The organism is Rhizobacter sp. OV335 (genome assembly GCF_900142965.1).
Lineage (GTDB): Bacteria > Pseudomonadota > Gammaproteobacteria > Burkholderiales > Burkholderiaceae_C > Rhizobacter.
On the sequence record NZ_FRCQ01000010.1, the window covers coordinates 114,342 to 169,488 of the forward strand.

The 55,147-nt window shown below is 70.1% G+C and carries 54 protein-coding genes and 1 riboswitch (2 of these 55 only partly in view); of the genes, 14 read left to right on the forward strand and 40 right to left on the reverse strand.

What is annotated here, in order from left to right; genetic code table 11:
- The 18 genes from tolR to BUE42_RS12920 form a co-directional block, all read right to left on the reverse strand.
- Nucleotides 1–146 carry the beginning of a protein TolR gene (gene tolR, locus BUE42_RS12835; RefSeq protein ID WP_073465492.1) on the reverse strand. 280 nt of this gene lie to the left of the window's left edge, so 146 of the gene's 426 nt are visible here — the first part of the coding sequence; the start codon lies at nucleotides 144–146; the stop codon falls past the left edge of the window.
- A gap of 1 nt (nucleotide 147) precedes the next feature.
- On the reverse strand, nucleotides 148–876 hold the full coding sequence (gene tolQ / locus BUE42_RS12840) for a protein TolQ (protein ID WP_073465493.1): 729 nt from the start codon (nucleotides 874–876) through the stop codon (nucleotides 148–150).
- Nucleotides 873–1,283, reverse strand: a complete 411-nt coding sequence (ybgC, locus tag BUE42_RS12845; protein ID WP_073465494.1) for a tol-pal system-associated acyl-CoA thioesterase — start codon at nucleotides 1,281–1,283, stop codon at nucleotides 873–875. Before ybgC ends, tolQ begins: the two co-directional genes overlap by 4 nt.
- A 61-nt stretch (nucleotides 1,284–1,344) precedes the next feature.
- On the reverse strand, nucleotides 1,345–1,722 hold the full coding sequence (locus BUE42_RS12850; RefSeq protein ID WP_235002305.1) for a TssQ family T6SS-associated lipoprotein: 378 nt from the start codon (nucleotides 1,720–1,722) through the stop codon (nucleotides 1,345–1,347).
- Between the two features lie 17 nt (nucleotides 1,723–1,739).
- Nucleotides 1,740–3,410, reverse strand: coding sequence for a serine/threonine-protein kinase (locus BUE42_RS12855; protein WP_235002306.1), 1,671 nt, complete (start codon nucleotides 3,408–3,410; stop codon nucleotides 1,740–1,742).
- Between the two features lie 183 nt (nucleotides 3,411–3,593).
- Complete coding sequence (locus BUE42_RS12860) at nucleotides 3,594–4,778, reverse strand: pyridoxal phosphate-dependent aminotransferase (protein ID WP_073465497.1); 1,185 nt, start codon at nucleotides 4,776–4,778, stop codon at nucleotides 3,594–3,596.
- A gap of 15 nt (nucleotides 4,779–4,793) precedes the next feature.
- On the reverse strand, nucleotides 4,794–5,336 hold the full coding sequence (gene nusB, locus BUE42_RS12865; RefSeq protein WP_073465498.1) for a transcription antitermination factor NusB: 543 nt from the start codon (nucleotides 5,334–5,336) through the stop codon (nucleotides 4,794–4,796).
- Nucleotides 5,333–5,797 carry a 6,7-dimethyl-8-ribityllumazine synthase gene (gene ribH, locus BUE42_RS12870; protein WP_073465499.1) on the reverse strand — a complete coding sequence of 155 codons (465 nt, stop codon included), beginning with the start codon at nucleotides 5,795–5,797 and terminating at the stop codon, nucleotides 5,333–5,335. The genes nusB and ribH overlap by 4 nt, the downstream gene beginning before the upstream one ends.
- A 19-nt stretch (nucleotides 5,798–5,816) precedes the next feature.
- Nucleotides 5,817–6,914, reverse strand: coding sequence for a bifunctional 3,4-dihydroxy-2-butanone-4-phosphate synthase/GTP cyclohydrolase II (gene ribBA, locus BUE42_RS12875; protein ID WP_073465500.1), 1,098 nt, complete (start codon nucleotides 6,912–6,914; stop codon nucleotides 5,817–5,819).
- Between the two features lie 105 nt (nucleotides 6,915–7,019).
- Nucleotides 7,020–7,634 (reverse strand): riboflavin synthase, encoded by a 615-nt coding sequence (locus BUE42_RS12880; protein WP_073465501.1) that lies wholly within the window; start codon nucleotides 7,632–7,634, stop codon nucleotides 7,020–7,022.
- A 17-nt stretch (nucleotides 7,635–7,651) separates the two neighbouring features.
- Complete coding sequence (gene ribD, locus BUE42_RS12885) at nucleotides 7,652–8,794, reverse strand: bifunctional diaminohydroxyphosphoribosylaminopyrimidine deaminase/5-amino-6-(5-phosphoribosylamino)uracil reductase RibD (RefSeq protein WP_073465502.1); 1,143 nt, start codon at nucleotides 8,792–8,794, stop codon at nucleotides 7,652–7,654.
- A gap of 8 nt (nucleotides 8,795–8,802) precedes the next feature.
- Nucleotides 8,803–9,885: a hypothetical protein gene (locus BUE42_RS12890; protein WP_143171468.1), complete on the reverse strand. Its 1,083-nt coding sequence runs from the start codon at nucleotides 9,883–9,885 to the stop codon at nucleotides 8,803–8,805.
- Entirely contained in the window at nucleotides 9,885–11,117 is a 1,233-nt protein-coding gene (locus BUE42_RS12895; RefSeq protein WP_143171469.1) for a hypothetical protein, read from the reverse strand. The genes BUE42_RS12890 and BUE42_RS12895 overlap by 1 nt, the downstream gene beginning before the upstream one ends.
- Entirely contained in the window at nucleotides 11,114–11,782 is a 669-nt protein-coding gene (locus BUE42_RS12900; protein WP_143171470.1) for a PulJ/GspJ family protein, read from the reverse strand. The genes BUE42_RS12895 and BUE42_RS12900 overlap by 4 nt, the downstream gene beginning before the upstream one ends.
- 9 nt (nucleotides 11,783–11,791) lie before the next feature.
- Nucleotides 11,792–12,337 carry a GspH/FimT family pseudopilin gene (locus tag BUE42_RS12905; RefSeq protein ID WP_073465506.1) on the reverse strand — a complete coding sequence of 182 codons (546 nt, stop codon included), beginning with the start codon at nucleotides 12,335–12,337 and terminating at the stop codon, nucleotides 11,792–11,794.
- A 158-nt stretch (nucleotides 12,338–12,495) separates the two neighbouring features.
- Nucleotides 12,496–12,939: a transcriptional regulator NrdR gene (gene nrdR, locus BUE42_RS12910; RefSeq protein ID WP_047590070.1), complete on the reverse strand. Its 444-nt coding sequence runs from the start codon at nucleotides 12,937–12,939 to the stop codon at nucleotides 12,496–12,498.
- Between the two features lie 35 nt (nucleotides 12,940–12,974).
- Nucleotides 12,975–14,225, reverse strand: a complete 1,251-nt coding sequence (gene glyA / locus BUE42_RS12915) for a serine hydroxymethyltransferase (protein WP_073465507.1) — start codon at nucleotides 14,223–14,225, stop codon at nucleotides 12,975–12,977.
- 64 nt (nucleotides 14,226–14,289) lie between these two features.
- Nucleotides 14,290–14,441: riboswitch (ZMP/ZTP riboswitch) on the reverse strand.
- 24 nt (nucleotides 14,442–14,465) lie between these two features.
- Nucleotides 14,466–15,380 (reverse strand): lytic transglycosylase domain-containing protein, encoded by a 915-nt coding sequence (locus tag BUE42_RS12920; protein ID WP_083614100.1) that lies wholly within the window; start codon nucleotides 15,378–15,380, stop codon nucleotides 14,466–14,468.
- A 265-nt stretch (nucleotides 15,381–15,645) separates the two neighbouring features.
- Between BUE42_RS12920 and BUE42_RS12925 the strand changes: the two genes are divergently transcribed.
- Nucleotides 15,646–17,202, forward strand: a complete 1,557-nt coding sequence (locus BUE42_RS12925) for a UbiD family decarboxylase (protein ID WP_073465508.1) — start codon at nucleotides 15,646–15,648, stop codon at nucleotides 17,200–17,202.
- A gap of 229 nt (nucleotides 17,203–17,431) precedes the next feature.
- Here BUE42_RS12925 and BUE42_RS12930 read toward each other — a convergent pair whose 3' ends face one another.
- The gene (locus BUE42_RS12930; RefSeq protein WP_073465509.1) at nucleotides 17,432–18,241 is read right to left on the reverse strand and encodes a YdcF family protein; all 810 of its coding nucleotides are present in this window, start codon (nucleotides 18,239–18,241) and stop codon (nucleotides 17,432–17,434) included.
- A 215-nt stretch (nucleotides 18,242–18,456) separates the two neighbouring features.
- Between BUE42_RS12930 and msrA the strand changes: the two genes are divergently transcribed.
- Nucleotides 18,457–19,005, forward strand: coding sequence for a peptide-methionine (S)-S-oxide reductase MsrA (gene msrA, locus BUE42_RS12935; RefSeq protein ID WP_073465510.1), 549 nt, complete (start codon nucleotides 18,457–18,459; stop codon nucleotides 19,003–19,005).
- A 37-nt stretch (nucleotides 19,006–19,042) separates the two neighbouring features.
- Nucleotides 19,043–22,057, forward strand: a complete 3,015-nt coding sequence (locus BUE42_RS12940) for a PAS domain-containing protein (RefSeq protein ID WP_073465511.1) — start codon at nucleotides 19,043–19,045, stop codon at nucleotides 22,055–22,057.
- On the opposite strand, the gene pdxH is transcribed toward BUE42_RS12940, so the two are convergent.
- Complete coding sequence (gene pdxH, locus BUE42_RS12945) at nucleotides 22,058–22,693, reverse strand: pyridoxamine 5'-phosphate oxidase (protein WP_073465512.1); 636 nt, start codon at nucleotides 22,691–22,693, stop codon at nucleotides 22,058–22,060.
- Nucleotides 22,694–22,839: 146 nt separating this feature from the next.
- Here pdxH and BUE42_RS12950 point away from each other — a divergent pair, with 146 nt between their 5' ends.
- Nucleotides 22,840–23,502, forward strand: coding sequence for a nucleotidyltransferase family protein (locus BUE42_RS12950; RefSeq protein WP_235002307.1), 663 nt, complete (start codon nucleotides 22,840–22,842; stop codon nucleotides 23,500–23,502).
- Here BUE42_RS12950 and BUE42_RS12955 read toward each other — a convergent pair.
- Nucleotides 23,499–24,110, reverse strand: a complete 612-nt coding sequence (locus BUE42_RS12955) for a gamma-glutamylcyclotransferase (protein WP_073465514.1) — start codon at nucleotides 24,108–24,110, stop codon at nucleotides 23,499–23,501. The genes BUE42_RS12950 and BUE42_RS12955 overlap by 4 nt on opposite strands.
- Nucleotides 24,111–24,154: 44 nt before the next feature.
- On the opposite strand from BUE42_RS12955, the gene BUE42_RS12960 reads away from it, so the two are divergent.
- The 5 genes from BUE42_RS12960 (at nucleotide 24,155) to eda (ending at nucleotide 29,904) form a co-directional block, all read left to right on the forward strand.
- Complete coding sequence (locus BUE42_RS12960) at nucleotides 24,155–24,619, forward strand: OmpA family protein (RefSeq protein ID WP_073465515.1); 465 nt, start codon at nucleotides 24,155–24,157, stop codon at nucleotides 24,617–24,619.
- A gap of 129 nt (nucleotides 24,620–24,748) precedes the next feature.
- Nucleotides 24,749–25,285 (forward strand): pyridoxamine 5'-phosphate oxidase family protein, encoded by a 537-nt coding sequence (locus BUE42_RS12965; protein WP_073465516.1) that lies wholly within the window; start codon nucleotides 24,749–24,751, stop codon nucleotides 25,283–25,285.
- A gap of 4 nt (nucleotides 25,286–25,289) precedes the next feature.
- The gene (locus BUE42_RS12970; RefSeq protein WP_073465517.1) at nucleotides 25,290–27,320 is read left to right on the forward strand and encodes an AsmA family protein; all 2,031 of its coding nucleotides are present in this window, start codon (nucleotides 25,290–25,292) and stop codon (nucleotides 27,318–27,320) included.
- A 108-nt stretch (nucleotides 27,321–27,428) separates the two neighbouring features.
- Nucleotides 27,429–29,246: a phosphogluconate dehydratase gene (gene edd, locus BUE42_RS12975; protein WP_073465518.1), complete on the forward strand. Its 1,818-nt coding sequence runs from the start codon at nucleotides 27,429–27,431 to the stop codon at nucleotides 29,244–29,246.
- A 31-nt stretch (nucleotides 29,247–29,277) separates the two neighbouring features.
- Nucleotides 29,278–29,904: a bifunctional 4-hydroxy-2-oxoglutarate aldolase/2-dehydro-3-deoxy-phosphogluconate aldolase gene (gene eda, locus BUE42_RS12980; protein ID WP_073465519.1), complete on the forward strand. Its 627-nt coding sequence runs from the start codon at nucleotides 29,278–29,280 to the stop codon at nucleotides 29,902–29,904.
- Nucleotides 29,905–29,932: 28 nt separating this feature from the next.
- Here the strand turns inward: eda and BUE42_RS12985 are convergent, their stop codons facing one another.
- The 5 genes from BUE42_RS12985 to BUE42_RS13005 all read right to left on the reverse strand — a co-directional run bounded on the left by BUE42_RS12985 (nucleotide 29,933) and on the right by BUE42_RS13005 (nucleotide 35,179).
- Nucleotides 29,933–31,045 carry a hypothetical protein gene (locus tag BUE42_RS12985; protein WP_143171471.1) on the reverse strand — a complete coding sequence of 371 codons (1,113 nt, stop codon included), beginning with the start codon at nucleotides 31,043–31,045 and terminating at the stop codon, nucleotides 29,933–29,935.
- Nucleotides 31,046–31,129: 84 nt separating this feature from the next.
- Complete coding sequence (locus BUE42_RS12990; protein WP_073465521.1) at nucleotides 31,130–32,842, reverse strand: alkaline phosphatase D family protein; 1,713 nt, start codon at nucleotides 32,840–32,842, stop codon at nucleotides 31,130–31,132.
- Nucleotides 32,843–32,912: 70 nt separating this feature from the next.
- Nucleotides 32,913–34,208, reverse strand: a complete 1,296-nt coding sequence (locus BUE42_RS12995; RefSeq protein WP_073465522.1) for an MFS transporter — start codon at nucleotides 34,206–34,208, stop codon at nucleotides 32,913–32,915.
- 24 nt (nucleotides 34,209–34,232) lie between these two features.
- A complete protein-coding gene (gene gloA / locus BUE42_RS13000; protein ID WP_073465523.1) occupies nucleotides 34,233–34,622 on the reverse strand; it encodes a lactoylglutathione lyase in 390 nt (129 codons plus the stop codon).
- Between the two features lie 14 nt (nucleotides 34,623–34,636).
- Nucleotides 34,637–35,179 carry a PaaI family thioesterase gene (locus BUE42_RS13005; protein ID WP_073465524.1) on the reverse strand — a complete coding sequence of 181 codons (543 nt, stop codon included), beginning with the start codon at nucleotides 35,177–35,179 and terminating at the stop codon, nucleotides 34,637–34,639.
- Nucleotides 35,180–35,287: 108 nt separating this feature from the next.
- On the opposite strand from BUE42_RS13005, the gene BUE42_RS13010 reads away from it, so the two are divergent.
- On the forward strand, nucleotides 35,288–35,731 hold the full coding sequence (locus tag BUE42_RS13010; protein WP_369822966.1) for a MarR family winged helix-turn-helix transcriptional regulator: 444 nt from the start codon (nucleotides 35,288–35,290) through the stop codon (nucleotides 35,729–35,731).
- 21 nt (nucleotides 35,732–35,752) lie between these two features.
- Here the strand turns inward: BUE42_RS13010 and BUE42_RS13015 are convergent, their stop codons facing one another.
- From BUE42_RS13015 to BUE42_RS13050, 8 genes are read right to left on the reverse strand one after another with little or no spacing between them, the layout of a single operon-like run.
- Nucleotides 35,753–36,241 (reverse strand): GFA family protein, encoded by a 489-nt coding sequence (locus BUE42_RS13015; RefSeq protein WP_073465525.1) that lies wholly within the window; start codon nucleotides 36,239–36,241, stop codon nucleotides 35,753–35,755.
- Nucleotides 36,238–37,023: an SDR family NAD(P)-dependent oxidoreductase gene (locus BUE42_RS13020; protein ID WP_073465526.1), complete on the reverse strand. Its 786-nt coding sequence runs from the start codon at nucleotides 37,021–37,023 to the stop codon at nucleotides 36,238–36,240. The genes BUE42_RS13015 and BUE42_RS13020 overlap by 4 nt, the downstream gene beginning before the upstream one ends.
- Before the next feature lie 25 nt (nucleotides 37,024–37,048).
- The gene (locus tag BUE42_RS13025) at nucleotides 37,049–38,563 is read right to left on the reverse strand and encodes a hypothetical protein (protein WP_073465527.1); all 1,515 of its coding nucleotides are present in this window, start codon (nucleotides 38,561–38,563) and stop codon (nucleotides 37,049–37,051) included.
- Between the two features lie 6 nt (nucleotides 38,564–38,569).
- Entirely contained in the window at nucleotides 38,570–40,270 is a 1,701-nt protein-coding gene (locus tag BUE42_RS13030) for an Hsp70 family protein (protein WP_073465528.1), read from the reverse strand.
- 47 nt (nucleotides 40,271–40,317) lie between these two features.
- A complete protein-coding gene (locus BUE42_RS13035; protein ID WP_073465529.1) occupies nucleotides 40,318–41,277 on the reverse strand; it encodes an MBL fold metallo-hydrolase in 960 nt (319 codons plus the stop codon).
- Between the two features lie 28 nt (nucleotides 41,278–41,305).
- The gene (locus tag BUE42_RS13040; RefSeq protein ID WP_073465530.1) at nucleotides 41,306–43,522 is read right to left on the reverse strand and encodes a xanthine dehydrogenase family protein molybdopterin-binding subunit; all 2,217 of its coding nucleotides are present in this window, start codon (nucleotides 43,520–43,522) and stop codon (nucleotides 41,306–41,308) included.
- 22 nt (nucleotides 43,523–43,544) lie between these two features.
- On the reverse strand, nucleotides 43,545–44,534 hold the full coding sequence (locus BUE42_RS13045) for an FAD binding domain-containing protein (RefSeq protein WP_073465531.1): 990 nt from the start codon (nucleotides 44,532–44,534) through the stop codon (nucleotides 43,545–43,547).
- Between the two features lie 11 nt (nucleotides 44,535–44,545).
- Nucleotides 44,546–45,259, reverse strand: a complete 714-nt coding sequence (locus tag BUE42_RS13050) for a 2Fe-2S iron-sulfur cluster-binding protein (protein ID WP_073465532.1) — start codon at nucleotides 45,257–45,259, stop codon at nucleotides 44,546–44,548.
- Nucleotides 45,260–45,414: 155 nt separating this feature from the next.
- Between BUE42_RS13050 and BUE42_RS13055 the strand changes: the two genes are divergently transcribed.
- Nucleotides 45,415–45,924, forward strand: a complete 510-nt coding sequence (locus BUE42_RS13055; protein WP_073465533.1) for a DUF4142 domain-containing protein — start codon at nucleotides 45,415–45,417, stop codon at nucleotides 45,922–45,924.
- A gap of 1 nt (nucleotide 45,925) precedes the next feature.
- On the opposite strand, the gene BUE42_RS13060 is transcribed toward BUE42_RS13055, so the two are convergent.
- Complete coding sequence (locus BUE42_RS13060) at nucleotides 45,926–46,498, reverse strand: YceI family protein (protein WP_073465534.1); 573 nt, start codon at nucleotides 46,496–46,498, stop codon at nucleotides 45,926–45,928.
- 375 nt (nucleotides 46,499–46,873) lie between these two features.
- Between BUE42_RS13060 and BUE42_RS13065 the strand changes: the two genes are divergently transcribed.
- The 3 genes from BUE42_RS13065 to BUE42_RS13075 all read left to right on the forward strand — a co-directional run bounded on the left by BUE42_RS13065 (nucleotide 46,874) and on the right by BUE42_RS13075 (nucleotide 48,402).
- Entirely contained in the window at nucleotides 46,874–47,443 is a 570-nt protein-coding gene (locus BUE42_RS13065; RefSeq protein WP_073465535.1) for a dihydrofolate reductase family protein, read from the forward strand.
- An 87-nt stretch (nucleotides 47,444–47,530) separates the two neighbouring features.
- On the forward strand, nucleotides 47,531–47,866 hold the full coding sequence (locus BUE42_RS13070) for a DMT family transporter (protein ID WP_073465536.1): 336 nt from the start codon (nucleotides 47,531–47,533) through the stop codon (nucleotides 47,864–47,866).
- Nucleotides 47,863–48,402, forward strand: coding sequence for a DUF4124 domain-containing protein (locus tag BUE42_RS13075; RefSeq protein ID WP_143171472.1), 540 nt, complete (start codon nucleotides 47,863–47,865; stop codon nucleotides 48,400–48,402). Before BUE42_RS13070 ends, BUE42_RS13075 begins: the two co-directional genes overlap by 4 nt.
- A gap of 58 nt (nucleotides 48,403–48,460) precedes the next feature.
- Here the strand turns inward: BUE42_RS13075 and BUE42_RS13080 are convergent, their stop codons facing one another.
- From BUE42_RS13080 to BUE42_RS13100, 5 genes are all read right to left on the reverse strand, one after another.
- A complete protein-coding gene (locus BUE42_RS13080; protein WP_073465538.1) occupies nucleotides 48,461–49,426 on the reverse strand; it encodes a Bug family tripartite tricarboxylate transporter substrate binding protein in 966 nt (321 codons plus the stop codon).
- A 33-nt stretch (nucleotides 49,427–49,459) separates the two neighbouring features.
- Nucleotides 49,460–50,437: a hydroxymethylglutaryl-CoA lyase gene (locus BUE42_RS13085; protein WP_073465539.1), complete on the reverse strand. Its 978-nt coding sequence runs from the start codon at nucleotides 50,435–50,437 to the stop codon at nucleotides 49,460–49,462.
- A complete protein-coding gene (locus BUE42_RS13090; protein WP_073465540.1) occupies nucleotides 50,434–51,642 on the reverse strand; it encodes a CaiB/BaiF CoA transferase family protein in 1,209 nt (402 codons plus the stop codon). The genes BUE42_RS13085 and BUE42_RS13090 overlap by 4 nt, the downstream gene beginning before the upstream one ends.
- 84 nt (nucleotides 51,643–51,726) lie before the next feature.
- The gene (locus BUE42_RS13095) at nucleotides 51,727–52,620 is read right to left on the reverse strand and encodes a LysR substrate-binding domain-containing protein (RefSeq protein WP_073465541.1); all 894 of its coding nucleotides are present in this window, start codon (nucleotides 52,618–52,620) and stop codon (nucleotides 51,727–51,729) included.
- On the reverse strand, nucleotides 52,617–55,147 hold the 3' portion of the coding sequence (locus BUE42_RS13100; protein WP_235002309.1) for a PAS-domain containing protein. It continues 85 nt past the right edge of the window; the window shows 2,531 of its 2,616 coding nt (coding positions 86–2,616); its start codon lies beyond the right edge, outside the window — the gene reads right to left on this strand; it ends in the stop codon at nucleotides 52,617–52,619. Before BUE42_RS13100 ends, BUE42_RS13095 begins: the two co-directional genes overlap by 4 nt.

Consider the following 55,147-nt stretch of genomic DNA (forward strand, 5'->3'; position numbering starts at 1 on the left):
GTCGGCAGGTCGACGACGCCGGTGGTGATCAGCGGCGCGCTGACCATGAAGATGATCAGCAGCACCAGCATCACGTCGATGAACGGCACCATGTTCATCTCGGAGATCGTGCGGCGGCGCGAGCCGCGGCCGGCGACGGCGGGCATCTCAGCGCACCCCGGCCGGGCCGGCCGAGGCTCCTGCGCCGGCCGGGCCCGCGGGCAGCGGCTGCGTCGCGTTGCGCTGCAGGATGTTGGAGAACTCCTCGATGAAGGTCTCCAGCTGGATCGCGATGCGGTCGATGTCGCGCGCGAAGCGGTTGTAGGCGATCACCGCCGGGATCGCGGCGAACAGGCCGATCGCGGTGGCGACCAGCGCCTCGGCGATGCCGGGGGCGACGGTCGCGAGCGTCACCTGCTGCAGGTTCGACAGCCCGACGAAGGCATGCATGATCCCCCACACCGTGCCGAACAGCCCGACGTACGGCGACACCGAGCCGACCGACGCGAGGAACGACAGGTTCGATTCGACCGCGTCGAGCTCGCGCTGGAAGCTGGCGCGCATCGCGCGCCGCGAACCGTCGAGCAGCGCGCCGCCGTCGATCACGCGGCGCTCGCGCAGCTTCATGAACTCGCGCATGCCCGACGCGAAGATGCGCTCCAGCGGCGCGCTGTGCGCCTTCTGCGACGCTGCGTTGAACAGGTCGTTCAGGTTCTTGCCGGCCCAGAACTCGCGCTCGAAGTCCTCGTTCATCGTGCGCACGCGGCGCAGGCCGAACAGCTTGCCGAAGATCACCGTCCAGCTGCCGAGCGACACGAGCATCAGCCCGGCCATCACGAGCTGGACCACGAAGCTGGCATGCAGGACGAGGCTGATGATGGAGAAGTCTTGGTTCATGCGATGGCGTCGAGGATGTCGTTGGGAATGCGGCGTGGCTTGAAGGTTCCGGTGTGCACGCAACCGATGCGGATCTCGCCCTCGGCCAGCGTCTGCGCGCCGCGGCGGGCCTGCTGCGCGAGCCGCAGGCTGGCACGCCCCGATTCGACCACACGCACGCTGACCTCGAGCAGGTCGTCGAGCCGGGCCGGGCTCAGGTAGCGCACGCGGGTGTCGGTGACGACGAACATCGCGCCGCCTTCGGTGCGCATGCGCTCCTGGTGGAAGCCGAGCGTGCGCAGCCATTCGGTGCGGGCGCGCTCGAAGAACTTCAGGTAGTTGGCGTAGAACACCACGCCGCCGGCGTCGGTGTCTTCCCAGTAGATGCGCAGCGGGTGGATGAAGGCGGGAGCTTCGTTGGACGTCATGGGGCGCGAACAGCAAGCCGCAGGGGCCGCCCGCGCGGAAACCCGCGCGGTGCGGCGCCAATTATGGCTGCACGCGCTTGTAGACCGGTCCCCAGGCGGGGTGACCTTGTTCCGACTTGTTCAGCGCGAAGGCCGGGTCGGCCTGGCGCGCGGCGCGGAAGGCCGCCTCGCAGTCGCTGGTGCGGCTGCTGGTGCAGTAGATGAACGCGAGGTGCTTGTGGGCGGCGGCGCGGTCGCGCGGCGACACCAGGCCGGTGGTCAGCGCAAGGTTCAGCTGCTTCTCGGCCTCGGGGTACTGGCCGTCTTCATAGGCGCGGATGCCGCCCTGCAAGGCCCGCTCAGCGGGCCGCGAGGTCACGTCGAGCAGGCCGACGGGCGGGGGCGGGGTCTGCGCGCAGCCGGCGGCCAGCACGGCAGCAGCCAGGGCGGAAACCAGCATCGCGGCAGGAAGCAGTCTCATGATCCGAATCGGTATTTGAGGTTGACCGGCTGGCCCGGCACGACATTGACCGTCGAACTGTAAGGCGGAAAGTCGTCGTTGCGAATGGTCACCACATGGCGGCCCTCGGCCAGCGTCAGCTCGTTCAGCGGCGGCGCGGTGCCGACCGACTTGCCGTCGACCTCGACCTGCCCCCACGGGCTGATCGCGAGCCGCACGACGCCGGTGGCGGCGACGGCCGGCGCGGCCGCGGCAGCGCGTTCGCGGGCCTCGCGGGCGCGGCGCTCCTTCAGCGTTTCCTTCGGCGGCAGCGGCTTGCGCGTGGTGTAGGCGCCCGATGCCGCGGCCAGCACCGGGTCGGGCGCGGCGGCCGCGGCCACCGGCAGGCCGGCCGCGGCGACCGTCAGCGGTGCCGATGCGCCGGCCGACGGGGTCGCCGCCACCTCGGAGGCCGCCGGAGCGGCGGCGCTCGCCGCAGCGGCGGGTTGCGAGGCGGCCACGGGTTCGGGGGCAGGGGCCGGTACCGGTGCCGCCGCCACGACCACCGCCGAGGCGGGCGCGGCGGATGAGGCCGTGAGCTCGCTCGAGCGTGGCGACATCAGCGTCCACCACGCGGCGGCCGCGATGCCGACGCCGGCCGCGGCCACCAGGCCCCAGGCCAGCCGGTGGCGTCCGGCGGGGTGCTCGGCGGACTCGTCGCCACCATCGCCGTCCTGCGGATGCTCTTCGAGCCAATGGCGCAGCTCGCGCGACAGCGCGCGGGCCGAGCGGTAGCGGTCGTCGGGGTTCTTCTCCATCGCCCGCGCGGCGATCTCGGACAAGGCCTTCGGGATGCTGCTGTTCACCTGGTGCACGGTCGGCGGGTTGTACTCGGCGACGGCACGGGTGATCTCGGCCAGCGAGCTGCCGCGGAACGGCCGCACGTCGGCCAGCAGTTCGTAGAGCACGACACCGAGCGAGAACACGTCGCAGCGCCGGTCGACCGGCTGCTGGCGCACCTGCTCGGGCGACATGTAGTAGGGCGAGCCGCCGACGATGTCTTCGCCGTTCGAATCGTGCTGGTGCGCGATGCGGGCGATGCCGAAGTCGAGCACGCGCGGTTGCGTGCGCCCGACCATGAAGATGTTGGCCGGCTTGATGTCGCGGTGCACGACGCCCTTCGAGTGGGCATAGGCCAGCGCATCGGCGACGCGGCGCACGATCAGCGCGGCCTGGTGCGGCGTCGGCCGCCAGCCTTCGAGGCGCAGCTGGCGCAGGTCGCGGCCCTTCAGCAGCTCCATCGCGATGTAGGCGCCTTGCTCGCTCGCGCCGGCATCGAACACCGTGACGATGTGCGGGTGGCTCAGGCCGCCGGCGGCGCGCGCTTCGTTCAGGAACAGCGCATTGAACGAATCGCGCTGCTCGGCCGAGATCTCGAGGTTCAGGGTCTTGATCGCGATCAGCCGCGACAGCAGCGGGTCGTGCGCGGCATAGACCACGCCGAGGCCGCCTTCGCCGATGCGGTACTTGAGCGCGTACCGGCCGATGTGGCCGATGGTCGGCATCTGGTCGGCCCCACCCATCGGCGGGTTGGTGGAGAAGGTCGCCGCCGGTTGCGCCGGCAGCCCGAGGTCGGTGTCGCCCCACTTCGGCGCACCCGGCGTCGAGTTGGCAAGGTCGGAGGAAGGATCAGGAACAGGGCCGGGCATGAGGCGGGTTGGGTTCGTGGGACGGTTGTCCACCACGGACGCAGCTTAGTGCAAGCGCATCGGGCCCTGGCAGTAAAAAACCCCGCGTTCTGTGCATTCGTAACATGCGCTTGCGAAAGTCGACGAGATGGTGCATGGCTTCGTTGAGAAAGTGACAACAACGCCTACAGCAAAAACCGCCGGCTACGCCGACAGCAATTGCCGCAGACGCCGCACCGCTTCTTCGAGATGCGCCATCGAACTCGCATACGACAGCCGGATGTAGCGCGCCGCCGCGTGCGGTCCGAAATCGCGGCCCGGCGTGATGGCCACCTGCGCCTCGCGCATCAGCCGGAAGCAGAAGTCCCAGCTGCTGTCGGCATGCGCCGAGCAATCGGCCCAGGCGTAGAACGCGCCATCGGGCATCACCGGCACGCGCAGGCCCAGCGCTTCGAGCGCCGGCACCAGGAAGTCGCGGCGCGCGCGGAACTCGCCGCGGCGGCGTTCGAATTCGGCGATCGAGGCCGGCTCGAAGCAGGCCAGCGCCGCCTGCTGCGCGAGCGACGACGGGCAGATGTAGAGGTTCTGCGCGAGCCGCTCGACCGGCGCGACCAGCTCGGGCGGCAGCACCAGCCAGCCGAGCCGCCAGCCGGTCATGCTGAAGTATTTCGAGAAGCTGTTGATCGAGATCACGTCGTCGCCATGCGCCAGCGCGGTGCGGCCGAACGCATCGTCGAAGCTCAGGCCGAGGTAGATCTCGTCGACCATCGTGAAGCCGCCGCGCTCGCGCACCGCCTGCACGATGCGGCCCATCTCGTCGAACGCGATCGAGGTGCCGGTCGGGTTCGACGGCGACGCGAGCAGCACGCCGCGGGTGGCCGCCGTCCAGGCCGCTTGCACGGTCGCCGCATCGGGCTGGAAGCGGTGCTCGGGCGACGCCGGCAGCAGCCGCGCGACGCCGTCGGCCGCCGCGACGAAATGGCGGTTGCACGGGTAGCTGGGGTCGGGCATCAGCACCTCGTCGCCGCGCTCGACGAGCGCCAGGCACGCGAGCTGCAGCGCGGCCGACGCGCCGGCGGTGATCACGATGCGCTCGGGGGCGATGTCGACCTGGAAGCGCTCGGCATACCAGCGGCTCAGCCGCTCGCGCAAGGCCGGCAGGCCGGTGGCCTGCGTGTACTGCGTGCTGCCGCGTTCGAGGCAGTCGCGCGCGGCCTGCTGCACCAGCGGCGGCGCGGTGAAATCGGGCTCGCCGATGTTCAGGAAGATCATCGGCCGGCCGCCCTGCGCCGGGTCGCAGGCGGCGGTGCGCGACAGCTCGATCGCCGCCTTCGCACACTCCATCACGTAGAAGGGTTCGATGTGGTCGAGGCGGCTGGCGAGCTTCATCGCGCGATCAATGCGTCAGCGCCGCTGGGCCCGGAACGCCGCCACCTCGACCGGGCGCAGGTCGAGCGCCGCCTTGTCGAGCACGCCGTTCACGTACTTGTGGCCGTCGGTGCCGCCGAAGCTCTTGGCCAGCTCGACCGCTTCGTTGATCGCGACCTTGTACGGGATGTCGATGCAGTGCTTCAGCTCGTAGGCGCCGATCATCAGCACGCCGTGCTCGATCGGCGACAGCTCGGTGGTCTTGCGGTCGACGTGGCGCGAGAGCACCGCGTCGAGGTCGGCGGCCTCGGTGATGCAGCCGTGCAGCAGCGCATCGAAGTGCGCCGCGTCGGCCTTGTCGAAGCCTTCCTGCTCGCGCATGTGGGCATCGACCACGCCGGCGTCGGCGCCGGACAGCAGCCACTCGTACAAGCCTTGCAGCGCGGCCTCGCGCGAACGGCGGCGCGACGACTTGGGCTGCGGCTTGCCGCTCTTCGGGCCGCCCTTGCCCGCGGGCTTGGGGGCGGACGATGAGGACGATGCGGCCGGGGCGGGGTTCTTGGGATCGGTATCGCTCACGAGAGGTCTTCCAGCAGGTTGGCCATCTCGACGGCGACACGCGCGGCGTCACGGCCTTTCTCTTCGACGCGGGCCCAGGCTTGCGCCTCGTCCTCGACGGTCAGGATGGCGTTGGCGATCGGGATCTCGTGGTCGAGCGCGACGCGCGTGACGCCGGCGCCGCTCTCGTTGGACACGAGTTCGAAGTGGTAGGTCTCGCCGCGCACGATGCAGCCGAGCGCGACCAGCGCGTCGTAGCGGTCGCTCGCGGCCATCGCGTTGAGGGCGAGCGGCACCTCCAGCGCGCCCGGCACCGTCACGTGCTTGATGTGCTTGGCGGCGACGCCCAGCGCCGCCAGTTCGCCGATGCAGGCGTCGGCCAGCGCCTGCGTCAGCTTGTCGTTGAAACGGGCCTGCACGATGCCGATGCGCAGGTCGGTGCCGTCCAGGTCGGCCGCCTGGCCCTTGTCTGCTGCTTGCATGTCAATCCAGTCGGTGCGTTCAGTGTTCGGGGGCGACGAAGCCGGTGACCTCGAGGCCGTAGCCGGTCATGCTCGGCATGCGGCGCGGGCTGCCCAGCAGCTTCATCTTCGTGACGCCCAGCTCGCGCAGGATCTGGGCGCCGATGCCGTAGGTGCGCAGGTCCATCTGCGCGCGGGCGCGCGCCGGGGCCGCGGGCGTTTCCTGCCAGTGCGACAGCAGCGACTGCACGTCTTCGCCGCAGTTCAGCAGCACCGCGACGCCGCGCTGGCTGGCCTGCAGCGTCGCGAGCGCCTTGTGCAGCGGCCACGAGTGGCTGCAGGCGCCGGTGTCGAGCAGGTCCATCACCGACAGCGGCTCGTGCACGCGCACCAGCACTTCATCGGCGGTGTCGACCGTGCCGTGGCTCAGCGCCAGGTGCAGGCCGCCGGTGCGGTCGCGGAACGCGGTGCAGTCGAACTCGCCTTGCGCGGTGGTCAGCGTGCGCCGGCCGATGCGCTCGATCAGGCTTTCATTGCGGCTGCGGTAGCCGATCAGGTCGGCGATGGTGCCGATCTTCAGGCCGTGTTCCTTCGCGAAGACCTCCAGGTCCGGCAGCCGGGCCATCGTGCCGTCGTCCTTCATGATCTCGCAGATCACCGAGGTGGGGCTCAGGCCGGCCATTGCCGCGAGGTCGCAGCCGGCTTCGGTGTGGCCGGCGCGCATCAGCACGCCGCCGTCTTGCGCCTGCAACGGGAAGATGTGGCCGGGCTGCACCAGGTCGGTGGCTTGCGCGTCGCGTGCGACGGCCGCCTGCACGGTGCGGGCGCGGTCGGCGGCCGAGATGCCGGTGGAGACGCCGGTGGCGGCCTCGATCGAGACGGTGAACGCGGTGCCGTGGCGGGTGCCGTTGCGGGTGGCCATCGGCGGCAGCTGCAGGCGTTCGCAGCGCTCGCGCGGGAGGGTCAGGCAGATCAGGCCGCGGCCGAAGCGGGCCATGAAGTTGATCGCCTCGGGCGTCACATGGTCGGCGGCGAGCACCAGGTCGCCCTCGTTTTCGCGGTCTTCCTCGTCGACGAGGATGACCATGCGGCCGGCGGCGAGCTCGGCGATCAGTTCGGGAACAGGCGAAATGGGCATCCGCGGATTGTAGGCGGCGGGATCAAGCAACTCCCCAGGAACCGGCTTTGCCGGGCCGAGGGGAGGCGCCCCCCCGGGGGGCAGGAGCGAAGCGACGTGGGGGCTCTATTTCCCCAGCATCCGTTCGACGTAGCGGGCGATCAGGTCGATTTCCAGGTTGACATCCGACCCGGCGGCCAGCGTGCCCAGTGTCGTGTTCTCGATCGTGTGCGGGATCAGGTTGATGCTGAACTCGCAGCCGTCGGCGCGGTCATCGACGCGATTCACCGTCAGGCTGACGCCGTTGACCGCGACCGAGCCCTTGTAGGCGAGGAAGCGGCCGATATGGGCCGAGGCCAGCACCCGCAGCTCCCACGATTCGCCGACCGGTGCGAAATGCGTCACGCGGCCGATGCCGTCGACGTGGCCGCTGACCAGGTGGCCCCCGAGCCGGTCGTGCGCCCGCAGCGCCTTCTCGAGGTTGACCGGGCCGGGCTGCGACAGGCCGGCGGTCTTGTCCAGGCTCTCGGCCGAGATGTCGATCGTGAAGCGGCTGGCGGCGGCGTCGAAGGTGGTGACCGTCATGCAGGCGCCGTTCAGCGAGATGCTGTCGCCGAGCTGCACGTCGTCGAGGTAGTGGTCGGGGGCCTGCAGCGTCAGTTGCAGCCCGTGGGAGGCGTCGGCGCCGAGCGGGCGGACGGAGTCGATGCGGCCGAGGCCGCTGATGATGCCGGTGAACATGGGTGCGATTCTCGCAGTCAGAAGATTTCCCGTGCCGGCGGCCGGGCGATCACCCGCAGGTCGTCGCCGACGCGGTCGACCGCATGGAAGCGCAGCACGGCGGCGTCTTCCAGCCGCTGCAGCGGGCCGAAGGCGGCCAGGCCGCGGCCGGTGCCGAGCAGCTTCGGCGCGAGGTACAGCAGGTACTCGTCGACCAGGCCCTCGCGCACGAACGAGCCGTTCAACTTGTGGCCGGCCTCGACGTGCAGCTCGTTGATGCCGCGTTGCGCCAGGTCGGCCAGCACGGCGGGCAGGTCGACCTTGCCCGTCGGACCGGGCCGCAGGATCACCTCGGCACCGGTGGCCGCGAGTGTCTCGATGCGGGCCGCCTCGGGGGCCGCTGCATACACCAGCACCTGGCCGGGGGCATCGAGGATGCGCGCGGTGGGCGGCATGTCGAGCCGCGAATCGATCACCACGCGCAGCGGCTGCTTCGCGGTGTCGACCAGCCGCACGTCGAGCCGCGGGTTGTCGTCGAGCACGGTGCCGACACCGGTCAGCACCGCGCCGGCCCGCTTGCGCCAGGCGTGGCCGTCGGTGCGCGCGGCCTCGCCGGTGATCCACTGGCTGACGCCGTTGTCCAGCGCGGTGTGGCCGTCGAGCGAGGTCGCGGCCTTCAGGCGCACCCACGGCCGCCCGCGCACCATGCGCGAGAAGAAGCCGATGTTGAGTTCGCGCGCCGCATCGCCCAGCAGGCCGGCGTCGACCTGCACGCCGTGCGCCCGCAGCCGCGCCAGGCCCTGGCCGGCGACCAGCGGGTTCGAGTCGGCGACGGCCGAGACGACACGCGCGATGCCGGCGGCCAGCAGCGCGTCGCAGCACGGCGGCGTGCGGCCGTGGTGCGAGCAGGGTTCCAGCGTGACGTAGGCGGTCGCGCCCTGGGTCGCGTGGGCGCGGGCGGCCGCATCGCGCAGCGCCATCACCTCGGCATGCGGGCCGCCGGCCTGCTGCGTGTGCCCGCGGCCGATCACCTGGCCGTGCGCGTCGAGGATCACGCAGCCGACGCGCGGATTCGGCTCGGTCAGGCCGACGGCTTGCCCGGCCAAGGCCAGCGCTTCGCGCATCGCGGCGTGGTCGGCGGGCGTGAACGCCGGGGCGTTTGGAAACTCGGAAGAAGACATCGGGCGGATCAGGGCTGGTGCTGCACGGTGTTCTGCAGGGCGTCATTGTGCGTCCCCGTGGCGCTGCGGGCCGGGCAGGGCTGGTCGCCGCGGATCAGCAGGTAGTTCTGCTGGGCCAGCGTGCCCTGCACCGCGGTGTAGTGCGCCGGATGCTCGTCGTTGCGGTCGATCGCGCCGCTGCCGTCGAGGTCGGCGCTGTAGCGGCACACGCGCTGGCTGCCGGCCTGCGTGCCGATGCGCCAGCCGAGCGGCTGGATCTCGACCCGGCCGGACCACCCTGCCGCCGGTGGATCGGGCACGACACAGCCGTAGCGCACGAAGCGCGCATCGGCCGCGACGACGGACTGCGTCGCGCAGCCGATGCGGCGTGGCGGCGTGCCGTCGAGCGCGAGCACGAGGTCCAGCGGCAGCAAGGCATCACCCGCGGTCGACGGATCGGGCGGCGCGCTCGCCGAGAAGCGCAGGTGGCCGCTCAGCACGCTGCCGTCGGCGGCGTCGCAAGCGCCCGCCGTGCCGGTGCAGCGCGAGACGATCGTGCCGTCGGCGTCGTTGAGCACCCATGCCGGCGAGCCCGGCGCGCCGGGTTGCCAGAGGCTTTGCCCCGGGGCGATCGCGACCGATTCGAACGGAATGCCGGTCGCGCGGGCCAGCGGCCTGGCGATCGCGATGTCTTGCGGGGCGAGGCTCAGCACGGCGTCGTAGACCGGCGAGGCGCCCGGCTCGCGCGTGCCGAGCTGCAGGCGATGCGGCTCGCCGGCAGGGCCGCGCCAGTTCACCGCGACGCTGACATCGCGCACGGCCACCGCGTTGCCCGCTTCGCCGGCCTCGTCGTGCGTGAGCTTGAACGGTGGCGGGGCCGTGCTGTCCGATGACGAGGCGGCCGGGCTGCGCAGGCGATCGAACGCCAGCCGCGCCAGCTGCAGCGCATCGAGCCGCTGCCGTGCCGCGGTGCGGGCCTGCTGCAGCGCCTGCTGCTGGTTCAGCATCGCGGCCGACAACAGCGACACGATCAGCAGCGCGACCAGCGCTTCGAGCAGGGCCGCCCCGGCGGGCGCCCGGGCGGTGGGCCGCGACCTGCGGGCACGGCGCATCAGAAGTCCCGCCAGCTGCCGGGCACGCGGGCGTAGGTGCCGCAGCACGCCTGCAGGTGCTCGACGACGCCGCTGTCGTGGTCGATGCGGGTCGGGCCGCTGAGCAGCAGGTCGCTTTCGGCCAGCAGCACGCCGTGGATGTCGGCACCGCCGTCGTCGCGCCACCCGGCCGCGCGCAGGTACAGCACCCCGTGGATGCGCACGACCCCACGCAGGTGCACCGGGCCGTCGACGACCAGCAGCACTGGTCGCTCGGGCGAGCCGAGTTCGGTGGGCCCGTCCAGGTGCAGGCCGCCGTCGAGCCAGACCAGCGAGGGGGCGCCCGGGGCCGCGAGCGATTGCGCGAGTGCCTGGTCGCAAGGCGATGCACAGGCGAGCTGCCGGGCGGCGGGTTGCGCCCGCCATGCCGCCACGTTCATCCGGAAGGCACTCGCGAAGAACTGCGCCGCGTCGAGCGAGGCGAGTGCCGCGTCGCCGGCGACGATGGTCGACAGCGGCGGCGCGCCGGGCGGGCCGACCAGCCTGGCATCGCCCGGGTCGACATGGGCGCCGGTGTGCAGCGTGAGCCCGCCGCTCGCGATGCCACGGTGGATCACGATCGGCCCGTCGCGCAGCTGCAGCGTACCGCGCACCGTGATCGCCGCTGCGGGCCGGACGTCGATCGCGGGAATGCGGGCAACTTCTGTCCAGGCCCGTGTGACACGCAGGCCCGTGGGCGCATCCGCCCCCGGCGGTACTGTGCAGGCGGTGAGGGTGGTGAGGGTGGTGAGGGTGGTGAGGGTGGTGAGGGCGCCACTGCAACCGATCGACTCGATCGTGGCGACGCCCGACGCCGCTGTGCTCAGCTGCAGCGCGAAGGCCGCATAGGCCGTGTCGGCTGCGGTGCCGGGCTCGACGCTTGCGCCCGGTGGCGGGCATCGGCACGACCAGGTGCCATCGCCGAGCGCGCAGGACGGCATCGCTGACGTGCCCTGGTAGCGCTCGCGGAAGGTCGAGCCGTTGGCCACCGGTCGGCAGGCGTTGTCGACGGGGTGGTCGTCGTTGAGCCGGGCCAGCCCCCAGGCGAGGCCCGATTGCGCCGCTTCGGTGGCCTGCGCCGCGCGCACGCGGTTGCCGGACGCCTGCAGCTCGAGCCAGGCCACGCGCGATGCGTAGGCCGCCGTCAGCGCGAGGGCGACGCCGACCACCAGCACGACGGCCAGCGCCGTGATGCCACGTTGGAGGTGTCTCATGCCGGGCACCCGCCCACCACGGCGTCATTGCGCACGCGCGCATCGATCTCGGCCTCGCGCGGCGCGCCGCTGTCGGCGGCGTTGCCGGTGATCGCCTGGGCCTGCAGCCGGATGCGCACGCGGCGCTGCAGTTGGTACGGGCAAGCACTGGCACCGGACGCGGCATCGCAGCGCCGGCTGCAGAACTCCTGCAGGTCGACGCGTCGGCTGTCGGGCACGAATTCCAGCCGCGTGACCCGCATCGACGAGGCATCGCTGAGGGCCTGCCAGTTGCCGTCGCCAAAGGCCATCTCGATGACGCCGCGGCGCAGCCGGTAGCCGAAGCGGCTGGCGGTGGCCTCCGGCCCGGCCGTCGCGGCGTAGTCGAAGCTCACGCTGTTGCCGTCCGGGGGCAGCGCGATGACCGGGTCGGGCGAGCTGGCTGCCGCTGCGGCGGCCGGCATGCCGTGGCCGGCGCGGGCGAGATCGCGCGCGATCAGCTCGGCGATCGTCTGCAGGTCATGCGTCAGGCGCAGGTCGACCAGTTGCCGGCGGGTGTCGTGCAGCTGGACACCCAGCAGCCCGAGCGCGAGCACGACGACCGCGAGGCCGATCACCATGCCCACCATCAGTTCGACGAGCGTGAAGCCGCGGCCGCGCTGCGGCACGCCGTGATTCGGGGTCATGGTCGGTCCTCAGCAGGAGCGGTAGCCGGGCACCGCGCCCAGCGGCGAGCAACTGCGCACGCGTCCCAGCAGGTTCACCACATGCTGGATCGCGAGGCCCGAGCCATTCGCCAGCCGCAGCGTGGCGGCCGGCGTGCTGGTGCCGTGTTGCGCGTCGAAGCTCATCGTCGGGACATTGGCCTGCAGGCTCAGCCGGTCTTCCACCGGCAGCGCGACGTTGCGGATCGCGTGGCCATCTGCTTCGCAGGCGGCCTGGCCTTGCGGCGTGCAGCGGCACGCATCGATCGCTCCGACATAGACGACGTAACAGTTCGACGGTGTTGTCACGCCGCGAAAACCGATGCGCACGTTCTGGTTGCGGCCGATGGCTTCGCTGCGCGCGAGCCGCAGGTCGGCCGCGAGTTCGTTCGCCACCCCTTCGAGCCGCCGCGCCTCGGTCCAGCGCTGCAGGCTGGGCACTGCGATCAGCGCGAGCACGGCGCACAGCGCCACGCACACCATCAACTCGACGAGCGTGAAACCGCCGGTCGATCCCGGCCTGGCTTGCTGGAACATGGATGATCCCCCTGATGAATGGACGCGGACTTTAGGAAGTGCCGCGCCATCGGCCACTCCCCCGATGGGGGGAGAAGGGGCTGAAACCACCCTCGGACGTACCGGTACGTGAGGGGGTTTCGGGGGGATTTGCGAGGTTCGGGGTGTTGTGTACCGGTTCAGATATCCCGGATCAGCTGCCTGAATTCGTCGACATCTTCAAAGCTGCGGTAGACCGATGCGAAGCGCACGTAGGCGACCTTGTCGATGCGCTTGAGCTCGCGCATCACCAGTTCGCCGAGGCGCGTCGACGGCACTTCCTTGGCGCCGCTGTTGAGCAGCTTGTCCTGGATGCGCTCCATCGCCGCGTCGATCTGCTCGACGCTGACCGGCCGCTTGCGCAGCGCCAGCGTCATCGACGCGCGGATCTTCGAGGCGTCGAAATCGGCGCGCGTGCCGTCCTTCTTGACGACGGACGGCAGCGCGATCTCGGCACGCTCGTAGGTGGTGAAGCGCTTGTCGCAGCTCTGGCAGCGGCGGCGCCTGCGCACCACGTCGCCCTCATCGGACTCGCGCGTCTCGACGACCTGGGTTTCCTCGTGACTGCAGAAGGGGCAGCGCACGACTCAGCAGCCGGGGTTCATCAGCCGATCCATCATCAGCGATACACCGGGAAGTCGCGCGTCAGCGCGGCCACCTTGGCCTTCACCGCCTCGATCACCGATTCGTCGTTCGGCTTGTCCAGCACGTCGGCGATCAGGTGGGCGGTGGCCCGGGCCTGTTCCTCCTTGAAGCCGCGCGTCGTGAAGGCCGGGCTGCCCAGGCGGATGCCGCTGGTCACCATCGGCTTCTGCGGGTCGTTCGGGATGCCGTTCTTGTTGCAGGTCATGTGGGCGCGACCCAGCAGCGCCTCGGCTTCCTTGCCGGTCAGGTTCTTCGGGCGCAGGTCGACCAGCATCACGTGGCTCTCGGTGCGGCCGCTGACGATGCGCAGGCCGCGCTCGATCAGTGTTTCGGCCAGCACGACCGCGTTCTTCGCGACCTGCTGCTGGTAGACCTTGAACTCGGGCGCCAGCGCTTCCTTGAAGGCCACTGCCTTGGCGGCGATCACGTGCATCAGCGGGCCGCCCTGGATGCCGGGGAAGATCGCGCTGTTGATCTTCTTCGCGATGGCTTCGTCGTTCATCACGATGATGCCGCCGCGCGGGCCGCGCAGGCTCTTGTGGGTGGTCGAGGTCACGACGTCGGCGTGCGGCACCGGGTTCGGGTAGACGCCCGCGGCGATCAGGCCGGCGTAGTGCGCCATGTCGACCATGAAGATCGCGCCGACGGCCTTGGCCACCTTCGCGAAGCGCTCGAAGTCGATGCGCAGGCTGTAGGCCGACGCGCCGGCGATGATCAGCTTCGGCTTGTGCTCGTGCGCGAGGCGCTCCATCGCGTCGTAGTCGATCTCTTCCTTGGCGTTCAGGCCGTAGCTGACGACCTTGAACCACTTGCCGCTCATGTTCAGCGACATGCCGTGCGTCAGGTGGCCGCCTTCGGCGAGGCTCATGCCCATGATGGTGTCGCCGGGCTGCAGCAGGCCGAAGAACACCGCCTGGTTGGCTTGCGAGCCGGAGTTGGCTTGCACGTTGGCGTGCTGGGCGCCGAACAGCTGCTTCACGCGGTCGATCGCGAGCTGCTCGACGATGTCGACGTATTCGCAGCCACCGTAGTAGCGCTTGCCGGGATAGCCCTCGGCGTACTTGTTGGTCAGCTGGCTGCCCTGCGCGGCCATCACGGCCGGCGAGGCGTAGTTCTCCGAGGCGATCAGCTCGATGTGATCTTCCTGGCGCTGGTTCTCGCTCTGGATCGCGGCGAAGAGTTCGGGGTCCACCTGGGCAACGGTGGAGTGGGTGCGGTCGAACATGGCTGGCAGTCCTCTTCAACAGAAGACCCCGGGGCGGATCACGCGAGGCGGACTCACGTGGCCACAGGGCTGCCCAGGCGAACGGCTGAACCGGTGCCGGAAACCCGGAACCGGCTGCGCTTCCCGGTGGTTCACCACCTCAGGCCCGCGGGCTTCACGTCGACCTTCATGTCGACCGTGACGCCCGGTGCCCCATCGCCAGTTGCGCAGCCCGCGGAGTGTACCGCGGCCCTTGAAGCCTCAGCGCAGCGAGGCCACCTGCCGAGCAGCCTGGGGGGCCATCGACACCGGCGTCGGCTCGATGACAGCCGGCTCGGCCTGCAGCGGCGTGCCCGGCAGCGCGACCGGTGTCGGCACCACCAGCGGCGCGAACACCGGCACCGACTTGCCATCGGCCACCATGCGCAGGTGCTCGCGCTCGGCCAGCACCTTGCCGGCATAGCCGCCGTCGTCGTTCAGGTTGGCGGCGCCCACGTAGAAGCGCAGCCCGGCCTCGACACCGCCGGCACGCGCGATGCATTCCTTCAGCACCTGGGCGCCGACCCGCAGGTTCGTCACCGGGTCGAAGGCCGCATGGTTGCCGCCGAAGGCTTCGTACTTGTCGTCGTGCACGCGGGTCATCACCTGCATCAGGCCTTGCGCGCCGACCGAACTCTGGGCGAACGGGTTGAAGCTGGATTCGATCGCCATGATCGCGAGGATCAGCGTCGGGTCGAGCCCCGACTTGGCGCCGACCGACCAGGCCTCCTTGACGAGCCGGCTGACCGGCTCGGGGGCCACGCGGTAGCGGCGCGAGATCCACAGCGCGACGGCCGCCTGCTGCTTGGTCAGGTCGCGCGGGTCGGCCGCGGTGGCGCGGCTGACGGCATCGGGCTCGACCAGGTCGTTCAGCGCCAGTGCGGTGCCTTCGACCCGGGCGTCGTGACGCGCCCGCAGCCAATCGAGCGCGCGGCCCTCGGCGGCATGGCGCAGGTCGGCGCGGCCGCCCACGAACAGCACGATCGCGACGATCACCAGCCCCAGCAGGGCCAGGCCGTTGTGGCTCACCTCCAGCAGACCGTGGCCCACGTCACGCAGAAAGACCGCGCTCGATCGAGCGGCGGTGTCGCGGGCGTCCTGAAATCCCGCGATCCATTGTTGAAGCGCTGTCGTCATGTCACTCCTTTTCAGTCCGTCTTGCGCCTCGACCGCCGCGGCACGGGGCTCGGCGGTGCGAGAGGTGACGGTGATAATCGACCGCAGATCGACTCCGGGAGACTCCGGAACCGCTCCGCGGCTTGCTCGTCGGCAGCGTGATCCCCGCAGCCACCTCCTGTGGTATGCGGGTTTACCCTGGTCAGTTCTCAGGGTGTCGCGAATTCTAGGAACTTGATTCATAACCAGTCAAGGATAAGGATGCCACTCTTCATAACTAAAAGACATGAAATACCGTGACCTGAGGGACTTCATGGCGGGCCTGGAACGCGCCGGTGAGCTCAAACGCATCGCCGAACCAGTCTCCGCGCGGCTCGAAATGACAGCGATCAGCGACTCCGTGCTGCGCGCCGGCGGTCCGGCACTGTGGTTCGAACGCCCCGCTGGTTACAAAATTTCGGCCTTGACGAACCTGTTCGGAACGCCTCGTCGGGTGGCCCAGGGCATGGGCGCCACCGAGGTGAGCGAGCTGCGCGACGTGGGTCGGGTGCTGGCCAGCCTGAAGGAGCCGGAGCCGCCGAAGGGGCTGAAAGACACCGGCCGTTTGTTACAAATGGTCAAGGCGCTGTGGGACATGAAGCCGTCCGCGGTGCGCTCGGCGCCGTGCCAGCAGGAGATCCTGCAAGGCAGCGAGGTCGATCTCGGCGAGCTGCCGGTGCAGACTTGCTGGCCCCTGGATGCGGGGCCCCTGATCACGTGGGGGCTGGTGATCACGCGCGGCCCGCAGGCTTCGCCGACGGCCCGCCGCCGCCAGAACCTGGGCATCTACCGCCAGCAGGTGATCGGCCGCAACGAGGTCATCATGCGCTGGCTGGCCCACCGCGGCGGGGCGCTCGACTTCCGCGACTTCGCGCTCGCCAACCCGGGCAAGCCGTTCCCGATCGCGGTGGCGCTCGGCGCCGATCCGGCGACCATCCTCGGCGCCGTCACGCCGGTGCCCGACAGCCTGTCCGAGTACCAGTTCGCCGGCCTGTTGCGCGGCAGCCGCACCGAGGTGGTCGACACCGCGGTCGGCGAGCCCGGCTGGATGCTGCAGGCCCCGGCCAGCGCCGAGATCGTGCTCGAAGGCCACATCCCGGTGGTGCCCGCCGGGTTCAGCGGCACCAGCGAGCACGGCGTGGCGCTGAAGGAGGTCGGCGGCTACCTGCATGCACTCGAAGGGCCGTTCGGCGACCACACCGGCTATTACAACGAGCAGGACTGGTTCCCGGTGTTCCGCATCGACCGGCTGACGCGCCGGCGCGATCCGATCTACCACTCCACCTACACCGGCAAGCCGCCCGACGAGCCGGCGGTGCTGGGCGTCGCGCTGAACGAGGTGTTCGTGCCGATCCTGCAGAAGCAGTTTCCGGAGATCGTCGACTTCTACCTGCCGCCCGAGGGCTGCAGCTACCGGATGGCGATCGTCAGCATCCGCAAGAGCTACCCCGGCCATGCGAAGCGGCTGATGTTCGGCATCTGGAGCTTCCTGCGCCAGTTCATGTACACGAAGTTCATCGTCGTGACCGACGACGACGTCGACATCCGCAGCTGGCAGGAGGTGATCTGGGCGATCACGACGCGCATGGACCCGGTGCGCGACACGACGCTGGTCGAGAACACGCCGATCGACTACCTCGATTTCGCGTCGCCGGTCAGCGGGCTGGGCGGCAAGATGGGGCTGGATGCCACCAACAAGTGGCCGGGCGAGACCGCGCGCGAATGGGGGCGCAGCATCCGCATGGATGCCGAGGTCGAGCAGAAGGTGGCGCAGATCGTCGCCGGCGTGATGGCGGCGCGCTGAAGCGCGGTGCTGTCGGTTACCAATTCGACGCAGATTCCTCGAATGCGTCCTTGAATCGCCGCCGAGCGTCGTCTAAGTTTGGTGGGCCTGCATGCAGGCAACCTCACCGGCGCAGTCCCTGCGCACCAGGAGCCCTGGACCCACTTCCTCCGGAGCCCCGAGTTGGCAACGTCAGTTGCCCGCCCCTCCCACCGCAAGGTCGGGAGGGGTTTCGACTTTTGGGGGACCGTCAGGCCCGCACCAAGCTGCCCAGCAGCTCGTGCAGCGCGTTGCGCACGTTCGTGAAGCCACGCGCCGTCGGCACCCATTCGAGCGACTTGGTGTCGACCCGCACCGCCAGGCCCATCGGTGCCGGCTGGATCTTGATGCTGCCGCGCGCCGCGTCTTCGAACACCGCCACCGAGCGCGGCATGTGCCAGCCGTGCGTCACCAGCACGATCTGGGTGATGCCGGCCGGCTTCAGCAAGGCGACGCTGCGGGCGGCGTTCTCGCGGGTGTCCTTCGACTGGTCCTCGACCCATTTCAGCGGATGGCCGAAATCCTGGGCCGCGATGCGCGCCGCCGTCTGCGCTTCCGGCTGGCCGTCGGGCTGCGACCAGCCGAGACCGCCGCTGAAGGCGACCGGCAGGCCGGTCTCGCGGCTGAGCCACAGGCCGTAGCGCAGGCGCTCCAGCGAGAACGAATTGAGGTTGGCCACGCCGTATTCGGGCGCCAGCGCCTCCTGCCCGCCACCGAGCACGACGATCGCGATCGGCTGCTTCGCCTGCGCCGCGGCCTTCAGTTCGGCAACCTGCTCGCGGGTCAGCGCCGGCGGCACCTTCAGCGCGACCTGGTTCAGGAACTGCGCGGTGCCGCTGCAGGCGCTGAACCACAGCCCGAGCGTGGACAGCAGGATCACCAGCCAGCCGAGGCCGCGGCGCGGCAGGATCAGCCGGGCGCCGATCAGCACCAGCAGCAGCAGCGGCACCGGTGGCAGCACGAGCGCGCTCAGGATGGGCTTCCAGGATTCGATGCCGAGCAGGTTCAGCAGGCTGTTCATGCGCTGGTTCCGGAGGGGACGTAGACAAGGGACCGGCGCGGGCGCCAGCGTGGCGGCTGGATTGTGCCGGCGAGTCAGCGCTCACAGGCGTGAATCGTTCACGCTTGGTCCGGTCGGCCCGCCATCGTTGTCAGGACGCACACCGCTGCCCGACTGAGCCGCCTTGCCTTGCAAACTGCGCGGGCGCAATCATCTGGGCTGTCCAAGGAGATCTCATGAACACGACTTCCATCCAAACCATCACGCTGGGCGGTGGCTGCTTCTGGTGCGTCGAGGCGGTCTACGAGCGGGTGCTGGGCGTCACCGGCGTCGAGTCCGGCTACAGCAACGGCCGGGTGCGCAACCCGAGCTACGAGCAGGTGTGCAGCGGCGACACCGGCGCGGTGGAGGTGGTGCGGGTCAGCTTCGACCCGGCGCAGACCACGCTGCGCGAGGTGCTGGAGATCTTCTTCGTCGTGCACGACCCGACGACGCTGAACCGCCAGGGCAACGACGTCGGCACGCAGTACCGCTCGGGCATCTACTTCGAATCGCCGGAGCACGAGCGCGTGGCCCGCGAGGTGATCGCCGAGATGGTGGCGAGCGGTACGTACAAGAGCCCGATCGTCACCGAGGTGCTGCCGCTGGCCGACTATTCGCGCGCCGAGGACTACCACCAGCACTACTTCGCGCAGCATCCGGGGCAGGGCTACTGCGCGTTCGTCGTCGCGCCGAAGGTCGAGAAGTTCCGCAAGACCTTCGCGTCGAAAGTGCGCCCGGAGTAGGTGGGGGCAGGGTCGGGAGCCCTACACTTGCCCGCGCATGGACACCTTGTGGCTTTCTTCGCCGGCCCCGGCACTGCGGCTCTGGGCCGATGGCCGGTGGAAGGTGAACCCCGCCGCGGCGCGGTGGGCGTCCGACCACGGCATTGCTGACGCAGGCTGGCAGGCGCTGGCCCGCGAACTCGTCGCCACGCTGCGCCACCCGGACCCCAGCAGTCGCGGGCGCATCGCGTTTCCGGGCTCCTCGCTCGAACTCGACTGGACCTCGGTGTGGCTCGACAGCGGCTGGCTCGCGTGGCTGGTGCTGCCGTCCGTCGATGCGGCCCGGCTCGCGCTGATCGAGCAGTTCGGCCGCACCGGCGCCTGGGAGCGCGATCTGCGCACCGGCGAGGGCCGCTGGGACACGCACATGTTCCGGTTGTGCGGCTTCGATCCGGCGGGTGGCGTGCCCAATTTCGACCAGGCGAGCGAGCGCGTCCACCCCGACGACCGCGACCGCTTCCGCCGCGAGCACGAGCGCTTCGGCGAGGCGCCGGGCCGCTACGAGACCTGGTTCCGCCTCGTGCTGCCGGACGGCCAGGTCAAGGAATTCCATTCGCTGTGCGAGGTGCACCCCGGGCCGCAAGGCCGGCCGGTGCGCATGACCGGCATCCTGCTCGACGACACCGAAGGCACGACGCGCCTGCGCGAGATCGAGGCGCTGACCGCCAAGCTGAACCGTGCGGTCACGCTGGCCTCGGTGTCGGTGTGGCGCATCGACCTGGCGACGCAGCGCATCTACTTCAACGACTGGGGCTACCAGGTGATGGGCATCCCGCGCCCGCCCGACGGCCTGACGCTCGAGTACATGCGCTCGACCACCCACCCCGACGACCGCGACGCGGTGCTGCGCGCGGCCGACGAAGCCATCGCGACGCACCGTGTCGTCGACGTCGAGGCGCGCTACCTGAACCAGGACGGCAGCTACCGCCACCTGCTGACGCGCCGCGTCGCCGAGCGCGACGCGCAGGGGCGGGCGATCGCGCTGTCCGGCGTCTCGCTCGACCGCAGCGCGCAGATCGCCGAGCGCGAGCAGGCGCAGGCCTTCGCGCGCCGCATCGACATGGTCACCAACGCCGCGGGCGTCGGCATCTGGACGGTCGACATCGAGGCGCGCCAGGGCGAATGGAACGAGCAGATGTTCCGCATCTACGGGCTGCGCCCGCAGGACGGCGTGCCGAGCGAGGAGCGCTGGGCGCAGGAGCTGGTGCACCCGGACGACCGCGCGGCGATGCAGTCGCACGACGAGATCGCCGAGCGCGGTACGCAGCAGGGGCTGCAGTCGGAGTTCCGCATCCGCCGTGCGAGCGACGGCGAGGTGCGCTGGGTGTCGGCCTGGTCGCGGCGCGAGAGCGTCAACGGCCGGCTGATGGCCTTCGGCGTCAACATCGACATCACCGAACTGCACAGCACCCGCGCGCAGTTGCGGCGGGTGCAGGAGCGCACGATGCTCGCCGCCGAATCGGCGGGCATCGGCACCTGGGAGCGCGACCTGCGCACCCAGGCCTCGCAATGGGATGCGCAGATGTTCCGGCTGCGCGGCCACCGCCCGGACGGACCGCTGGGCGCCAACGACCTGCGCGACGGCTCGCGGCACCCCGACGACGTGGTCGAGCTGCAGCGCAAGATGGACGAGGCGGCGCGCGACGGCAGCGAGCTCGAGCACGAGTTCCGCGTGATCTGGCCCGACGGTTCGGTGCGCTGGCTGGCCACCCGCGGCCATGTGCAGCGCGACGCGCAGGGCCGCCCGGAGCGGCTGCTCGGCGTGAACTGGGACATCACCGAGCGCAAGCGCGCCGAGCAGGCGCTGCAGGACAAGGCGGCGGCCGAGCAGGCCAGCCGCGCGAAGAGCGAGTTCCTGGCGCGCATGAGCCATGAGCTGCGCACGCCGCTCAATGCGGTGCTCGGCTTCGCGCAGCTGCTGTCGGCCGACATCGGCGATCCGCTCAGCCTGGCGCAGGGCGAGCGCGTGGAGCGGATCCGCTCGGCCGGCCAGCACCTGCTGGCACTGATCGACGACGTGCTCGACCTCGCGTCGATCGAGTCGAGCAGCATGCCGCTCGCGCACGAGGCGGTGCCGCTGCAGGCCGCGCTGCAGGACGTGCTGCAGTGGACCCGGCCGCAGGCCGACGAGGCCGGCGTCAGCGTGCAGGCCGCGCCGACAGCGGCCCAGGTGCTCGGCGACCCGCGGCGCGTGCGGCAGGTGCTCGCCAACCTGATGAGCAATGCCATCAAGTACAACAGCGCGGGCGGCCACGTGTGGCTGGCCGTGGAACGCGGCGCGTGGCAGGGCGCGCCGGCCTGGACGATCAAGGTGCGCGACAACGGCCGCGGCATGTCGGCCGCGCAGCGGCGCCACCTGTTCGAGCCCTTCAACCGGCTGGGCGCGGAGCGCGACGCGATCCAGGGCACCGGCATCGGGCTGGCCATCGTGCACCACCTGGTCAAGCTGATGCACGGCGACATTGGCGTCGACAGCGAGCCGGGGCACGGCAGCGAGTTCCGCATCGTGCTGCGGGCGGCCGCCGGTGCCGCGGCGTTGTCGTCACCGCAAGCCTTGCCCGCATCGGCGCCGTCGATCCCGGTCCCGACCGCACCGGCCGCGCCGCTGCGCCTGCTCTACATCGAGGACAACCCGGTCAACGTGCTGCTCGTGCAGGAACTGCTCGCCCACCATGGCCACGTGACGCTGGCGGTTGCGGTGGACGGGATCTCGGGCGTGCGCCTCGCGCAGCGCTCGCGGCCCGACGTGGTGCTGGTCGACATGCAACTGCCCGACATCGATGGGGCCGAGGTGCTGCGCCGGCTGCGGGCCGATCCGGCACTGGCCGGCACGGCGATCGTCGCGCTGTCGGCCAACGCGATGCCGGAAGACGTCTCGCGGGCGCGCGAGGCGGGCTTCGACGATTACTGGACCAAGCCGATCGACTTCAAGGCCTTCCTGGCCGCGCTGGACCGCCTGGCCCAGGCACGCCTGCCCGGCGAGAACATCGGCTTCCTGCCGACGGAGAGCTGATCAGGGCGCGAGGCGCTCGCGCCGCCAGCCGCCATCGGCCTGCCGGTAGCGCAGGCGATCGTGCAGGCGCGACTTGCGACCCTGCCAGAACTCCCAGCTGTCCGGCACGAGGCGAAAACCGCCCCAGTGCGGCGGGCGCGGCGGGTTCAGCGCGAAGCGCGCCGCGGCCTTGGCGGCGTTGGCCACCAGCACGGCGCGCGAACCGATCACCTCGCTCTGCGGCGAGGCCCAGGCGCCGAGCCGCGAATCGAGCGGCCGCGACTGGAAGTAGGCATCCGACTCGGCCTCGCTGGTGCGCTCGACCCGGCCCTCGACGCGCACCACGCGCTCGAGTTCGACCCAATGGAACTGCAGCGCGGCCCACGGGTGCCCGGCCAGCTCGCGGCCCTTGCGGCTGTCGTAGTTGGTGTACCAGACCAGGCCGCGCGCATCGAAGCCCTTGATCAGCACGACGCGCGTCGACGGGCGCTGGTCGGGGCCCACCGTCGCGAGGGTCATCGCGTTCGGCTCGGGCAACTGGGCGTCGAGGGCCTGCTGGAACCACAGCCCGAACTGTTCGAGCGGGTCGCTGCGCGAGGCGGTCTCGTCGAGTTCGGCGCGTTCGTAACTTTTACGGAGGTCGGCGATGTCGGGCATGCTGGCAGTATGTCGCAGAGAAAAAATACCGCAGGGAACAAAACACCCTGCGGGGAATGCCTTAAGTGAACGCCCCACTAGGCGGCGAAAGCAAACGATTCCATTCTTGCAGCCAAGGGCTTGCGTGCGGTGATGCGCCGGCTGCCATGACCAACAAGAACGTAGGGGGTGGCCTGATGAAGGCGCGGCCGGCGATCATCGTGCTCGCCGCGGGACGGGGTTCCCGTTTCGGCGGTACGCAGCACAAGCTCACGCAGAGCCTCGGAGCGTCCAGCGTTCTCGGGACGACGCTTCGGCACGCGCTCGCGACGCACCTGCCGGTGATCGTCGTCGCCACCGAGGTGCTGGCCGAAGAGGCCGCGTTCCACGTCGCGACGCGCGATATCGTGATGCTGCCGACGGTCGGATCGGGCTCGCCGGTCAACGCGCAGCGCCTCGGCATGGGCTTCTCGATCGCCTCGGGCGTGGCGGCCTGCTCCGATGCGTCGGGCTGGCTGGTGCTGCCGGGCGACATGCCGATGGTGATGCCGTCGACGCTGGTGGCGGTGGCGCAGCAGCTCGAGCACCATCCGGTGAGCTATGCGCAGTACAAGGGCCGGCGCGGCCATCCGGTGGGCTTCGCGGCCGAGCTCTACACCGAGCTGGTGATGCTGACCGGCGACGAAGGCGCACGCCGGCTGGTGGCGCGCTACCCGGCGCAGGCGGTCGATGTGGATGATTCCGGCGTGCTGATGGATGTCGACAGCGAGGGTGATCTCGATCGCGTCAGGGCGGCGTACAGCCCAGCGCTGTTCGGCGACTCGCGCTAGAGCGCGTGACGCTCGACCAGCGCCACCAGCCGCTCGATGCCGCGATCGCGGATGCCGCACTGGCGCAGCGAGCGCGCCGTCTCCATCAGGTAGTCGAGCGTCGTGCCATAGCGCCCGCAGGCGCTGCGCAGCACGCCGAGCAGGTGCTCGTCGCTCAGCGTGCCGGTGTAGTTCGGGCTGCTGCGGCTCAGCGTGAAGCCGAGCGCGCTCACCGCGCCCTGCGGCGTGCGGCACGGCAGCCAGCGCGCATCGTAGACGCCGGTCGGCATCTCGCGCGCCCACAGCTTCGGCAATTCGTCGTCGACCCGTTCGCGCTCGATGCGGTAGACCATGCCGCGGCACGAGCCGCCGGCGACCAGCGCGAACACCAGGCCCGGGCACTCGGGCGTGCCGCGGTTGATGCGCGAACGCATCTCGAGCGCGCGGTGCCAGCCGTGCACCTGGGCCGGCCGCTGCTCGGCGGCCTCGAACTCGGGGCGCCAGATCAGCGACGCGTAGCCGAAGATCCACAGGTCGCCGCGGCCGCCCCAACTCGCATGCACCTCGGCCAGCAGTTTGGCGGGGTCGCGCACGGGCGCCACGCCGGTTTCGATCACGGAGTCGAGCATGACCGACACTCTAGAATGAATTTTCTTCCGCCGGGAGCGCTGCGATGAGTGACCAAGACGACGACGTGCAGAAGGTCGCACTGGGGGCGGTGGCCTTCGTGGTGGCGCTGGTGCTGGCCGGGGTCATCGGCCTGGCGGCGTCGCGCGTGCTGCATGCGCCGAAGGCGAGCGGCACGGCCGTTGCAGCCACCGCCGACACGTCCGCGGCCGAGCGCATCTACTTCGAGGTCGGCCAGGACAGCCTGCCCGCCGATGCCACCGACGTGCTGAACCGCGTGGCCGAAGCGGCCCGCTCGAACGGCGGCACCGTGCTGATCTCCGGCTTTCACGATGCGAGCGGCGATGCGGCCGCGAACGCCGAGCTGGCGAAGCGCCGCGCGCAGCGCGTGCAGCATGCGCTCGAAGCAAACGGCGTCGCCGCCGACCACCTGCAGCTCAGCAAGCCGGCGGTGATCACCGGCGACGGCGATCCGAAGGCCGCACGGCGCGTCGAGTTGCGCCTGCAATAGAACCCCCATGGAACCCACCGCGACGCCTGGGTAGGACATCGCGCACATCCCGTGGCGGCCCTCGCCGATAGGGTCTTCCACTGCGGCCGCCTAAGCTCGGACGAATTCCGTTCAAGCAGGGGCCGCACCATGAAGATCCACCCGCAACGCCACGAGAACCTGAAGAAGATCGTCGACCTGGTCGAGGGCATCGACATCGCGATGCTGACCACCCAGGCCCCCGACGGCCGGCTGCTCGGCCGCCCGATGGCCGCGCTCGAGGTCGATGCCGACGGCAGCTTCTGGTTCTTCACCAGCGAGCGCTCGGCCAAGGTGCACCAGCTCGACCGCGTGAACCTGGCCTTCACCGATGAAGGCGACGCGACCTACGTGTCGATCAGCGGCCACGCCGCGATCGTGAACGACCGCAGCCGCATCGACGCGCTCTGGACGGCCGCCGCCAAGCCGTGGTTCCCGCAGGGCAAGGACGACCCCGACCTGGTGCTGCTGCGCGTCGACACCGACATCGCCGAGTACTGGGACGCCAACAGCAGCAGGATGATCCGCCTGCTCGCGATGGCCGCCTCGGCCGTCAGCGGGCGGCCGATCGGCCTCGGCGAGCACGAGATCGTCAACAACCCGTCGCGTCCGCCGGTCTCGCACCAGCGCTCGCTCATCGGCGACTGATCCCGTGTCGCGGCGTCGTGCGTGGTCGTGGAGCCTGCTCGGCCTCGCCGGGGCCGTGCTGATGGCGCTGGTCGCGTGCGAGGCACTGGGCTGGCCCTTCCTCGTCGGCCCGGCGCAGCGGATGCTGGCCGACACGCTGAAGCGCGACGTGCGCCTCGCCGACGGCGCGGACCAGGGCCGCGTCCACCTGCTCGGCGGGTTGCGTGTCGACATCCCGCTGCTGGAGATCGGCAGCGCCGCGTGGAGCAAGGATCCGTACTTCCTGCGTGCCGAGAACGCCCAGCTGCGTGTCGCCTACGCGGCGCTGTGGCGCGCACACCGTGGCGACGCGCTCGACATCAAGCGCCTGCACGCCGACCGGCTGATCGTGCATGCCGAGCGCCGGGCCGACGGCAGCGCGTCATGGCAGTTCGGCGAGCCGAAGGCCCAGCAGGAAAAGGGCACGCGGTTGCCGCGCGTGCGCTCGCTGTCGGTGACCAACGGCGAGCTGACGGTCGTCGATGCGCCGTTGAAGGCCGACATCCACGCGGATGTGCGCCTGGCCGACCAGGACACGTCGGCACCGCTGCCCGCCGGTGCCGCCTCGGCGCCGCTGACCGGCCTGGTCGTGCGCGCGACCGGCACCTATGGCGGCTTCTCGCTCGAAGGCGGTCTGCGGTCGATCGGCGTGATGCCGCTGCTGGCCAGCGATGACGACGCACCGCCGGTGCCGGTGACGCTGAGCCTGGATGCCGGCGGCCGCGCTGCGCTGCGCTTCCGCGGCACCGTGACGGACGTGATGAAGCTGGGCGGCATGACGGGGAAGGTGCGCGTGAGCGGCGCCTCGCTGTCGGCGATCGGCGACCCGTTGGGCGTCACGCTGCCGACCACCGGACCGTTCGAGATCGAAGGCCGCGTCGCCAAGCATGGCGACGTGTGGAACGTGCTGGTCGACGACGCGACGGTCGGCAACAGCCGGCTGAATGCCGCGCTGACCTACGACATGCGCCCGAAGGTTCCGCGGCTGTCGGGCAAGGTCGCCGGACCGCGGTTGCTGCTGGCCGACCTGCTGCCCAGCATCGGCGTCGGGCCCGCACCGGCGCCCGCCGTCGCGCCCGGTCAGAAACCGCCGAAAAAGCCCGGCGATCGGGTGCTGCCGAACCGCGCGTTCGATCTTCCGTCGCTGAGCGCGATGGATGCGAACGTGCTGCTGGCCTTCGACCGGGCCGAGCTGGGCCGGATCTTCGCGCTGCCGCTGGAGCCGCTGCGCGCCCACCTGACGCTGGCCGACGGCAAGCTCGCGATCACCGACCTGGTGGCCAGCACGGCGGACGGGAGCCTGGCCGGGGCCGTGTCATTGGATGGCAAGCCGAAGCTCGCGCTGTGGGACAGCGACCTGCGCTGGAGCGGCGTGCGGCTGGAGCGCTGGCTGAACCAGGGCCGGCCGGCCGACAAGCCGCCCTACGTGACCGGCCGGCTGATCGGCCAGGCCAGGCTGAAGGGCGAGGGCCGCTCGACCGCCGAGATCCTCGGCAGCCTGGACGGCACGGTCGTCACGCGCATCGTCGAGGGCAAGATATCGCACTTGGCCGTCGAAGGCGCCGGGCTCGATGTGGCGCAGGCGCTCGGCGTGCTGGCCAAGGGCGACGAGTTGCTGACCGTCGACTGCGCGCTGGTCGACCTGCAAGCGAAGAAGGGCGTGCTGCGGCCGCGCGCGATGGTGATCGACACCAAGGATTCGACGATCTGGGCCGACGGCACCCTGTCGCTCGCCGAAGAGAACATGGACCTGCGCGCGGTCGTCACGCCGAAGGACATGAGCCCGCTGACGCTGCGCACGCCACTGCGCGTGCAGGGCACGTTCAGCGATCCGAAGATCTCGCTCGAGAAGGCGCCGCTCGCACGCAAGGTCGGCGCCAGCGTGCTGCTGGGCCTGCTGAATCCGCTGGCGGCGCTGATCCCGCTGGTCGACGTGGGCGAGCGGCAGCCTTCGGGCGGGGGTTGCAACGCCCTGCTCGAACGGGCGAAGCAGCACGCCCCGCCGGTGGGGGGGTGAGGCCCAGGCCCCATCGACGCGCAGGGGATGCGCTGTTGATTTGACGATGTAACTTGGTTACGCGATACTCGAAAGCCTGGTTACGACCCCGGCCGCGAGGTGCCGCCCATGAAACAAGTCCTGCAGGAAGTCACCCACCGCATCCGCGAACGCAGCACCCCGACGCGCACCGCCTACCTGGCCCGGATCGACAAGCTGGCGATGCGCCAGCGCGGTTCCGACCGCATGGGCTGTGCCAACGTCGCGCATGCCTTTGCCGCACTGCCGGCCAACGACAAGTTCAAGGTGGTGGCGCAACGCTCGCCGCACCTGGGCATCGTCACCTCGTACAACGACATGCTGTCGGCGCACCAGCCATACGAGCGCTTCCCCGACATCATTCGCGACGAAGCCCAGCGCCGCGGCGCGACGGTGCAGGTGGCCGGCGGCGTGCCGGCGATGTGCGACGGCGTGACGCAGGGCCTGCCCGGCATGGAGCTCAGCCTGTTCTCGCGCGACACCATCGCGATGAGCACCGCGGTCGCGCTGACGCACGACGTGTTCGATGCGGCGCTGCTGCTCGGCGTGTGCGACAAGATCGTGCCGGGGCTGCTGATCGGTGCGCTGCATTTCGGGCACCTGCCGTGCGTGTTCGTGCCGGCCGGGCCGATGGGCACCGGGCTGTCGAACACCGAGAAATCGAAGGTGCGCGAGAAGTACGCGCAAGGCCTGGTCGGCCGCGACCAGCTGCTCGAGGCCGAATCGGCCGCGTACCACGGCGCCGGCACCTGCACCTTCTACGGCACCGCCAACAGCAACCAGATGCTGCTCGAGGCGATGGGGCTGCACGTGCCCGGCGCCGCGTTCGTGCACCCGCATGCGCAGCTGCGCGAGGCGCTGACGCGCGAGGCGGTGCGCGCCGCGCTCGCGATCACGCAAGGCGGCGGGCGTTTCACGCCGATCGGCCGGCTGGTCGACGAGCGGGTGATCGTCAACGCGATGGTCGCGCTGCTGGCCACCGGCGGCTCGACCAACCACCTGATCCACTGGGTCGCGGTGGCGCGCGCCGCCGGCATCCTGATCGACTGGACCGATTTCTCCGAGCTGTCGCATGCCACGCCGCTGCTGGCGCGCGTCTACCCGAACGGCAGTGCCGACGTGAACCAGTTCCAGTCGGCCGGTGGGCCGGGCTTCGTGATCCGCGAGCTGCTCGATGCGGGCTACATGCATGCCGATGTCGCCGCGGTGGCCGAAGGCGGCATCGCGGCCTACGGCACGCTGCCGCACGGTGATGGCGAACGGCTGACCTGGTCGCCGCTGCCGGCGCAGAGCAACGACGACAGCGTCGTGCGCACCGCGGCCGCGCCGTTCAGCCCGTCGGGCGGCCTGAAGCTGCTGACCGGCAACCTCGGCCGGGCGGTGATCAAGATCTCGGCGGTGCCGGAAGACCGGCACGTCGTCGAGGCGCCGGCGCTGGTCTTCAACGCGCAGGAAGAACTGCTGGCCGCCTTCAAGGCCGGCGAGCTGGAGCGCGATTTCATCGCCGTCGTGCGCTTCCAGGGCCCGCGCGCGAACGGCATGCCCGAGCTGCACAAGCTGACGCCGCCGCTCGCGGTGGCGCAGGGCAAGGGCTTCAAGGTGGCGTTGGTCACCGACGGCCGCATGAGCGGCGCGTCGGGCAAGGTGCCGGCGGCGATCCACGTGAGCCCCGAGGTGCTCGGCGGCGGCCCGCTCGGCAAGGTGCGCAACGGTGACATCATCCGGCTCGACGCGGTCGCCGGCACCTTGCAGGCGCTGGTGCCCGACGCAGAATGGGCGGCCCGCGAGGTCGCGCAGATCGACGCGAAGCAGCAGGAGAACAACACCCACGACCTGGGCCGCGACCTGTTCGGCGGCATGCGCCGCAACGTGCTGAGCGCCGAGCAGGGCGCGGTCACCTGGCTCTGAATCCTTCAAACCTTCGACAAGAGAACCCCGCATGAACACGCTCGAACTGGCCGGCCACGGCCCGGTGATCCCGGTGATCGTCATCAACCAGCTGGCCGACGCGGTGCCGATGGCCCGTGCGCTGGTGGAGGGTGGCGTCAAGGTGCTCGAAGTGACGCTGCGCACGCCGGTGGCGCTGCAGTGCATGGAGGCGATCGCGAGAGAGGTGCCCGAGGCCATCCTCGGCGCCGGCACCGTGCGCAGCGTGGCCGATGCGAAGGCGGCGCTGAACGCCGGCTGCAAGTTTGCGGTGAGCCCGGGCTACACCAGCGAGATCGGCCGCGCGTGCCGCGAGATGGGCCTGCCGCTGCTGCCCGGCACCGCGACTGGCAGCGAGGTGATGCAGGCCAACGCCGACGGCTACTTCTTCCTGAAGTTCTTCCCGGCGATGCAGGCCGGCGGCATCCCGATGCTGAAGGCGCTGGCCGGGCCGTTCACCGACGTGGTGTTCTGCCCGACCGGCGGCATCACGCTGGAGACGGCGCCGCAGTTTCTTGCCTTGCCCAACGTCAAGGTGTGCGGCGGGTCCTGGCTGACGCCGGCGGATGCGGTGAAGGCGGGTGACTGGGCACGCATCACGCAGCTGGCGAAGGAAGCCGCCGCGCTGCGCGCGGCGTGATGGCCTAGCTCTTTCGCAGGCAGCAGGTTCAGTCCGACAGGATGAAGGCTGCCTGAATGAAGGTCGCGGCAGTTTCCGGTGTACTGGCCATCGTGCGGGTCAGCCGAACTTTGCCGTTTTCAGTCGCGAATTCCAGCGTGAGTTCTTCGTCGCCGCCGGGGTTCTCGGCACTGCTGCAAAGCAGATCGATGAGCGCTTTACGCTTGCGCTCGTCGCCCGGGATGGAGCCACTGCTGAAAATGCGATTTTGCTCAGCGAATACAGGTTGACCGAGACATTCTGTCAGTGCATCTCTCCAAATCGCGGAAATTTTATCGATCAATGGCTCGGCGGTGCCGGGTATCATTTCGGTGTGAATTTCCTTCGGGGATTGAATTTGATTGGATGACTCGTCGCGAGTGATTATGTAGGCTACGAGGTCACCGTCGGCATCGAATGTCCTTTGTTTGTCAAGCTTCTGGACGATATCCTGCGGGAAGTTGTTGTCTGTTGCGTCGATGATCAAGGATGTACTATTTTTCTGCAGGTCTATCAGGTAGTCGGCCAACAACTTCACGTCAGACGACTTGCCTGTCCCAAGATCATTGTGCTCCAAGTAGAGGTAGCGCAAATTTCCTTTGGATTGCTCGTAAATGAAGCGGAGAGTCTTTCGGAAGTTGGCAGTCAGATTGTTGTTGCTCAGATCCAAGGCGTTCAGCTGGGGAATTGGCAACATGCGTACGAGACGATCGATATTGGCATCACCCAGATTCTGCCCAGCAATATAGATCTCCGTGTAGAGGTTGATCTTGGCGGTTGCCGTCAGAAATTCAATGGCAGTCCCCAGATTCGCGATCTCTTGTTCTGATATCGCTCTCCCGAGTTTTTCAAAACTGAGGTCAACGCAATCCTCATTCACGACGGCATTGTAGATATCTTCAGCCGAGATTTCTTTGGCTTTTGGCGACAATGAAGCAGGTGAAGTGGGTTTCGGCAGTGCCTCTCTGGAATTTTCCCGGCTCAACGACATCTTCCGGTTTGCAGGTGTGCCGGGTTTGTTCAGGTTTGAATCAGGCGATTTTCGCGTTGTCAGGCCGTTGACTTTAGGTAGCACGTTGAGATCCCGATGTTTGATGACTCGGGTGAGTAACTTCGCCCGCACGCAGGTTCCAATGCGGGTGCAACTGGCAATCGGCCGTGGCAGATGCGCGACGTCGGATTCCCGGATGCCACTCCGGGTCGGCGGTCAGACTTCGATCAACTTGCGGTTCGCGCCGCCCGGCAGCGTGCGCAGGCTGCGCCCGGTGCTGGCCACGTACTCGCGCTTCAGGATCGTGTCGACGAACACCCAGTCGGCGCGCGCCTCGCTCGCTGTCACGTTCAGCACCATGTAGCCGCGCAGGCTGGTCTGCGCGTACTGCAACGGCCCGATCAGCTGCGTCAGCGCGGCCGCGAACGCGGTCGGTTCCTCGCTCGTGAAAATCGTCTCGAAGCCGGGCGACGTCACCGACGAGGTCGCGAACTCCACGCCGACCGCATTCCCCGACAAATCCTTCAGGTCGCTGGCCCAGGCGTTGTGCGTGTCGCCGGCCAGCGAGATCAGGTTCTTGTCGTATGCGCGCGCCGTGCCGAGCACGGTCTCACGCGCGGCCGCATAGCCATCCCAGGCGTCGAGGTTGTACGGGATCGCCGGCTGCGCGAGGATGGCCTGCTCGGTCGGTGTCAGCGTGCCCGGCGCGGTGGCCGCCTTCGTCGCGATCGCGCCATACGCGGCCACGCTGATCTGCTGCGTGACGATCGGCGCCGGCACGTTCATGCGCGCCATCAGCACCTGCTGGCCGAGCACCTGCCAGGTGGCCGTGGACGCCTGCAGCTTCGACTGCAGCCAGGCCGTCTGCGTGGCACCCATCAGCTGGCGCGTCGGGTTGCCGACCGCGTCGGTGAAGCCCTTCGCATCGAAGCCCGACGCGGTGATGTAGTTCGCATAGCTCAGCTGCTGGTCGCGGCCGACCTGGCGCGTGTCCAGCATGTGCAGCGACAGCAGCGTGCCGAAATCGAACGAGCGGTAGACCTGGTCCGGCTTGCTCGCATCGGGCAGGCGGATCGGGATCCACTCCAGGTAGGCCTGGATCGCGGCCGCGCGGCGCGCGCTGAAGCTGCCTTCGGTCGCGGGCGTGTGGTTCTCGGCCCCGCCGGTCCAGGTGTCGTTGGCGACCTCGTGGTCGTCCCACACCGCGATCATCGGCGTCGCGGCATGCAGCGCCTGCAGGTCGACATCGCCGCGGTACTGCGCGTAGCGGCGGCGGTAGTCGGCGAGCGTCAGCGTCTCGTTGGCCGGATCGGAGACGCGTCCGAGCGCGGCAGCGGTGTCCGATGCATAGCCGGCCGCGTCGTATTCGTAGATGTAGTCGCCCAGGTGCAGCGCGGCGTCGAAGTCGTTGCGCTTGGCCGCCTCGGCGTACACGTTGAAGTAGCCGGCCGGGTAGTTCGAGCACGAGAACACCGCGAGCCGCACCTGCGACACGGCGCCCACCGGCAGCGTCTTCGTGCGGCCGGTGGCCGATCGCTTGCTGCCGATGCCGAAGCGGTAGTGGTAGATGGTGTTGGCGGCGAGGCCGGTGACGTCGACCTTGGCGGTGTAGTCCTGCGCCGCGCTGGTACTGACGCTGCCCGATTTGACGATGCTCGCGAACTGGCTGTCGCTCGCGAGTTCCCAGTTCAGCTGCAGCGTGGCATCGGCCGACGGTGTCGCGCGCGTCCACAGGATCACGCGGTCGCTCAGCGGGTCGCCGCTGGCAACGCCATGCCTGAACTCGACGCCCGCGCCGGCGTCAGCGCCAGCCTCGGAAGGACCGTCATCGCTGCCGCCGCAGCCCGCAAGGCCCAGCCCGCCACCGACGGCAACGGTGCCCAGGGCGACATCGCGGATGAACTGGCGGCGTGAGGTATCGATGCTCATGAACGGCTTCCCAAGTGGTGGTGCAAAGCCCGCCACTGTGGAAAGCGTTCATGACACAGGCATGAAGGTTCTACGCGGTCTTCAAGGCAGCGCCGGCCGCCGCCTGCCGCCGGATCAGCAGCACCGAGACGGCAGCCACCAGGCAAGCCGCACCCGCCGCGAACAGCGCCGGGTTGTACGTCAGCAGCAGCGTGCGCGTCAGGCCCGCGCCATAGGCCGCCACCGCCGCGCCCAACTGGTGCGACGCGAACACCCAGCCGAAGATCATGCCGGCGCGCTCCTTGCCGAACTCCTGCGCGGCGAGCTTCACGGTGGGCGGCACGGTCGCGATCCAGTCCAGCCCGTAGAACATCGCGAAGGTCGCGAGGCCGTACAGCGTGAACGTCGAATACGGCAGCCAGAACAGCGACAGCCCGCGCAGCCCGTAGTACCAGAACAGCAGCTTGCGGTTGTCGTAGCGGTCGGACAGGTAGCCCGACAGCGTGGTGCCGACCAGGTCGAACGCGCCCATCATCGACAGCACCGACGCCGCCGGCACGGCCGACAGCCCGTTGTCGCTGCACAGCGAGATGAAGTGCGTCTGCAGCAGGCCGTTGGTGCTGAGCCCGCAGATGAAGAAGCTGGCCGCGAGGATCCAGAACGTGCGGTTGCGCGAGGCCTCGCGCAGCACCTTGAACGGCCCGAGGAAGTTCAGCGGCGCGGCGGCCGGCACCGGCGGCACCGCGGTACCTTCGGGTTCGCCGAGCGACAGCAGCCCCAGCTCGCTCGGGTGGTTGCGCATGAAGAAGGTGACCAGTGCCGCCACGATCACGCAGGCGATGAAGATCGGGATCACCGCATAGCGCCAGCCGTGGTGCTCGATGATCCAGGCCGCGAGCGGCAGGAAGATCAACTGCCCGGTGGCGGTGCTCGCGGCGAACATGCCGACCACCAGCCCGCGGTTGGCGGTGAACCAGCGGTTCGCGACCATCGCGCCCAGCACCAGCGCGGTGAGGCCGGTGCCGCAGCCCAGCATCAGCCCCCACAGCAGGAACAGCTGCCACAGCTGCGTGATGCCGGTGGCCAGCACCATCGCAACCGCGATCAGGCTGGCGGCGGCCACCATGATGCGCGGCAGCCCGAAGCGGGCGATGAAGATCGCGGCGAACGGCCCGAGCAGGCCGAACAGCGCGAAGCGCACCGCGAAGACGGACGACAGCTGGTCGGTGGTCCAGCCGAACTCCTTCGACAGCGGCTGCATCATCGCGCCCGGCAGGCCGAGCGCGGCCGAGGTGGTCAGCATCGCGAAGAAGGTGACCGCGGCGATCACCCACGCGTAGTGGATGCCGCGGCGGCCGAGCGAGGTGGAAATGCGTTGGGAGAGCATGGCGGGGTGTCCTCGGCGCAGGGCTCAGTCGAAGCGGCGTTCGATCAGTTCGACCTTGTAGCCGTCCGGATCGGTGATGAAGGCGATGACGGTGCTGCCGCCCTTGACCGGCCCGGCCTCGCGCGTGACGTTGCCGCCGCCGGCGCGGATGCGGTCGCAGGCCGCGGCGGCATCGGGCACCGCGATCGCGATGTGGCCGTAGGCGGTGCCGAGGTCATACGAGCTGACGCCGTGGTTGTAGGTCAGCTCCAGCTCGGCATGCTCCGGGTTCGGGCCGTAGCCGAGGAACGCGAGCGAGTAGTGCTGCGACGGGTTCTCGGACTGGCGCAGCAGCGTCATGCCCATGATGTGGGTGTAGAAGTCGATCGAGCGCTGCAGGTCGCCGACGCGCAGCATGGTGTGGAGGAGTCGCATGGGAAGGTGTCCGTTCAGGAGGCGTCGAAGATGAAGCAGGTGGTGGAGGCGTGGGCGTACAGCTTGCCGTCGGGGCCGACCAGGCGCCCTTCGGCGGTGGCCATGCGGCCGCCGACGTGGATCACGCTGCCGATGGCGCGCAGCACCGGCACCCGCTGGGTGACGGCGCGCACATAGTTGATCTTGAGTTCGGCGGTGGTGTAGGCCTTGCTGGCGGCGAGCGTGGTGTGCACCGCGCAGCCGACGCACGAGTCGAGCAGCGTCGCGATCCAGCCGCCGTGCACCGTGCCGAGCGGGTTGTAGTGGCGCAGCAGCGGCGTGCCCTGGAACACCGCGCGGCCGGGCGACATCTCGATCGGCAGGAAGTCCATCGTCTCGCCGATCGGCGGCGGGGGCAGGTGGCCGTCGAAGATGGCTTGGAAGAACTGCAGGCCGCTGAGGCCTTCGACCTGGTCGGGGCGGGCCACGCCCGGCGGCAGCAGGCGGGCGCGGTGCGCGGCGGCCTCGGCCTCCCACTGGGCCAGCACGGCGGCGGCATCGACGACGGGTGTGTCCATGATCGGTCGCCCGGCGGGGCTTAAAGTTGCAATTGCAATGATTGTAGCTACAATTGTTTGATCATGCCAAGCGCCACGACGAAGACTGATCCGAAAGCCGAGTTGAAAGTGACGGGCCCCCATGGCTGCACCAGCCTGAAGGTGCGCCAGCTGTCACGCCGGGTCAGCCAGCACTTCGACCGCATCGTCGCCGATGCCGACCTGAAGACGACGCAGTACTCGCTGCTGTCGCAGCTGGTGTCGCTCGGGCCGGTGAAGCCTGGGGTGCTGGCGGCCCACATGGAGATGGACGCGTCGACGCTGACGCGCAACCTGCAGCCGCTGGTGGCGCAGGGCTGGGTCACGGTGGGGCCGGGCGAAGACGGCCGCAGCCGCGTGGTCGAGGCCACCGCGGCCGGCCGCGTCAAGCGCGACGAGGCGCGCCGCGAGTGGAAGCGGGCGCAGGTGGCGTTCAACGAGCGCCTGGGCGACGAGCGCGTGGTGCGGCTGCACGCGCTGATCGAAGAGTGCCTTGCGGTGATGAACGAAACCGAGGCCGGCTCGGCGCCTTGAGGCGTTCGGGGTCGCGACAGCTCAGCGCGCCTGGCGCGCGACCTCTGCGCCCGGCTGCACCTCATCGCCATAGGCCGCCTTCCAGCGCTGGGTCAGCTTCAGGTGCTCATCCAGCCGGGTGCCGGGGAGCCCGTCGTCGACCTCCCAGTTCGCCACCTTCGACTCGATCGCGAAATGCGAGACCGGCGTGATCGCCGACGGGTCGTCCAGGCTGCCGACCGAGAGGTCCATGTGCTGCGAGCCCTCGTACGCGAAGCTCAGCGGCGTGCCGCAGTTGCCGCAGAAGCCGCGCAGTGCGAACTTCGACGAGGCGTAGGTTTTCGGCGGCTCGGTCAGCCACTCGACCTGGTCGCGCCGCAGGTTCAGGAACGGCACGCGCGTGTTGCCGAAGGCCAGCTGGCACATGCGGCAGTGGCAGTAGTAGCCCTCGCGCTTGTCGGGCGCGGCGCGGTAGCGGATGCGGCCGCACAGGCAGCCGCCTTCAAGGCTGGGTGCGGCGGCCGCGCTCATGTCGCCACCGTGTAGTTCAGCGTGAGCCGCCCGCCATCCACATAGACGATCTCGCCGGTCATGTAGCTCGCCGCGCTGCTCAGCAGAAAGGCCGCCACGTCGGCGATCTCGCCCGGCTCGCCGAGCCGCTTCATCGGCGTGCGGCTCATGATGCGGGCGCGTGCCTCCTCGCTGCCCAGCACCGCGTTCTTCGCGAGCTCGGTCGCGATCGTGCCGGGCGCCACCGCGTTGACGCGGATGCCGTGGTCGGCCAGCGACAGCGCCATCACCCGCGTCAGCTGGTTGATGCCGCCCTTGCTCGCGTTGTAGCTCGCGATGCTCGGGATCGCCATCACGCTGTTCACCGAGCTCATGTTGACGATCGCGCCGCCGCCGGTCTTCACCATCTCGCGCGCGACCGCCTGGCCGACCAGGAACGAGCCCTTCAGGTTGATGTCGATCACCGCATCCCAGTCGGCTTCGGTGATCTCGAGGAAATCGGCCGCCTTGAAGATGCCGGCGTTGTTGACCAGCCCGTCGATGCGGCCGAAGGCGGCCAGGGTGCCGGCCACCGCGGCATCGACCTCGGTCTTCTTCGAGACATCGCAGTGCAGGTAGTGCGCGCGCTGGCCTTCGGCGCTCAACGCATCGGCCACCGCCTGGCCGCGGCTGTCGTCGACATCCCACAGCGCCACCGCGGCGCCGTCGCGCGAGAGCCGCTGCGCGCAGGCAGCGCCGATGCCTTGCGACGCGCCGGTGATCACGATGACCTGCCCATGCAGGTTGAACTGGACCGGTTTCATGGAGGCTCCCCAAAAGGGAGCGAGTTTAGAACCGGGCCGCCAGCCGGCGCGCGAAGCGCAGCGATTGCCGCTGGATCCAGGTCAGACCGAGCATGGTGGCCACCGCCACCGGCAGCGCCAGGGTCGGCGCCACCGGGTGCCCGACGAGCGCCGGCGTGAGAGCGAGCAGCAGGGCGGCCAGCACCAGCCGCGTGCCCGAGCGTTCGGCCACCCACGCGAAGCAGGTCGGCAGCAGCACGGTCACCAGCAGCAGGCCGGCGGCCCGACCCTGGGCGTCGGCGCGCAGGCGTTCGTCGGGAACCCAGCGGCGCTGCAGGTGGATCTGCACGCCGGCCATGACCCAGGCGAACGCGAGGGCCCAGGCCGGGAAGCCCTGCAGTTGCAGCGAGAACGCGATGTAGCCGCCCAGCGTGGCCGCCAGCAGCACCTGCTCCGGTTCCTGCGGCGCGCTCAGCAGCAGGCCCGCGATCAGCAGCAGGATCGCCACCACCGTGAGCTCCGGCCAGGCGGCCTGCCAAAGCAGCGAGGCCAGCGCAGCAGCCAGGATCAGGGCCACGCCCAACCAGGGTGCCAGGCGCTGCCAGTGCGGCACCCAGGAAGCAGGCAGCAGGTTGCCGCGGCGTCGCAGGCCGTAGAGCAGGCCGAAGATCAGCAGCAGCGGGACGACGGTGCCCACGGCAACCCCCAGCGCCCGCCAGGTGCCGACCGCGGCCTCGCTCGCGTCGAGCGTGATGATGGCGCCCAGCGCGTAGATGCCCGCCGCGACGGCCAGTGTGCGCAGCCATTGCGCGCCCTTCAGCACCCGGGCGAGTTGCCCGAGCAGGCCGGCATCGAAGCCGATGCGTGACATCAAGGCCGGACCGGTCGACGCGATCTGGCGCTGCAGCGGCAGGCCCATCAGCGTGGCCAGCAGCAACGCGCGCAGCCAGCGGCCGCGCTCCAGCAAGGCGTGCAGGCCGACGAGGTCCACATGCGTGTGCAGCAGCTGCCCATCGGTCAGCGGCCGCTTGAGCCCGGCCAGCGCCGCCTGCACCGCCTGCGCCCGCCCGGGCCCGATCAGGCGCTCGGTGCGGAAATCGTCCAGCCAGTTGAAGTGCGCCTGCAGCATCCCGAGCAGGGCCGACGGCAGCAGCGGCGTGCGCAGCACCAGGTCGGCAAAGCGCGCCGAGGCCTCGGCTTCCTGGCCCAGCGGCAGGTCGTTCAGGTGCCGGCGCAGCACCGGCACCAGCGCCTCGAGCGCGGCCGGGCCGAGCGGCACGGCGCGGGTGACGAGCTCGCACAGCGCTTCGGGCGACGGCGATTCGACGACCGGCTCCTCGATCGTCACCTCGACCGGCTCCACGGGTTCCGGCGCGGCCGCCCGCACCGCTTGCCGATGCCGCGCCCATGCGACCATCCGGTCATAGGCCTCGCGCAGCGCCTGGTAAGCCTGCGCGTCGTCGTCCGGCCGCGTCAGCTTCAGCTTCGCGGCGTAGCTGCGCTTGATCAGCACCAGCTCATCGGTGGGCTCCGGGAGCCCGAGCACCTGCCAGTCGTGCATCGCCGGTCAGAAGCGGAAGCCGCTGTCGATGCTGTCCAGCGCCTGGCGGAACTCCTGGCGCGCGGTCCGCACCGTGCGCGCGTCCTGCGTGTTCAGCGCCGCTTCGAACTGCGCCATCCAGGCCTGCAGCGCGGTGCGCTCCTCGCCCAGCCGGTCTTCGTACAGGCGCTTCGCGCGCTCCAGCAGGTAGCGGTTCTCTTCCTCGTCGCGCGGGTGGCGCTTCAGCAGCGCGAGCCGTTCGAGCGCCGACGCGATGGCCGCGGCGTCCATCTGCGTCGAGGTGTTGTGGATCAGCGTGTTGGTGATGCGGCCGCTCGTGGTCTCGCGCGCATCGACGTCCAGCAGGCCGTTCGCGTCGTAGGTGAAGCGCACCTCCAGCGTTGCCTCGCCGGCCCGGCGCGGCGGCATCTCGACGTCCAGCACGCCCAGCGCCAGGTTCTCCGAGCCCAGCGGCGATTCGCCCTGGCGGATGTCGATGCGGATGCTCTTCTGGTTGTCGACCACCGTCGAGTAGACGCCGATGCGCGACACCGGCACCGGCGTGTTGCGCTCGATGATCGGCGAGAAGCGGTCGGCCACCAGCGCGTCGCCGACCTGCTGCGACGCGACGATGCCGAGCGAATACGGCATCACGTCGGTCAGCACCACCTCGGCCAGTGCGGCATCGCGTGCCTTCAGCCCGGCCTGCACCGCGGCGCCCTGCGCGATCGCGAGGTCGGGGTCGATGGTGCGCAGCGGCAGGCGCTGGAACAGCCGGGTCGTCAGCTGGCGGATCATCGGCATGCGCGTCGCGCCGCCGACCAGCACCACCTCGTCGAGCGACGCGACGTCGATCTTCGCGTCGTACAGCGCGCGCTCGATCGGGCGGCGCAGGCGCTGCAGCAGCTCGGCGCTCGCGGCCTCGAAATCGGCGCGGGTGATCGTGCATTCGATGCGCCGGCCTTGATGCACCAGCGCCATCGCGGCACGGTCGGCATCGCTCAGGTCGCGCTTGGCCTGCTCGGCGGCACGCCACCAAGCGCCGCCCTGCAGCAGCGCTTCGCGCTCGGCCGGCGCCAGGCCGTCGCAGCGCTCGACGAACAGCCGGCCCAGCGACTGCACGAAGTCCTCGCCGCCCAGCCGGGTGTCGCCGGCGCTCGCGCGCACCTCGACGACGCCCTCGAAATACTCCAGCACCGAGACGTCGAAGGTGCCGCCGCCCAGGTCGAAGATCAGGAAGCTGCTGTGCTCGCTGCGCTCCTGCAGGCCGTAGGCGAGGCCGGCGGCGGTCGGCTCGTTCAGCAGCCGCTCCACCGTCAGCCCGGCCAGCTCGCCGGCGGTGCGGGTGGCGCGCCGCTGCGCCTCGTTGAAGTAGGCGGGCACGGTGATCACCGCCTCGGTCACCGGCTCGCCGAGCAGCGCCTCGGCATCGGCCTTCAGCGATTGCAGCACCAGCGCCGACAGCTCCTCGGGCCGGAAATCGCGCGTGCCGAGCCGCAGCGTGCGGTCGGTGCCCATCCAGCGCTTGAAGCCCTGTGCGGTGCGGCCGGGGTGGGTGCTGGCGCGCTCGCGTGCGGTCAGGCCGACCAGCGTGCGGCCCTCGTCGTCGAGGCTGACCACCGACGGGGTCGAGAAGTCGCCGTGCACGTTGCGGACCAGTTGCGGCTGCCCATCCTGGAAGAAGCCGATCAGGCTGTTGGTCGTGCCGAGGTCGATGCCGACGATCATGGTGCGCAGCGCGGGTCGACCCCGCAAATCAGGAGGCGCCGAGGATATCAGCGCGCGCGGTCGAGCCAGATGCCGATGCCTTGCGCGTTCAGCTCGAGGTCCATCGCGAGCAGCGCCATCGCGTCGTCGCGCGGCATCGTGCTGCCGAGGCTTTGCAGACGGGTCCAGTACAAGTCCGCGAGCCCGGCCATCAGCGCCGGGTGGCGCTCCGGTGCCGGCAGCGGGCGCAAACGCTCTCCGAGCGCGACGATCTCGTCGACCTGCGCCAGCATCATCGCGCCGAGCCGCGGCACACCGTCGACGCAGCCGTAGTGCGTGAGGTACAGCCGCTCGGGGTCGAAGCCGAGCATGCGCTGCACCGAGTGCTTCAGCGCCTCGGGCTCGAACTGCACCGGCGTGGTGGTGGGCAGCAGCCACGGGCCTTGCGCGGTGTCGAACTCGCGGTAGCTCAGGCCGAAGGTGTCGCCGGTGAAGAAGCCGCGGCTGCGCGCGTCCCAGATGCAGTGGTGGTGGCGGGCATGGCCGGGGGTGTCGATCAGCACCAGCGGCCGGCCGGCGAGCTCGACGACCATGCCGTCATGGCTCTCGACGACGCGCCCGGCCGGCACCGGCACCACCTCGCCGTAGGCCCGCGTCACCTCCTGCGCGCCGTACACCGCCCGGGCGCCGTTCAGCAGCGCGAGCGGCTCGATCATGTGGCGCGCGCCGCGCGGGTGGGCCAGCAGCTTCGCGTCGGGCAGGGCCTGCATCAGCGCACCGGCGCCGCCGGCATGGTCGAGGTGCACGTGGGTGACGATCACCCAGTCGACATCGTCGCGCCGCAGCCCGGCTGCCTCGACCGCCGCCAGCAGCCGCGGCAGCGAGTGCGTGGTGCCGGTGTCGATGAAGGCGCCGCGGCCGTTCTCGACCACCAGGTAGCAGGCATCGAAGGCCGGGCGGTGGAAGCCGGTGTCGATGACGTGGATGCCGTGCGGCAGCCGGTGCACGAAGGGCAGGGTGTGGACCATGCCCGCGATTTTGCGTCAGGTCATGCCGTCAGATCAGCTTGTCGAGCGTGATCGGCAGCTCGCGCACCCGCTTGCCGGTCGCATGGAACACCGCATTCGCGATCGCCGCGCCGACGCCGGTGATGCCGATCTCGCCGATGCCCTTCGCTCCCAGCGCGTTCACGTGCGGATCGTCCTCCGGCACCACCAGCGTCTCGATGCTGCCGATGTCGGCATTCACCGGCACGTGGTAGTCGGCCAGGTTGGCGTTGACGAAGCGGCCGTTGCGCGCATCGCGCCAGGTCTCTTCCATCAGCGCGAGGCCGACCCCCCACACGATGCCGCCCATCAGCTGGCTGTGGCCGGTCTTCTCGTTCAACAGCCGGCCGATGCCGTAGGCGCCGACGATGCGCGGCACGCGGATCTCGCGCAGCTCGGCGTCGACGCGCACCTCGGCGAACACCGTGCCGAACGCATGCATCGAGTACTGCTCGCGCTCCGGTCCCGGCTTGGCCTCGCTGCGCGCCTCCAGCGGCTGGCCGCCCTGCCGCGCCAGCACCGCGGCCATCGGCTCGCCGCGCGAGGCATCGGCCTGCGCGCGCAGCCAGCCGTCGCGGGCCACCACGCCCTGCGCGCTCTCGCCGTGCAGCGGCGACGCGGCATCCGCCACCGCCAGCGCGATCAGCCGGTCGCGCACCGCCTCGCAGGCCTGCTTCACCGCCGGTGCCACGCTGGCCGCCGTCTGCGAGCCGCCCGACACCGGCGCCTTCGGCATCGACGAATCGCCCAGCTGGAAGCGCACGCGGTTCACCGGCAGGCCGAGCGCGTCGGCGGCCACCTGGGTCATGATCGTGTAGGTGCCGGTGCCCAGGTCCTGCGAGCCCGATTGCACCAGCACCGTGCCATCGGGCAGCAGCCGGGCCACCGCCTCGGCGGCGCTGCGGTTGGTCGGGTAGGTGGCGGTGCCGACGCCCCAGCCGACCTGCCAGCGGCCATCGCGCATCGACTGCGGCCGCGGGTCGCGGCGCGCCCAGCCGAAACGCTCGGCGCCGACCCGGCAGCACTCGCGCAGCGATTTGCTGGAGAACGGCAGCTTCTTGTGCAGGTCGCTGTCGGCATGGTTGCGCAGCCGCATCTCCAGCGGATCGAGGCCGACCGCGTACGACAGCTCGTCGATCGCGCTGTCGAGCGCGAAGGTGCCGGTGGCCTCGCCGGGCGCGCGCGTGAAGGTGGGCGTCGCGATGTTCAGCTTCATCAGCCGCTGCGTGGTGGCGACGTTCTCGCACGCATACAGCATGCGGGTGCACAGCGACGACGGCTCGACCCAGTCCTCGAGCGTCGAGGTCTCGCTGACGACCTCGTGCCGCAGCGCCGTCAACGCGCCCTTTGCATCGGCCGCGGCCGACAGCGCCTGCTCGGTGCGCGGCCGGTTGCCGGTCGGGCCGAACATCTGCGGGCGTTCCAGCACCAGCCGCACCGGCCGGCCGACCTGGCGCGCGGCCATCGCCGCCAGCACCACGTGCGTCCAGGTCGAGCCCTTGCAGCCGAAGCCGCCGCCGACGTACGGGCAGATCACCTGCACCTGCTCGGGCGAGATGCCCAGCGTCTTCGCCACCGTGTCGCGGTCGCCGCTGACGTACTGCGTGGCGTCGTACAGCACCAGCTTCTCGCCGCTCCACGCGGCCAGCGTCGCATGCGGCTCCATCGGGTTGTGGTGCTCGATCGGCGTGGTGTAGAGGCCCGAGACCACCTGGCTGGCCGCCTGCATGCCGGCCGCCAGGTCGCCGCGCGAGCTGTCGGGCTTCTGCTGCTGCACTTCCTTCGGTGCATGGGCCTTGGCCCGCGCCGCCGCGAGGTCGAGCACCGCGTCGGGCGACGGTGCGTAGGTGATGACGAGGCGGCGCGCGGCCTCGCGGCATTGCTCCAGCGTCTCGGCCACCACCAGCGCGACCGGCTGGCCGTTGTAGTGCACCTGGTCGCCCTGCAGCAGCGTCAGCACGCGGCCGGCCGGGGGTTTCACGGCCGCCTTGCCGCCTTTCGGCAGGCGCATCGCGTTCTCGTGCGTCATCACCATCAGCACGCCAGGCAGGGCGCGTGCGGCGCGGCTGTCGATGCGCCGCACGCGCGCGCTCGGCACCGTGCTCAGCACCATCTGCGCATGCACCATGCGCGGCAGCGTGAACTCGGCGGCGTAGCGCGCCTGCCCGCACACCTTCAGCGGGCCGTCGGTGCGGTCCAGCGGCTGTCCGGTCAACAAGCGGTCCATGGGGTCCTTTCGTTGCGGTCGATCAGGCGGTGCCTGCGTGGGCCTGGGCCAGCGCGCGTGCCACCGCGCGACGGGCCAGCTCGATCTTGAAATCGTTGTGGCCGAAGCCGCGCGCGCCATCGAGCAGCAGGCGCGTCGCGTCGCCGATCGACGCGTCCGACAGCGGCCGGCCGACCAGCGCCTGCTCGGCCGCCAGCACGCGCCACGGCTTGTGCGCGACGCCGCCGAGCGCCAGCGCGGCGTCGGCGACCGCGCCATCGCGTTCGTCCAGCGCGGCGGCCACCGACACCAGCGCGAACGCATAGCTCGCGCGGTCGCGCAGCTTCAGGTAGGCATGGCGCTGCGCGAAGCGCGACGGCGGCAGGTCGACCGACAGGATCAGCTCGCCCGGTTGCAGCTGGGTGTCGATCTCGGGCCGGGCGCCGGGCAGCCGGTGGAAATCCGTCATCGGGATGCTGCGTTCGCCCTGCGCGCCGCGCACCCGCACCGTGGCGCGCAAGGCGGCCAGCGCGACGCACATGTCCGACGGGTGCGTCGCGACGCAGGCCTCGCTGGTGCCGAGGATCGCGTGCATGCGGTTGATGCCGCCGATCGCCGCGCAACCGGTGCCGGGCTCGCGCTTGTTGCAGGCGCCGAAGCCGGTGTCGGTGAAATACGAACAGCGCGTGCGCTGCATCAGGTTGCCGCCGACGGTGGCCATGTTGCGCAGCTGCGGCGACGCGCCCGACAGCAGCGCCCGCGCCAGCAGCGGGTAGCGCTCGCGCACCAGCCGGTGGTTCGCGGCGTCGCTGTTCGGCACGCCGGCGCCGACGCGCAGGCCGCCATCCGGCAACTGCGTGATCTCGCGGCCGGGCAGGCGCGTCACGTCGAGCAGGCGCAGCGGCCGCGCGACGCCGCCCTTCATCAGGTCGAGCAGGTTGGTGCCGCCGCCGATGAAGGCCGTGCCCGGCTGCTGCGCGAGGCGCACGGCTTCGTCGACCGACGCGGGGCGCTGGTAGTCGATGTTGTCCATCGCGGCGCTCCTCAGGCGACCGGCCGGATCGCGGCGACGACACGCACCGCGGTCACGATGTTCGGGTAGGCGCCGCAGCGGCACAGGTTGCCGCTCATGCGCTCGCGGATCTCGTCGTCGCTGAGCGCGGCCGGCTGGCGCAGGTCGGCGCTGACGGCACTGGCCTGGCCATCGCGGGCTTCCTGCAGCAGCGCGACGGCCGAGCAGATCTGCCCCGGCGTGCAGTAGCCGCACTGGAAGGCGTCGTGCTCGATGAACGCGGCCTGCATCGCATGCAGCGCGCCGGGCTGGCCTAGGCCCTCGATGGTGGTGATCGCGCGGTCTTCCTGCATCACCGCGAGCGTCAGGCAGCTGTTGATGCGGCGGCCGTCGACCAGCACGGTGCAGGCGCCGCACTGGCCGCGGTCGCAGCCCTTCTTGGTGCCGTACAGCGCGAGGTGCTCGCGCAGCGCATCGAGCAGCGTGACGCGCGGCTCGACCAGCAGCTCATGGCGCGCGCCGTTGACGGTCAACGTGATGCGCCGCGGTGGCGAGGCGGGGCGCGGTGCGGGCGGCGGCGGTGCTGCGTCAGCCGGTGCCGCGGCCACCGGCGCGCCGGGCAGCGCGGTGGCCAGCGCGCCGGTGGCGGCACCGGCCGACTTCAGGAAGCCGCGTCGGGTCGGGGCCGGCAGCGTGGCATGGAGGTGAGGGTCGACGCAGTCGGCGTCGTCGAGGGGATCTGACATGCGGCGGGCTCCTGGGCTGGCGATGCCCAGGCGCGGCAATCGACGTGCCCGCGCTGCAGTCCGCGTCCTACGCCGAACTCCGGAGCCGGCTGACAGTCGGCGCGGGGTGCGATGGCCAGACTGGGTGCCTTCTGTTTCGCACTGAAAGGCCCTCGATGAAACTCACCACACGACTCTCGACGCTGTTGATCCTCGGCGCCCTCGGCAGCTTCGCCGCCACCGCAGCGCATGCCCGCTCCGATGCGGCGTTCATGAAGGAAGCCGCGCAGGCTGGCAACGCCGAGGTGGAAGCCAGCAAGCTGGCACAGACCAAGGCCCAGCGCGCCGACGTCAAGACCTTCGCGCAGACGATGATCGACGACCACACCAAGGTCGGCGAAGAACTGAAGGCGCTGGCCGCCAGCAAGAAGGTCGATCTGCCGACCGGCCCGTCGGTCATGCAGAAGGGCGAGCTGAAGATGATCGATGCCGGCGCCGATGCCAAGTTCGATGAGCGCTACGTGAAGGCCTTCGGCGTGAAGGCGCACGAAGACACCGTCAAGCTGTTCGAGCAAGCCGCGAAGGAAGCCAAGGATGCCGACGTGAAGGCCTTCGCGCAGAAGACATTGCCCGGGCTGCAGCACCATCTGGAAATGGCTCGCGCCTTGCAGCCCGCCAAGCCCTGAGCTACTGAACGGCGATCGCTTCGACCTGGATGCGCAGCGTCACGTCCATGTTGAAGTGCCAGTCCTTGCCGGCGTCGATGCCGAACTGATCCCGCTGGATCGTCGTGATGGCATCGGCGCCGCACATCTCGCGCTTCAGCATCGGGTGCGGGACGCACTTGAGCCAGTTCAGCTTCAGCGTGACTGGTTTGGTGACGCCGTGCAGCGTCAGCTCGCCGGCCACCTCGGTCGGCACGCCGTCGACCACCTTGTCGAATTTGCCTTTGTAGACGGCCTTCGGGAATTTCTTGGCGTCGAACAGTTCCTTGCCCTGGGCCACCTTGTTCAGCGCGTCCTGGCCGAAATCGGCGCTGGCCGGCAGCACGGTGATCTCGAGGTCGCCGGTGCCGGCGGCCTTGTCGTAGCGCACCGTGCCGCTGCTCTTGTTGAACTTGCCGCGCCACACCGAGATGCCCATGTGGTCGGCCTCGAAGCTCGGGAAGGTGTGGTCGGGATCGATCTTGTAGGTGACCGGGGCGGCATGGGCGGTGAGCGTGGTCAGCAGGCCGGCGGCGAGGGACAGGGCGAGGCGCATGGAGGTTCTCCTGAAAGTGGTGTGAGGTGAACGGCACCGTGATTCTCGGTGCCCCCAGCCTCACGACGAACCAGCCGTGTGCCAATCGACATGAGGACCTGACCACACTGCCGTGCATCCGGCCTTCGGTCGGAGGTAGATTGCCGCAATGGCCTCTCTCAACATGCTTGTCCGCCAAGCCAGCGCTGCCGACGCCGAACGCATCGGCGAAATGTTGGCGGTCGCGTACGCTGCTCGCCGAACAGCGAGCTGAGCTTGTCCTGGCCATTCATGTCGAACGTTGAGCTACCGCTTGTGGGCGCCCACATCTTTATGCCCATAGGATGGCGGCACGGACGTTTTCTCGTTCTCGGGTGCAATTCATAGGAGGCCGAAGTGTCCGCATCAGTGCTCTACATGTCGATGTCACTCGACGGGTATATCGCAGGTCCGAACGACGAAGTGGGCAACCCCGGCGGAGACGAGTTCATGCGGCTGCACGAGTGGTACGGGGACTTCTCCCGGCCGTCGGGGCCGACCGGGGAGTTGTGGGACGAATGGAACGCTCCCGGCGCAATACTGGCGGGTCGACGTACCGTGGAGCAGGTCGATCACTGGGGCGGTGACAATCACGGTGTCCGGATCTTCGTGCCCAGCCATCGGCCGCCCGGTCCGTCCGTCGCGAACTATCCGTTGGTGACCTACGTGACCAATGGGATCGAGAGCGCGATGGCGCAGGCGAAGTCCGCCGCCGGGAAACGCGACGTGCTCATGCTGGGCGCGTACACGGCGCAACGGGCGCTCGAGGCCGGTGTGCTGGACGAGTTGCAAGTTCACCAGATCCCGGTGCTGTTCGGCGGTGGGCGTCGGCTGTTCGAGGTGTTGCCGTCGCGCATCGAGCTGGAGATCGTTCGGGTGATCGACACGCCGGAGGCCACACACATCCGCTACCGCGTCCGTCGCTGAGCCGGGCTGTGCTTCAGGTACCGCTTACCCAACTGCTAGCGCCACTCGGTACAAGTGGTCGGCTCGCACGTTCAGTAGGGGTATCGTATGAAATCAACACTCGTGGCCTGGTCGGTTCTGGTGGCCAGCGTCGTTGCGGAGGTGGCAGGTACTGTGGCACTCAAACACTCCAGTGGGTTCACGAAGTTTCTTCCGGCTGCCGTCGCGGGTTTCTTCTATGTGATCGCAATCTGGCTTATGGCCATAGCGATGCGGCAACTGGAAATGGGAGTCACCTATGCAGTGTGGGCTGCGAGCGGAACAGCAGCCATTGCGTTGGTCGGCATCGCTTTCTACGGGGAGCAAACTTCGGCTCTCAAGCTCGCAGGTCTGGTGCTCGTGGTTTTCGGCGTAGTCCTGCTGAACCTGGAGGCCCAGCCGTGACGCCTGGCCCTTCAATCGAGGGGACAAACACCGGCTTGCCGGTGTTTGCCTCTCATCTAAAACCTTGGGCGCTGCAAGTGCATTCAGTGCCGATCGAGAAGATCTACGCCATGAAAACGCCGTTCGGTTTACTGCTGTTGACTGCGATTTGGTTTCCTTGCCATGCAATAGATGTCTACAAATGGGCTGACGCAAAAGGCCAAGTCCACTACGGCGACGCCGTCCCGGAGGGAAAGGCAAGCTCCGCCAAAGGTATCTCAGTGAAAAGTGGCCCCGTGTCGGAGGCGGACAGGAAGGCTGCGACAGAGCGCCTTGCCAAGTACAGAGAAGATCTGGTGCGGGCCAGCCCCGAAGCTGCAGCCGCGCCGGCCGCGACAACGCCAAAGCCAAGGAAAACGCCTTGCGAAGAGGCTTGGGATGCCTACAACGAAAGCTATGCGTGCTTTGATCCGTACCGTATGGGCAAGGGAACAATCCGGCTGGAGGCCTTCCAAGGCTGCAAGGAAGTCAACCGGCCGCCCGAGGCATGCAGATAGCAGCGCCTGACCATTCCATCAAGAAGACTTCGCCCGGCAAGCCGGTCGCAGCTTGCACTCAGTCGCCTTCGATGTGCGCGCTCTTCACCACCTCGCCCCAACGCGCCAGCTCGTTGCGGGCCAAATTGCCGAGCGCCGCCGGCGCCAGGTAGTCGGCCGTCGCGCCCTGTTCCGCTGCCTTCTGCTTGAACGCCGGCGTCGCCATCACTTGTGCGATGGTGCGCGTCAGCTTGTCGACCACCGCGGCCGGCGTGCGGGCCGGGGCGAACACCGCGAACCACGAGGTCGCGTCCAGCCCGGGCATGCCGGCTTCGGCCGCGGTCGGCACGTCGGGCATCGAGGCCAGCCGATGCGGGCCGGTGACCGCCAGCGCGCGCAGCTTGCCCGACTGCACGAACGGGATGAACGGCGGCGGCGTGCCGAAGCTCAGGTCGACCTGCGCGCCGAGCAGGTCCTGCAGCGCCGGCCCGGTCCCCTTGTACGGCACGTGGGTCATCTGCACGCCGGCCTGCTGCGCGAGCATCGCGCCGGTCACGTGCTGCAGCGAGCCGTTGCCCGATGACGCGAAGCTCAGCTTGCCCGGGTTCTGCTTCGCGTACGCGACCAGCTCGGCCAGCGTCTTCACCGGCAGCCCGGCGCGCACCACCACCAGCTGCGGCGCGCTCAGCACGTTGGCGACCGGCTGCAGGTCGCGCTGCTCCCACTGCGACTGCTTCATCAGGTGCGGCGTGATCACGTGGTAGCCGGAGTACTGCATCAGCAGCGTGTAGCCGTCGGGCTCGGCGCGCTTGACGGCCACCGCGGCGATGCCACCACTCGCGCCGCCGCGGTTGTCGACGATGACCGTCTGGCCGAGCGCCTTGCCCAGCGGCTCGGCCAGCATGCGCGCGGCCAGGTCGGTGGTGCCACCGGGGGCGGTCGGCACGATCAGCGTGATCGGCTTGGCGGGATAGGGATCGGCGGCCAGTGCCGGAAGCGAGGCGGCGGCCAGCGAAAGGGCCAGCGCGTGCAATGTGCGGTTCATGGGGTGTCTCCTGTTGTGATGTCGTGATGAGGTTCAGCCGCGGCCCAGCGCGCGTGCACGCGTGGCCTCGAAGTCGTCGGGCAGCGGGTGCAGGTCGAGGCGCCGCCCGGCCTTGACGATCTGGCCCGGCAGGTCGTGGCCGATCAACGCCGGCAGCCGCTCGGCGGCGTTCATCAGCGCGTGCAGGTCGACCCCGGTGTCGTAGCCCATCAGCGCCAGCGCATGCACCATGTCCTCGCTGCAGACGTTGCCGCTCGCACCCGGCGCATACGGGCAACCGCCCAGGCCGCCGAGCGACGCGTCGAAGCAATCGGCGCCGGCGTCGATCGCGGCCAGCAGGTTCGCGAGGCCCAGCCCGCGCGTGTCGTGGAAGTGCACCGTCAGCGCGGTGGCCGGCCAGCGGGCGCGGAAGTCGCGCACCAGCGCCTGCACCTGCGGCGGATACGCCATGCCGGTGGTGTCGCACAGCGTCACGCCTTGCGCACCCAGTTCATCGACGAAGCGTTCGCACCAGTCGAGCACGGTAGTGGCAGGCACTTCGCCTTCCATCGGGCAGCCGAAGCAGCACGACAGCGAGACGTTGACCGCCACGCCGGCCTCGCGCGCCAGCGCCGCCACCTGCGACAGCGCGGCGAACGACTGCCCGCGCGTCATCCGCAGGTTCGCGAGGTTGTGGCTCTCGCTGGCCGACATCACCAGGTTCAGCTCGTCGCTGCGGGCGTCGATCGCGCGCTGCGCGCCGCGCACGTTGGGCACCAGCGCGCTGTAGACGACGCCGGGCCGCCTGCGGATCTCGCGCATCACGACCTCGGCATCGCGCAGCGCCGGGATGGCCTGCGCCGACACGAAGGCGGTGACCTCGATCTTGGCGGCGCCGGCCTGCGACAGCGCATCGACGAGGTCGATCTTGTCGGCGGTCGGCACGAAGGCCGCTTCGTTCTGCAGGCCGTCGCGCATGCCGACCTCGCACAGGCGCACGCGCCGGCCCTCGCCGTGCCAGATGCTGCTCATGCCACCACCCCCCGCTCGCGCAGCGCGGCGATCTCGCCATCGCGCAGCCCCAGCTCATGCAGCACCGCGTCGGTGTCGTCGCCCAGGTTCGGCGCCGATGTGCGAACGCTGCCCGGTGTCGACATCAGCTTCGGCACGATGCCGGGTACCTCCAGCGTGTCGCCGGCCCGCGTGGTCTGCGACAAGAGCATCTCGCGCGCCCGGTAATGCGGGTCTTCGGCGATGTCCTGCGCGGTGTAGACCTTGCCGCACGGCACGCGCGCTTCGCCGAGCACGGCCAGCACGTCGGCCACGTCGCGCCCGGCGGTCCAGGCCTCGATGGCGGCATCGAGTTCGGCCGCACGCGCCACGCGCCCCGCATTGCCGACCAGCGCCGCATCGTTGCCCAGGTCCGCGCGGTCGATCGCCTGCATCAGGCGCTTGAAGATGCTGTCGCCGTTGCCCGCGATCAGCACCACGCCGTCGCGGCAGCGGTAGGCGTTCGACGGCGCGATGCCGGGCAGCGCGCTGCCGGCCGGCCCACGCACCGCGCCGAACGCGCTGTACTCGGGCAGCAGGCTCTCCATCACGTTGAAGACGGCCTCGTTCAAGGCCACGTCGATCACCTGGCCGCGCCCGCCATGCGCCTGGCGGTGGTACAGCGCGGTCAGCACGCCGATGCAGCCGTGCAGCGCGGCCAGCGTGTCGCCGAGCGAGATGCCGCAGCGCACCGGCACGCGGCCGGGCTCGCCGGTCAGGTGGCGCAGGCCGCCCATCGCCTCGCCGATCGCGCCGAAGCCGGGCAGGTCGCGGTACGGCCCGGTCTGGCCGTAGCCGGAGATGCGCAGCATCACGAGGCCGGGGTTCAGTGCCGACAAGGCCTCGTAGCCGAGCCCCCAGCCTTCGAGCGTGCCGGGGCGGAAGTTCTCGATCAGCACGTCGGCCTGCGCGATCAGCCGGCGCGCGATGTCCTGCCCTTCGGCGTCGCGCAGGTCGAGCGCGATCGAGCGCTTGTTGCGCGACTGCACCTGCCACCAGACGGAGGTGCCATCCTTCAGCAGGCGCCAGCTGCGCAGCGGGTCGCCGCTGCCGGGCGGTTCGACCTTGATCACGTCGGCGCCGAATTCGCCGAGCGTCTTGCCGGCGAACGGGCCGGCGATCAGCTGGCCCATCTCGACGACGCGCACGCCGTGCAACGCGCCGGGGGCGGGGGAGGGTGTGTCCATCGGGCCATTGTCGAAACCGGCCCGGCGATGCGGAATGACGAAGGTGTGCAGCGAGCTTTCGCGGTTCGCGAAAGCGGATGAGGGTCAACCCGGATCGAGGTGGTCGATCAGCAGGCGCACGTGCCGCGGCACCGCGGCTGCATCGCGCACGCCGAGCAGCAGCTTGCGGCGCGTCCAGTCGTCGGCCAGCGCGACCTGCCGCAGGTCCATCGAGCGCAAATGCGGCAGGATCGCATCGCGCGGCAGCACGCCGACGCCGAGCCCCGCGGCCACCATGCGGCACATCGCGTCGAAGCTGCGCACGCGGATGCGCAAGCGCAGCTGGCGGCCCAGCGCCTGCGCCTCGGTGTGCAGCCGGCGTGCCAGCGAGGTGCCTTCGGACAGGCTCACGAAATCGCAGTCCAGCAGCTCCTCGAAGCGCAGGCTGCGCCGGCGCGCCAGCGCATGGCCGCGCGGCAGCACCAGCACCAGCCGGTCCTCGCGGTAGCCCATCGTGTGCAGCCCGTGCGTCGGCGTGCGGTCGGCGAAGATGCCCAGGTCGGCCCGGCCGTCGAGCACCGCCTGCACCACCGCGCTGCTGTCCTCTTCTTCCAGCTCGATGCGGATGCCCGGGTTGTGCGCGATGAAGGCGGCAATGTCCGGCGGCAGGAACTGCGTGATCGCCGAGGTGTTGGCCCACAGCCGTACCACGCCGACCAGCCCCGCGGCATGGTCCGACAGGTCGGCGGCCAGCCGGTCGACGTCGCTCAGGATGCGCTGCGCATGCAGCTGCAGCGCCTGGCCGGCGGCCGTCAGCGTGACGCCGCGCGAATGGCGCTCCAGCAGCTGCGTGCCGACGGCTCCCTCCAGGTCGGTGATGCGCTTGCTGGCCGCGCCCACCGCCAGGTGCGCCAGCGCCGCGCCCTGGCTGATGCTGCCGCTGCGCGCGACCAGGCTGAACAGCTGCAGCGAAACCAGGTCGAGGCGGTGGAGATTCATGCCAGCAAGGCCTCCAGGCTCTTGCGCGTGAACGGCTTCGGCAGGAAGGCGGCCGTGGCCGGCCAGTCGCTGCGCTGCGCATGCACTTCCGGCGGCAGGCCCGAGGTCAGCACGATGCGCTGCTGCGGCCAGTCGCGCGCGATGCGGTGCCACAGCGCGATGCCGTCGCCACCCGCGCCGAGCATCACGTCGGAGACCAGCAAATCGAACGGGCCGTGCGCCGCCATGCTGGCCAGCGCGTCCTGCTCCGACGCCACTTCGGTCACGGTGGCGCCCAGGTCGTCGAGCAGCGCGGCAGCCGTGGCCCGCACGCTGTCGTCGTCCTCCACCAGCAGCACGCGGGCCGCCGTGCCGCCCGCACGGATCGCCACGCGCGGCGCCGCAGCCGCGGCGCCGCCACGCGAGGCCGGCAGCCACAGCTCGGCCGTGGTGCCGCGGCCTTCGGCGCTGTGCAGCACGAGGCTGCCACCGCACTGGCGCATGAAGCCGTCGACGATCGCGAGCCCCAGCCCGCTGCCCTGGCCGGGCGCCTTCGTCGTGAAGAACGGTTCGGCCACGCGTGCCTGCACCTCCGCCGGCATGCCGTGGCCGGTGTCGTGCACGCGGACCACGACCGCCTCACCGGCCGGTGCGACGCAGGCGCTGTGCGCGGCGTGCGCGATCGACAGCGTCAGCCTGCCGCCGTGCGGCATCGCGGCGGCGCTGTTCAACGCCAGGTTCAGCAGCGCGTTCTCCAACTGGCCGCGGTCGGCCTGCACCGACAGCCGTGGAAGGCCCTCGTCGATCCGCACCTCGATCGCCGGCCCGACGCTGTACTCGACCAGGTCCTGCATCTCGGCCAGCATGTCGTCCACGCACACCGCCTCGACCTCCAGCGGCTGGCGCCGCGCGAACACGAGCAGCCGGCGCGACAGCCCGGCCGCCGATTCGGCCGCCTTGTGCGCGCGCACCGCCAGCGCGGCGGTCGGCCCGTCGCCGGCCAGCCGGTTGCGCAGCAGCTCCAGGTTGCCGAGGATCGCGCTCAGGAAGTTGTTGAAGTCGTGCGCGACGCCGCCGGTCAGCTGGCCCAGCACCTCCATGCGCTGCGCCTGCCGCAACTGCGCCTCCATCGCGCGGCGGGCGCTGAGGTCGCGGCAGACGGCGACCCAGCCGCCGTCGGGCATCGGGTGGCTCAGGATCTCCAGCACGCGGCCGGCCGGCAGGTGCAGCTCGGCCGACGCCGCGATGCGGTGCCGGCCGAGGCGCGCCGCGGTGTCGGCCGCCACCGCGCGCCAGGTGGCGCCGGCCGGCAGCGCCGCGTTCAGCTCGCCGATCGGAACGCCGAGGCGCAGCACGCCGGGCGCGAACGGCAGCAGGCTCTCGAACTTCTGGTTCCAGACGATCAGCGCGCCCGTCGCGTCGTACACCGACAGGCCGTCGTTCATGCTGTGGAACACGCTCTCCAGCAGGCGGCCCTGCACGTGCAGGCCCTGCGTCAGCCGCTGCTTCTCGAGCAGGTGATCGCGGAACACCTGGAAGGCGCGCGCCAGCTCGCCGATCTCGTCGGGGCGCGTGATGGCCGCGCTCGGCTGCGCCACGTCGCCGCCGGCCAGCCGCGTCATCGTGCGCGTCATCGCCTGCAGGTCGCGCAGCACGCGCTGCACGTACAGCGCGCCGGCCAGCGCCGTCAGCACCGAGAGTGCGCTCACCAGCACCAGCGCCGATGCGCCCGAGCTCACCGTGCCGCGCACCGTGTCGCGCCGCTCGGTCGACACCTTGCGCAGCTCGCCCACGTAGGCGCTGGCACGTGCGCCGAGCTGGGTGGAGTGGCTGCGCATCAGCTGCACGACGGTGCTGAGCTGGCGCTCGGTGCGCAGCTGCCGGCGGCGCAGCTGGAACGCGCCGTCGTCGCCGAAGCACAGCGCCTGCAGCGCGGCGGCGAGCGCCGGCAGCCGGCGGTCCTCGCCGGCCTGCTGCGCGAAGACCCACAGCGCCTCGACGTCGGCCTCGCTGCGGCCCAGCGTCGTGTACTCGTCGGCCAGCTCGGCCGCGACCAGCGTGCTCCAGATCGACTGCAGGCTCGGCGCCTCGCGCTGCACGCGCACGCGGTTGCGGAACAGCTGGTCGCCCAGCGCATCGAGCGTGTCGCGCTGGCTGCGCAGCTGCGCCTGCTGGCGGCGGCGCTCGCTCGACAGCGCGAGCAGGCTGGTCAGGTCGCGGTCGATGCCGTCGAGCATCGCGCTCGCCTCCAGCCGCGAATCGGCCCGCGTCGGCAGGTCGCCCGACAGGCGCCGGATCTCGCCGAGCAGCACGCGCACCAGCTGGCTGTCGCTGCGGCTGGGCGATTGCATGTCGCTGTCGGCGATGCTCGGCGCGACGGCGGCCAGCTGCGACACCTTCTCGGCCAGCTCCAGCACGCGTGCGATCTCGGGCATCACGCCGGCCTCGAAGTCGTCGAGCGCGCGCTGGTTGTGGCGCATGCCGGCGATGCCGGTGACGGCCAGCACGATGGTCAGCAGCAGCAGCGCGAGGAAGGTGGCGAGCAGCC

Coding starts and splice junctions, on each gene's coding strand:
- eda (WP_073465519.1), top strand. CDS start 29,278: ATGAACACGCTCGAACTGGCCGGCCACGGCCCGGTGATCCCGGTGATC.
- BUE42_RS13015 (WP_073465525.1), bottom strand. CDS start 36,241: ATGAGCGCGGCCGCCGCACCCAGCCTTGAAGGCGGCTGCCTGTGCGGC.
- BUE42_RS12890 (WP_143171468.1), bottom strand. CDS start 9,885: ATGCGCCGTGCCCGCAGGTCGCGGCCCACCGCCCGGGCGCCCGCCGGG.
- BUE42_RS12925 (WP_073465508.1), top strand. CDS start 15,646: ATGAAATACCGTGACCTGAGGGACTTCATGGCGGGCCTGGAACGCGCC.
- BUE42_RS12855 (WP_235002306.1), bottom strand. CDS start 3,410: ATGCCCGGCCCTGTTCCTGATCCTTCCTCCGACCTTGCCAACTCGACG.
- BUE42_RS12940 (WP_073465511.1), top strand. CDS start 19,043: ATGGACACCTTGTGGCTTTCTTCGCCGGCCCCGGCACTGCGGCTCTGG.
- edd (WP_073465518.1), top strand. CDS start 27,429: ATGAAACAAGTCCTGCAGGAAGTCACCCACCGCATCCGCGAACGCAGC.
- tolQ (WP_073465493.1), bottom strand. CDS start 876: ATGAACCAAGACTTCTCCATCATCAGCCTCGTCCTGCATGCCAGCTTC.
- BUE42_RS13060 (WP_073465534.1), bottom strand. CDS start 46,498: ATGCGCCTCGCCCTGTCCCTCGCCGCCGGCCTGCTGACCACGCTCACC.
- glyA (WP_073465507.1), bottom strand. CDS start 14,225: ATGTTCGACCGCACCCACTCCACCGTTGCCCAGGTGGACCCCGAACTC.
- BUE42_RS12950 (WP_235002307.1), top strand. CDS start 22,840: ATGACCAACAAGAACGTAGGGGGTGGCCTGATGAAGGCGCGGCCGGCG.
- BUE42_RS12850 (WP_235002305.1), bottom strand. CDS start 1,722: ATGCTGGTTTCCGCCCTGGCTGCTGCCGTGCTGGCCGCCGGCTGCGCG.
- BUE42_RS12860 (WP_073465497.1), bottom strand. CDS start 4,778: ATGAAGCTCGCCAGCCGCCTCGACCACATCGAACCCTTCTACGTGATG.
- BUE42_RS13080 (WP_073465538.1), bottom strand. CDS start 49,426: ATGAACCGCACATTGCACGCGCTGGCCCTTTCGCTGGCCGCCGCCTCG.
- BUE42_RS12965 (WP_073465516.1), top strand. CDS start 24,749: ATGAAGATCCACCCGCAACGCCACGAGAACCTGAAGAAGATCGTCGAC.
- BUE42_RS12900 (WP_143171470.1), bottom strand. CDS start 11,782: ATGACCCCGAATCACGGCGTGCCGCAGCGCGGCCGCGGCTTCACGCTC.
- BUE42_RS13085 (WP_073465539.1), bottom strand. CDS start 50,437: ATGAGCAGCATCTGGCACGGCGAGGGCCGGCGCGTGCGCCTGTGCGAG.
- ybgC (WP_073465494.1), bottom strand. CDS start 1,283: ATGACGTCCAACGAAGCTCCCGCCTTCATCCACCCGCTGCGCATCTAC.
- BUE42_RS12990 (WP_073465521.1), bottom strand. CDS start 32,842: ATGAGCATCGATACCTCACGCCGCCAGTTCATCCGCGATGTCGCCCTG.
- BUE42_RS13050 (WP_073465532.1), bottom strand. CDS start 45,259: ATGTCAGATCCCCTCGACGACGCCGACTGCGTCGACCCTCACCTCCAT.
- ribBA (WP_073465500.1), bottom strand. CDS start 6,914: ATGCCCATTTCGCCTGTTCCCGAACTGATCGCCGAGCTCGCCGCCGGC.
- BUE42_RS13030 (WP_073465528.1), bottom strand. CDS start 40,270: ATGATCGTCGGCATCGACCTCGGCACGACCAACAGCCTGATCGGCTTC.
- BUE42_RS13045 (WP_073465531.1), bottom strand. CDS start 44,534: ATGGACAACATCGACTACCAGCGCCCCGCGTCGGTCGACGAAGCCGTG.
- ribH (WP_073465499.1), bottom strand. CDS start 5,797: ATGCAAGCAGCAGACAAGGGCCAGGCGGCCGACCTGGACGGCACCGAC.
- BUE42_RS12905 (WP_073465506.1), bottom strand. CDS start 12,337: ATGTTCCAGCAAGCCAGGCCGGGATCGACCGGCGGTTTCACGCTCGTC.
- BUE42_RS13070 (WP_073465536.1), top strand. CDS start 47,531: ATGAAATCAACACTCGTGGCCTGGTCGGTTCTGGTGGCCAGCGTCGTT.
- BUE42_RS12960 (WP_073465515.1), top strand. CDS start 24,155: ATGAGTGACCAAGACGACGACGTGCAGAAGGTCGCACTGGGGGCGGTG.
- BUE42_RS12955 (WP_073465514.1), bottom strand. CDS start 24,110: ATGCTCGACTCCGTGATCGAAACCGGCGTGGCGCCCGTGCGCGACCCC.
- ribD (WP_073465502.1), bottom strand. CDS start 8,794: ATGTCTTCTTCCGAGTTTCCAAACGCCCCGGCGTTCACGCCCGCCGAC.
- BUE42_RS13020 (WP_073465526.1), bottom strand. CDS start 37,023: ATGAAACCGGTCCAGTTCAACCTGCATGGGCAGGTCATCGTGATCACC.
- BUE42_RS13005 (WP_073465524.1), bottom strand. CDS start 35,179: ATGGACACACCCGTCGTCGATGCCGCCGCCGTGCTGGCCCAGTGGGAG.
- BUE42_RS12895 (WP_143171469.1), bottom strand. CDS start 11,117: ATGAGACACCTCCAACGTGGCATCACGGCGCTGGCCGTCGTGCTGGTG.
- BUE42_RS12930 (WP_073465509.1), bottom strand. CDS start 18,241: ATGAACAGCCTGCTGAACCTGCTCGGCATCGAATCCTGGAAGCCCATC.
- BUE42_RS13035 (WP_073465529.1), bottom strand. CDS start 41,277: ATGGTCCACACCCTGCCCTTCGTGCACCGGCTGCCGCACGGCATCCAC.
- gloA (WP_073465523.1), bottom strand. CDS start 34,622: ATGCGACTCCTCCACACCATGCTGCGCGTCGGCGACCTGCAGCGCTCG.
- msrA (WP_073465510.1), top strand. CDS start 18,457: ATGAACACGACTTCCATCCAAACCATCACGCTGGGCGGTGGCTGCTTC.
- BUE42_RS13095 (WP_073465541.1), bottom strand. CDS start 52,620: ATGAATCTCCACCGCCTCGACCTGGTTTCGCTGCAGCTGTTCAGCCTG.
- BUE42_RS12880 (WP_073465501.1), bottom strand. CDS start 7,634: ATGTTCACCGGCATCATCAGCGGCCTCGGCCGCATCGACTCCGTCCGC.
- BUE42_RS12920 (WP_083614100.1), bottom strand. CDS start 15,380: ATGACGACAGCGCTTCAACAATGGATCGCGGGATTTCAGGACGCCCGC.
- pdxH (WP_073465512.1), bottom strand. CDS start 22,693: ATGCCCGACATCGCCGACCTCCGTAAAAGTTACGAACGCGCCGAACTC.
- BUE42_RS12995 (WP_073465522.1), bottom strand. CDS start 34,208: ATGCTCTCCCAACGCATTTCCACCTCGCTCGGCCGCCGCGGCATCCAC.
- BUE42_RS13025 (WP_073465527.1), bottom strand. CDS start 38,563: ATGCACGACTGGCAGGTGCTCGGGCTCCCGGAGCCCACCGATGAGCTG.
- BUE42_RS13040 (WP_073465530.1), bottom strand. CDS start 43,522: ATGGACCGCTTGTTGACCGGACAGCCGCTGGACCGCACCGACGGCCCG.
- BUE42_RS13090 (WP_073465540.1), bottom strand. CDS start 51,642: ATGGACACACCCTCCCCCGCCCCCGGCGCGTTGCACGGCGTGCGCGTC.
- BUE42_RS13055 (WP_073465533.1), top strand. CDS start 45,415: ATGAAACTCACCACACGACTCTCGACGCTGTTGATCCTCGGCGCCCTC.